Genomic DNA, 56,345 nt, shown 5'->3' with positions numbered 1-56,345 from the left:
CGGCCACAAGAAGGCCGAGCGCGCGCGGTGGGAGCAGCGCTACGCCGAAGAACAGGAGGAGCTGAAGGAGCTGCGGGAGACCGTCGCGGTCACCGCGCGGAACGTCGCCTACGGGCGCGGGCCGCGGGACAACGACAAGTTCATCCACGCCTTCAAGGGCGCCCGCGTGCAGAAGACGATCTCGCGGCGGGTGCGCGACGCCGAGCAGCGGCTGGAGAACCTGGAACGCGACCAGGTCCGCAAACCCCCGGCGCCGCTGCGGTTCCGGGCGGAGCTCACCGGCCGGGCGAGCGGCGAGGGACCGGCGATTTCGGTGCGCGGACTGGAAGTCCCGGGCCGGCTGAGCCTGCCGCGGCTGGACGTCGAGGGCTCGGCGCGGCTGCTCGTCACCGGCGGGAACGGCGCGGGCAAGTCGACGCTGCTCTCGGTGCTGGCCGGCCGGCTGGCACCCGCCGCCGGCACGGTCCACTTCGGACACGGCGTGCGGGTCGGGTTGCTGGAGCAGGACGTCGCGTTCGACGAACCGGAGCGGACCGCGGCCCGCGTCTACCGGGACGCCCTCGGCGAGGACGCTCCCCCGCTGAGCCGGCTCGGCCTGCTGGCGTCCCGTGACCTGCGGCAGCCCGTCGGCGCGCTTTCGGTCGGGCAGCGGCGGCGGCTGGCGCTGGCGATCCTGCTCGCCGAACCGCCGGACGTGCTCCTGCTCGACGAGCCGACGAACCACATTTCGCTGACCCTGGCGGAAGAACTGTTCGCGGCGCTCGAAACGGCGCCGGGCGCGGTGGTCATCGCGTCCCACGACCGCTGGCTGCGCCGCGACTGGTCCGGCGACCACCTGGAACTGGCTGACGGCCACCCCACCGCGGTATAGGCCGTTATACGCTTGGGGCGTAGCTTTCACGTGAAAGCTACGCCCCAAGCGGGTTTCAGAGGGCGATGCCGAGGAGGGCGTCGACCGCGATGCGGATCAGGCCCGGGGCCGTGGGGTCCGCGCCGTCGCGGCGGAGGGCCTCGGTCGCCCACGCGTCGATCGCGGCGAGGGCCTTCGGCGTGTCGAGGTCGTCGGACAGGTGGTCGCGCAGCCGGGCGATCGTCGCCTCGGCGGACGGGCCGGTGGCCAGCGAGACGGCTTCGCGCCAGCGGGCCAGCCGCGTCTCGGCTTCGGCGAGCAGCGAGTCCGTCCAGGGGCGGTCGGCGCGGTAGTGGCCGGCGAACAGGGCCAGCCGGATCGCGCCCGGGTCGACCTGGTCGGCCCGCAGCCGCGAGACGAACACCAGGTTGCCGCGGGACTTGGACATCTTCTCGCCGTCGAGGCCGATCATCCCGGCGTGGACGTAGTGGCGGGCGAACTGCCCGTCCTTGGCCACGGCTTCGGCGTGCGCCGCGCTGTACTCGTGGTGCGGGAAGATCAGGTCGGAGCCGCCGCCCTGCAGGTCGAACCCGAGGCCGAGCCGGTTGACCGCGATCGCGCTGCACTCGATGTGCCAGCCGGGGCGGCCTGGGCCCAGCTCGGACTCCCACGACGGCTCGCCGTCGCGGGCGACGCGCCACAGCAGCGCGTCGAGCGGGTGGCGCTTGCCGGGCCGGTCGGGGTCGCCACCGCGCTCGGCGAAGAACTTCGCCATGGTCGGCTCGTCGTAGTTCGACTCGTAGCCGAACTTGCCGGTCGCGGAGTGGTCGAAGTAGATGTCGGGGAACTCCGGGTCGTCCGCCCGGTAGGCGGCGCCGTTGGCGAGCAGCTTGGCGATGACCTCGACGATCTCCGGGATGCTCTCCACCGCGCCGACGAACTGCTGCGGCGGGACCACCCGCAGCGCGGTCATGTCCTCGCGGAACAGCGCCGTCTCGCGCATGCCCAGCACGACCCAGTCGTCCTTGTCCCGCTCGGCCCGCTCCAGCAGCGGCTCGTCGATGTCCGTGACGTTCTGCACGTAGTGGACGTCGTGGCCGTTGTCCCGCCAGATCCGGTTCACCAGGTCGAAGGCGAGGTACGTCGCGGCGTGCCCCAGATGCGTCGCGTCGTAGGGCGTGATGCCGCAGACGTACATCCGGGCCGTGGCGCCGGGCGCGGTCGGGCGGATCTGCCCGGTGGCCGTGTCGTGGAGCCGCAGCGGGCGGGGGGTGCCGGGGATGCGGGGCACGTCGACCGATGACCAAGTCTGCATACCCCGACTGTAAGCGCTGCCCCGCGCACCCTCCCGCCCGGTGGGACTCCTCCCCCACGTGGCGGAGTCATTCCTCCCGGTGGGCCGCGTTCGCTTCGATGGCGTCGCGGATGAACTCGCCGACGCCGGGACGCTGCTCACCGGCCCGGACCAGGAACTCCAGCTGCGCCGGCTCGGTGACGTACAGCGCCCCGATCCGCCGCTGCGTCTCGTAGGAGCACTCGCCCATCACGCGGGACAACATCTCCCGGTGTGCTTCGGCCAGCTCCCTCGCCTCGGGGCTGTCCGGCGCGCCGCCGGCGTCGAGGACGGCGCCGAGCCGCGCCACCCACTCCTTCCGCGCGGCCTCCCCGGCCGCCAGCTCTTCCTTGGACGGCGTGGCGGCACCCCGCCACTCGGGGGTGTGCGCCCACCGGCGGGCGGCCTCCTCCGCGTAGCCGTCCGGCTCGCGGAACTCGCCGAACACTTCGAACTTCTCCTCGGGCGTCAACGCGTTGCCCATGGCTCTCGCCTCCATCACGCGATCGACGGCCGCGACCATCCGCCCGAGCTCCCCGATCCGCGCCACCAGCAGCTCCCGCTGCTTTTTCAGGTGCGCGTCGGCGTCGATGCCCGGGTCGTCCACGAGGGTCGCGATCGTCTCGAGGGGAAAGCCGAGCTCCCGGTAGAACAGGATGCGCTGCAGCCGGTCGAGGTCCTCGTCGGCGTAGCTGCGGTACCCCGCCGCGGTCCGCCCGCTCGGGCTGAGCAGGCCGATCTCGTCGTAGTGGTGCAGCGTCCGGACGGTGATCCCGGCCAGCGCGGCGACCTTGCCCACCGGATGCCCCATCGGTCCCCTCCTCTTCGGTGGCCGTTCGGCCCTTGCGACGACCACGGTGCTGCCTGACGCGGCGTGAGGGTCAAGCATCACCCTTCCGCAACCGCCGTCGCGCGGCACGCGCGGTTAGCCTGGCCGGATGATCACCGGGCTCGCCGTCGGCGCCGCGGTCGTCGTGCTCGCGCTGGTCACGACGGTCGTGCTGGCGCGGCGCCGCGCCCGTCCCCGGTTCGTCTCCGGCGCCGTCCCGGGCGAGCCGGTCGCCGCTGTGCCGCGCGCCACACTGCTGGCGAAGATCGACGAGACGTTCCGGACCGGCCGGTTCTGCGTCCTGCTCGGCCGGGGCGGCGCGGGCAAGACGCACCTCGCCGCCGCCTACGTCCGGGCCGCGCGGTACCCGGTGGTGTGGGTGGCGGCCGAAGACCCGGCGGCACCCGCGCGTGCCTTCGCCGCGCTGGCCCGGGGTGCCGACACCGAAGCGGCCGCCCGCGCGGGCCTGGCGTGGCTCGACGGCCTCGACGACGCCCTCGTCGTCTTCGACGGCGCGACCGACCCGGACGCGCTCAACCGCTGGCTGCCCGCGCGCGCCCGGGTGCTCGTGACGACGACGGTGCCGGACTTCGAGGTCATCGGCGCCACGCTCCCGGTGCCGGGGTTCAGCGAGTCCGAAGCCGTCGCCTTCCTGCGTACGCGCTCGGGCCGCGACGCCGCCCTGACCGACGTGGCGCGGGAACTCGGCGGCTTGCCGCTTGCGCTCGCCCAGGCGGGCGGGGTGATCCGGACTTCGGGCGTCGAGGAGTACCTCGACCGGCTGCCGCGCACCCCGCCGCTGGAGCGCGACCCGGGCGAGGACCACTCGCCGTGCGTCGAGGACACCACGATCGCGGCCCTGCGGTCGGTGGCGGCCCGGGACGGCCGGGCGTCCGCCGTCGCGGAAGTCCTCGCCGTGCTCGGCCCGCCGGGCGTCCGGCTTGCGCTGGTCCACCGGGTGGGCCCGGACCCGGTGGCGGTGGACGCGGCACTGGCCGGTCTCGCCGCGGCGTCGCTCACGGAGTCCGACATCAGCGGCGACGTCGTGACGATGCACCGCCTGACCCGGCGCGCGATCCTCGGCCGGCTGCACGCCGAGGACCGGCTGGCCGCGGCCCTGGACCGGGCGTTCGCCGTGGTGGACGCGGAGCACACCGGGGATCTCGCCGGGCACGCCGCGGCGTTGTGGCGGCACTTCCGGGCACTGCCGTCGGCGGAGGCGGGGCCGCGGCTGGGGCAGGTCCTGCGGCTACGACGGCGTTCGGTGGACCTGCTGGTGGCCGAGGGGGCCCGTGGGCAGGCGCGTGCGCTCGGAGTGGAGGTGCTGGCCGACCACGAGGCGTACCTGCCCACCGGCCACCCCGACACGGCCCGCGCCGCCCGGTCGCTGCACCGGGCTCAGGAGGACCGCCCGCACCACGGCCGTCACCGCCGCACCTAGCCCGCCACCCAAGCGCCCCAATGTGGCCTTGGTTGCGTCTCACGCACCCGATGTGGCCTTCGGTGCGTCAGACGCACCGAAGGCCACATTGGGGCGCTTGAAGGTCAGCGGCGTCGGGTTCGCAGGTAGTCGCCGACCACCGCCGCGCCGAGGCCGTCCAGGTCCGGGGCCACCACACGGCCGCCCGAGCGGCGGGCGATCAGGTCCACGAACGCCGTCAGCCTCGGGTCGTCACCGAGCCGGAACACCGAAATCGACGCGCCCAGCTTCGCCAGCCGGTCCACTTCGGACAGTGTCTTGAAGAGCGTCCGGTCCTGCGGCGGGTAGTCGAAGACGGCCTCGCCGTCGGGTTCCAGGTGCGCGGTCGGCTCGCCGTCGGTGACCATCAGGACCACCGGCTGCGCGTCCGGGTGCCGCCGCAGGTGCTGGCCGGCCAGCAGCAGCCCGTGGTGGGCGTTCGTGCCCTGCTCCCACGCGCTTTCCAGCCCGATCAGCTCCGGCAGCTCGACAGGCATCGCGTAGCGGCCGAACGTGATCAGCTGCAGCGCGTCGTTGCGGAAGCGCGTGCTGATCAGCTGGTGCAGCGCCAGCGCGGTGCGCTTCATCGGCAGCCAGCGGCCCTCCTGCACCATCGACCACGACGTGTCGACCAGCAGCGCGACCGCCGCCCGGGAGCGGTGTTCGGTCTCGACCACCTCGACGTCCTCGACGTCCAGCCGGACCGAGCGCTCCCCCACCGACACCGAACGCAGCACGGCGTTGCGGATCGTGCGGGGTACGTCCCAGGGCTGCATGTCCCCGAACCGCCACGGCCGCGACGCGCCGGTCGGTTCGCCCGCCGCGCCCGCCGATTCGGTCTCGCGGTCGCCGGTCTTGCCGCGCAACGCGTTCACGACGTCGGACAGCGCCGTCTCGCCCAGGCGCCGCAACGCCTTGGGCGACAACCGGAGCGTGCCGTCGGCCGCCCGTTCGAACAGGCCCTGGCGGCGCAGCTCGCGCTCCAGTTCGGACAGCCGCCGGGCGTCGACGCCGGCGTCCTTCCCGAGCTGCCGTTCGAGGGCCTCCAGGTCGATGTCGTCCAGGCTCGCGCCCGGGTAGGACTGGCCCAGCTGCTCCGCGAGCGCGTCCAGCTCGGCCAGGTCGGCCATCGCCTGCGCGCCTTCGCCCATGCCGAGCGGGTTCTTGCCGCGGAAGCGCTCCGAGCCCGTCCAGTCCTCGCCCGGCCGCGCCGCGCGCAGCTGACTGTCCAGCTGGGACAGCTGCTGCGCGAGCCGCGGGTCGCCGAACGCCTGCTGGGTCAGCTCGGCCAGTTCGGCGCGCTGCTCGGCCGACATCGAGTTGAGCATCCGCTGGGCGGCCGCCGACCGCTCCGCGAGCGCGTCGATCAGCTCCTCGACGTTCCGCGGGTTCTCCGGGAAGAACTCGCCGTGCTTCGCCATGAAGTCCTCGAAGCGCTGCTGGACGTCGTCGGCGCCCTGGGCGTGTGCGGCGAGCAGGTCGTTGAGGTCGGAGAGCATCTCGTTGATCCGCTCGACGTCCTCGGGCCCGGCGTTCTGCAGTGCCTGCTTCATGCCCTGGAACCGCGACTCCATCAGTTCCTGGCCGAGCAGGTCGCGGATCTTCTGGTAGTTCTCCCGGCCCTGCTCCGAGCGCCAGTCGTAGTTCGCCAGCTCGTTCACCGCCGCCGCGGTGCCCGGCGGGAGCGCGTCCAGCTGGGCCTCGCGGAAGCGGGCGTCGTCGTCCGGGTCCGGGAACAGCTCCCGCCGTTCGGCGTCGAGGGCCTCCTGAAGCAGGCGCTGCACCTCCTGGAGGGTGCCGTTCAGGTTGTTGCGGCGCTGGATCTGCGACCGGCGCTGCCAGAGCCGCCGGGTCAGCTCGTCCAGGCCCGACGTGCGTTCGGTGCCGCGGCGCAGCAGCTCCTCCAGCGCGCCGCGCGGCGACGTCCCGGCCATCACGTCGCGGCCGATCTCGTCGAGCGCGTCGCGCAGGTCGGCCGGCGGCGCGAGCGGGTCCGGCCCGTCGTGCCACGGGCCGTAGGAGTAGCCGTCGGGGAGCGGGACCGCGGTCATCGGCCGTAGACGGTCGTCGCGTCGTCGGAGTCCTTGGCCAGCCGCCGCGCCAGGAACAGCGATTCGAGGGCGAGTTCGACGGCGGCGGCGATCCGCCCGGCGGGCTCGTCCGGGGCCACGCCCGCGCGCTCGGCGACCTCGTGCAGCACCGGCAGTTCCGGCAGCGCCGCGAGGACGTCCGTGGCCGGGACGCGCTCACCGGTCGCGACCAGGTGGCCCTCCTCGACGGCGTCGGCCAGCGGGCGCAGGTCGAGGCCGGCGAAGCGGGCACGCGCGGTCTCGGCGACCGCCCGGCGCATCAGGTGCACGAGGTGCTCGATCTCGCGGCCTTCCTCGCCGGGTTCGAACTCGATCTTGCCCCGCAGCACGGACGGGACGGCGTCGAGGTCGACCGGCCGCGCCACGGCGGGTTCCTCACCGGTCAGCGCGGCGCGCCGCAGGGCCGCGGCCGCCACGGTTTCCGCCGCGGCGACGGCGAACCGCGCCGAGACGCCGGAGCGCTGGTCGATGACCGTGGACTCGCGCAGGTTCCGGACGAACCGGGCGAGGACCTCCAGCAGCGGCTCGCCGACCTCGGCCACGAGGTTGGCTTCCTGTTTCACGACCGCCACTTCCGCTTCCACATCCAGGGGGTAGTGGGTGCGGATCTCGGCGCCGAAGCGGTCCTTGAGCGGGGTGATGATCCGGCCGCGGTTGGTGTAGTCCTCGGGGTTCGCGGTGGCGACGAGCAGGACGTCCAGGGGCAGCCGCAGCGTGTAGCCGCGGACCTGGATGTCGCGCTCCTCCATCACGTTGAGCAGCGCGACCTGGATGCGCTCGGCGAGGTCGGGCAGCTCGTTGATGGCGACGATGCCGCGGTGGGCGCGCGGGACCAGGCCGAAGTGGATGGTCTCGGGGTCGCCGAGGCTGCGGCCTTCGGCGACCTTCACCGGGTCGACGTCGCCGATCAGGTCACCGACCGAGGTGTCCGGCGTGGCGAGCTTTTCGGTGTAGCGCTCGGAGCGGTGGCGCCAGGCCACCGGCAGGTCGTCGCCGAGCTCGGCGGCGCGGCGGATCGACGCGGGCGTGATCGGCTGGAGCGGGTGTTCGCCCAGCTCCGAGCCTTCGATGACGGGCGTCCACTCGTCGAGCAGGCCGGCGAGGGTGCGCAGCAGGCGGGTCTTGCCCTGGCCGCGTTCGCCGAGCAGGACGACGTCGTGGCCGGCCAGCAGCGCGCGTTCGAGCTGCGGCAGCACGGTGCGCGAGAACCCGACGATGCCGGGCCACGCGTCTTCGCCGTTCTTGAGGGCGGTCAGCAGGTTGTCGTGGATCTCTCGTGCGATCGGCCGCGGCTCGTACCCGGCCGCGCGCAGGGCCCCGGCGGTGCGGGGAAGAGCGTCTGGAACAGCGTTCACCCGTTCGACGCTACTGCCGGATCGGCGGCCCGTCGACGTGGAGCGACTCCAGCGTGGGCGCGCACTGCCGGTGCGGGGCGAGCCGGTAAAATAGGGCGTCGTGTGCCGTCCCAGTGCGACTTTCGCGGTGTGGTCCAGCGCGTGGCTGAACGGAGCCGCCGCTTCCGACGATGTGCTCGACGCCCTGCTCGCGTGGGGTGAAGCCCACGACGTCGTGGCCGCCGACGCGGCCGCCGCGGAGGCGTTCGCGCTGCCGCTGGCCTTCAACCGGGCGGCCACCCCCGTCCAGCTGCTGATGGCGCTGCGTTCGCAGGGAGCGAAATCCCTCCAGCTGGTCCTGCCGGTCCCGGGCGACGTCCGCGGCCTCGGTGGCGGCGGCCCGTTCACCGATGCGGCCTTGCGCGCGGGCGACGCCGTGGTGCTCGCTGACCTCGGCTTCGGCCTCGTGCCGGAGCCGATCGCCGAAGGCCTGGTCCGGTGGACCGTCTACTCGCTGGCTTCGCCGGCCCGGCCGGAGTACGTCGGCCTGGCCGAGGCCGAGCACGGGCTGACCGACGCGATCCGCTCGAGCGCGGGCGCCCTCCAGGCGCTGGACGTGGCTTCGGACCGGCCGGGCGTGCGCGCGGAGCTGTCCGCCCACCTGCGCTCCCGCCCGGACGTCGACTGGCCGGCCGGCACCCCCGGGCGCGCCCTGCGGGTGCTGCAGCGGGCCGAGGAGATCGCGGCGATCCTGGCGGTCGCGTCCACGGACGACCCGGGCGGCGCGTTGTCGGCCTCGGCCTCGACGTTGCGCGCGCAGGCGTTGCGGCCGCTGTCGGACGCGGTCCGCACGGCTCGGTGCGCGGCGGTCAACGAGGCGGTGCGGGTCTTCGCGGAACAGACGGCGCGCGAAGGCTGAGCCTCAAGCGCCCCAATGTGGCCTTCGGTGCGTCAGACGCACCCAAGGCGGCCTTCGGTGCGTCTGACGCAACCAAGGCCGCCTTGGGGCGCTCGGTCAGCGAGCCGGGCGCTTCACCGGTTCGCAGCAGCCGATCGCGCACGGCGCGCCGTTGACCGTGCAGCCGGCCGCCGGGAACGGGGACAGCTTGCGCGGCTCCAGTCCGTGCGTGTGCTCGCGGATCAGCTCCACCACCAGCTCGGCGAAGCGCGGGTCGCTGCCCGCCGTCGCCGCGCGCGCGAACGCCATCCCGTGCTCCGCCGCGCGTTCCGCCGCCTCGTTGTCCAGGTCCCAGATCACCTCGAGGTGGTCCGACACGAACCCGATCGGCGAGACGACCACGCCAGGGACGCCCGAAGCGTGCAGCGCGTCGATGTGGTCGACGATGTCCGGCTCCAGCCACGGCACCTGCGGCGGGCCGGACCGCGACTGCCACACCACGTCGTACTCGGCGATCCCCGCTTCGGCCGCCACCAGCCGGGCCGCTTCGGCGATCTGCCGCGAGTAGCGGTGGCCGCCTTCCGCGGGCGGGCCGGACGCCTTGTCCGCGCTGTCGGGCACCGAGTGCGCCGTGAACACCGTGCGGACGCCGTCGACGTCGCCCAGCGACGCGTGCGCCGCGCGGACGCCGTCCGCGACCGCCGAAACGAACAGCGGGTGGTCGAAGAACTGGCGCAGCTTCACCATTTCGGGTGCTTCGGCACCGACCGCCGCGCGGGCGCGCTCGATGTCTTCGTCGTACTGCCGGCACGCCGAATAGCCGCCGTACGCGCTCGTGGGGAACACCAGGATCCGCTTCGCTCCCGACGCCGTCAGCTCGGCGAGGGTGTCCTCGACCATCGGGTGCCAGTTGCGGTTGCCGAAGTGCACCGGGAGGTCGATCCCGGCCGCCGCGAGCTGCTTCTCGACCGCGGCCATCGCGTCGCGGTTCAGCTTGTTGATCGGCGAAACGCCGCCGAAGTGCTGGTAGTGCTCGGCGACCTCGAGCAGCCGCTCCCGCGGGACGCCCCGGCCCCTGGTGACGTTTTCGAGGAACGGCATGACGTCGTCAGGCCCCTCCGGACCGCCGAACGAAAGCCACAGCAACGCGTCGTATCCCACCCCGTCATCTTGCCGATGTGGCGGCCCGCACGCTGACCCGGCCCGGTTGTGAATCGATCGGTACAAAACTCTGGTACGGTGTCCCCATGGCCAGGCCACGGGAGTTCGACGAGACCGCAGCCGTCGAGAAGGCGATGCACGCCTTCTGGGAGCACGGCTACGAAGCGACGTCGACGCAGGACCTCTGCGCGGCTACCGGGCTCGGGCGCAGCAGCGTCTACAACACCTTCACCAGCAAGCGGGCCCTCTTCCAGCGTTCGCTCGCGCACTACACCGACACCCAGCTCGGCAAGCGGCAGGCGATCCTCGACGGCCCGGGCACCGCGGCCGAGCGGCTCGCCGCGGTCCTCGACCAGGCCGTCGAGGACGACGTCGAATCCCGCCGCCGCGGCTGCCTCGTGGTCAACACCCTGGCCGAACTGGGCGTGCCCGACGACGAAGTGGGCGCCGCGCTGCGCAACGACACCGACCGGAACCTGGCCATGTTCGCCGAGTGCGTCCGGGAAGGCGTGCTCGACGGCAGCCTCCGCGACGGCCTCGACCCCGCCACGGTGGCGGAGTTCCTGCTCGGCACCACCTCGGGCCTGCGCGTGATGGCCCGCCGCGGCACCAGCCGCGACAGCATGCACGCCGTCGCCGACCTCGCGCTCAAGGCGATCGTCGCCGGCTGACGGCTCCTCGCACCGCGGCGATCGCTGCCGTCCAGATTTTGAACTGATCGATCCACAATGAAGGAGGACCCGTGCCACTGGCCGTCTTCGTCCTCGGGCTCAGCGTGTTCGCGCTGGGCACGTCCGAGTTCATGATCACCGGCCTGCTCCCCGGCATGGCCGCCGACCTGCAGGTGAGCATCCCCGACGCCGGGCTGCTGATCTCGGCCTTCGCCGTCGGCATGGTCGTCGGGGCGCCGCTGCTGGCGATCGGTACCCTCCGCCTCCCCCGCCGCCGGACGCTGCTGGCGCTGCTCGCGGTGTTCGCCGCGGCGCACGTCGTCGGCGCCCTCGCGGACGGGTACGCCCTGCTCTTCGCCACGCGGGTGGTCGCGGCGCTGGCCTGCGCCGGGTTCTGGGCCGTCGCGCTGGCGACGACCATCGCGCTCGTGCCGGTCGAGCGGCGCGGGCGGGCGATGGCGGTGCTGGTCGGCGGGCTGACCGTCGCGAACATCGCCGGGGTGCCCGCCGGCACGTTCCTCGGCCAGCACGCGGGCTGGCGCACGGCGTTCTGGGCGGTCGCGGCGGTGACCGTGCTCGCGCTCGCCGGCGTGGCGCTGCTGGTGCCCGAAACGACCGGCGGCGCGGTGGGTGTCCGCCACGAGCTGCGGCTGTACCGCCGCGGCCGGGTCTGGCTCGCGCTCGGCGTGATCGCGTTGTGCCAGGCCATGATCTTCGCCGCGTTCAGCTACCTGGCGCCGTTGCTGACCGAGACCGACGGCCTTCCCGCGGCGTGGGTGCCCGGTGTCCTGGCGCTGTTCGGCGTCGGCGCGCTGATCGGGATCAGCGCGGGCGGCCGGCTGGCCGACCGGTGGCCGATCGCGACGCTCTACGGTTGTCTCGCCCTCGCGCTGGCCGCGCTGCTCGTGCTCGCCCTGACCACCGACGCCTTGGTCGCGGTGGTGGCCGTGATCGCCTTCGGCGTGGCCGGGTTCGGCGCCAACCCGGCGTTGAACCTGCGTGCCTTCCAGGCCGCCGGTGACGCGCCGACGCTCGTCGGGGCCAGCACGACCTCGGCGTTCAACGTCGGCAACACGATCGGCCCGTGGCTGGGCGGCGTCGCGATCGACGCCGGGCTCGGCTTCCCGAGCGTCGCGTGGACCGGCATGCTGCTCGGCGCCGCGACCCTCGCCGCGCTCACGGTCGCGGCCGTCGTCCAGCGCGCCGACGACAACCACCGGGTACCGGTCCCGGCCTGAAAGCCGTGAAGGCCACCTTGAGGAACGTAGAGTTCCTCAAGGTGGCCTTCACGAAGTACGTCAGACGCCGAGGAAGTGCACCCCGCCGTCCACCATGATCATCGAGCCGGTCGTGGCGGGCAGCCAGTCCGACAGCACCGCGCAGACGCTCTTCGCCACCGGGTCGGGGTCCGTGCTGTCCCAGCCGAGCGGCGCGCGCTCGCCCCAGCCGTCCTCGAGGTCGACGAAGCCCGGGATGGACTTGGCCGCCATCGTCTTCATCGGCCCGGCGCTGACCAGGTTGACGCGGATGCCCTGCGGCCCCAGTTCCTTGGCCAGGTACCGGTTGACCGACTCGAGCCCGGCCTTCGCGACGCCCATCCAGTTGTAGACCGGCCACGCGACGCGCGCGTCGAAGTCCATGCCGACGTACGACGCGCCGCGCCCCATCAGCGGCAGGCACGCCTTCGCCAGCGACATGTAGGAGTACGTCGAGATCTCGATCGCGGTCTTGACGTCCTCGGCCGGCGCGTCCAGGAACGGCGCGCCGAGGCAGGTCTGCGGGGCGAAGCCGATCGAGTGCAGCACGCCGTCGAGGCCGTCGACGTGCTCGCGGACCTTGTCGGCGAGCCCGTCGAGGTGCTCCTGGTTGGTGACGTCCAGCTCGATCACGGGCGCCTCTTCGGGCAGCCGCTTCGCGATGCGCTCGACGAGCGACATGCGGCCGAAGCCGGTCAGCACCACCTTCGCGCCCTCCTGCTGCGCGATCTTGGCCGCGTGGAAGGCGAGCGAGGCGTCGGTGATGATGCCGGTGATCAGCAGGCGCTTGCCTTCGAGCAGTCCGGGCACGGGTCCTCCAAGTCTGGTTCGGGGTAAGGGGTTCAGTGGCCGAGGCCGAGGCCGCCGTCGACGGGCAGCACCGCGCCGTTGACGTAGCCGGCCTCGTCGGAAGCCAGGTACCGCACGGCGGCGGCGATCTCCGACGGCTCGGCGTACCGGCCGGAGGGCACCTGCGCGAGGATCTCCTTCTTGCGGTCCTCGGGCAGCTCGTCGGTCATGTCGGTGTGCACGAAGCCGGGCGCGATGACGTTCGAGGTGATGTTGCGCGAGCCGAGCTCCCGGGCCAGCGACCGGGCGAACCCGACCAGGCCGGCCTTCGACGCGGCGTAGTTCGCCTGCCCGGCCGAACCGGAGAGGCCGACGACCGAGGAGATGAAGACGAACCGGCCCCACTTGCCGCGCAGCATCCCGCGCGAGGCGCGCTTCGCGACGCGGTAGGCGCCGGTCAGGTTGGCGTTGATGACGCGCTCGAACTGCTCGTCGCTCATCCGCATCAGCAGCGTGTCGTCGGTCAGCCCGGCGTTGGACACCAGCACCTCGACCGGTCCCTGGTGCTCCTCGACGAGCTTGAAGGCGGCGTCGACCTGCTCGGTGTCGGTGACGTCCGCCTGCACCCCGAACAGCCCTTCGGGCGCCCCCGAACCACGGTGCGTGACGGCGACCCGGTGCCCCTGCTCCGCGAGGTCCCGGGCGATCGCCAAGCCGATGCCCCGGTTGCCCCCGGTGACCAAGACCGACCGTCCCACAGTGTTCTCCCTCTTCGTCGACCGTGCGCTGGTGTCGGCCACGAGGTTATCGGCAGCGCTCCCGGGTCACGCACCCGCGCCCGGGGTGGGCCCGACCGTCCTAAGCGCGTGTTAGGAACTGCCCCCCGACCTTGCTGGTTACCCGCTGGTTGGTCACCGTGAGTCGCAACACAGGAGGTCGACGATGACAACCCGGATCAGCCCCGCCGCCGGTGGGGCCGTGAGCGAAAAGCGCGTGATCGGCAACGTGCTGCGCGGCTCCATCGGCAACTTGGTCGAGTGGTACGACTGGTACGCCTACGCCGCGTTCACCACTTACTTCGCCAAATCCTTCTTCCCCACCACCGACACCACGGCCGCGTTCCTGGGGACCGCCGCCGTGTTCGCCGTCGGGTTCCTCATGCGGCCGCTCGGCGGCTGGATGCTCGGGCGGTTCGCCGACAAGTTCGGGCGGCGCAGCGCGCTCGTGCTCTCGGTGTCCCTGATGGCCGGCGGCTCGCTGCTCATCGCCGTCACGCCGAACTACCACACGATCGGGATCGCCGCGCCGATCCTGCTGCTCGTCGCGCGGCTGATCCAGGGCCTGTCGGTCGGCGGCGAGTACTCCACCTCCGCGACCTACCTGTCCGAAGTGGCCACTCCGGGCAAGCGCGGCTTCTACTCGAGCTTCCAGTACGTGACGCTCTACGGCGGCCAGCTCCTCGCCCTCGGCCTGCAGCTGATCCTGCAGGCGATCCTCACCGAGCAGCAGCTGGCGTCGTGGGGCTGGCGGATCGCGTTCGGCGTCGGCACGGTCGCCGCGCTCAGCGTGATGTGGCTGCGCCGCGGCATGGACGAATCGGCGAGCTACACGCGCGAGGCCGGTGAGGGCAAGGGAAGCGAACGCGGCACGCTGCGCACCCTCGCCAAGTACCCCAAGGAGATCGCGCTCGTCGTCGGCCTGACCCTCGGCGGCACGGTCGGCTTCTACACCTTCGCCACCTACAGCCAGAAGTTCCTCGAGAACACCGCGCACATCCCGCGGCGGCAGGTCACCATCGTGCTGTTCTGCGCGATCCTCGTCGCGGCGATCCTGCAGCCGCTGGCCGGCCGGCTGTCCGACCGGATCGGGCGACGGCCGCTCCTGCTTTTCTTCGGCATCGGCGGCACGCTGCTCACCGTCCCGATCATGACGCTGATGGGGTCGACCCGGAACCCGGTCGGCGCGTTCTTCCTCGTGCTGGCCGGGCTGGTGATCGTCGCCGGGTACACCTCGATCAACGCGATCGTGAAGGCCGAGCTGTTCCCGACGAAGATCCGCGCGCTCGGGGTCGGCCTGCCCTACGCGCTGACCGTGGCGATCTTCGGCGGCACCGCCGAGCTCATCGCGCAGGGGCTCAAGAGCGCCGGGCACGAAACGGTCTTCTTCTGGTACGTCGCGGGCTGCGTCCTGGTCTCCCTGATCGTCTACGGCACAATGCGGGAAACCTCCAAGACCTCGGAGCTGGAAGAACGCTGAGAAAGGATGACCGTGCGCGTGCTCCTCGTCGAAGACGACGCGGGTGTCGCCGGCGCGCTCGCCGAGTCGCTGCACGCGCGCGGTCATCCCGTCACCAGCGTCGGCCGCGGCGCCGACGCCCTGCACCGCCACCGCGACGCCGATCTGGTGCTGCTGGACCTCGGGCTGCCGGACCTCGACGGCCTGGACGTCCTCCGCAAGATCCGCGCGGTGTCGCCGGTCCCGGTCATCGTCCTGACCGCCCGCGGCGACGAGCGGTCCGTGGTCCGCGGGCTGCGGCTCGGCGCCGACGACTACCTGACCAAGCCCGTGCGGCTCGCCGAGCTGCTGGCGCGGATGGACGCCGTCGTGCGGCGCGCGGTCGCCCGGGACGCGCCGGCCGGGGACGTCGTGCGCGTCGAGGACGTCGAGATCGACCTCGGTGCCCGCCGCGTGCTGGTCGCCGGGCACGACGTCGGGCTCACCACCAAGGAGTTCGAGATCCTGGCCGTGCTCGCGGCCCGGCCCGGCACCGCGGTCAGCCGCCAGCAGCTCATGGACGAGGTCTGGGGCGACGCCTACCTCGCCGTGTCGCGCTCGCTCGACGTCCACCTGACCGGGCTGCGCGCGAAGCTCGACCGGCCCGGGCTGCTCACCACCATCCGCGGCTTCGGCTACCGGCTCGGCCGGGACTGACGCCGTGCGCGCCCGGCTGCTGGTGGTCCTGGTGGCCCTCGCCCTCGCGGTCGTGGCCGCGTTCGCCGTGCCGCTGCTGACCGCCACCGCGGAGCAGCGCACCCAGCAGCTGGTCATCTCGCGCACCGCCGACGTCGACCGGTTCGTCGTGCTGGCCCAGCAGGCCGTGGACACCCGCGACCCGGCGGCGCTGTCGGCCGACGCGGCCCGCTACGCCGAGCTCTACGGCGAAGGCGTGGTGATCGTCGACGCCCGGCGCGTCCCGCTGGTGCAGGCGGGCGGGCTGACCGCGGCCGACCCGGCGGTGCGCGCGCTGGTGGAAGCGACCATGCGCAACGAACCGGCGCCGCGCGTCGACGGGCTCTCCCCGTGGTCGGCCGAGCCCGCCTACTTCGCCCGCCCGGTCGGCACCGGCACCCGCGTCTCCGGCGTCGTCGTGCTGCGCGCGTCGGTGACGGCGGCGGCCGCGGACGTCGCCACCCGCTGGGGCACCATCGGCGCCGGGGCGGTGCTGGTCGCGGTGGTGTTCGTGCTGCTGGCGGTGGTGCTCGCCCGGTGGATGGTGCGGCCGCTGCACGAGCTGGAGACGGGTGTGCTGGCCGTCGCCGAGGGGCACCGCGCGCACGTCCCGGAGCGGGCCGGGCCGCGCGAGCTGCGGTCGCTGGCCGCCGAGGTCAACCGGATGTCCGAGGCCGTTCTCGAGGCCGCGGAGCAGCAGCACCGGCTGGTCGCCGACGCCTCGCACCAGCTGCGCAACCCGATGGCCGCGCTGCGGCTGCGCGTCGACTCGCTCGCCCACCAGGTCGAGGGCGACAGCGCGACCTACCGGGCCACGGTGGCCGAGGTCGAACGCCTGGAGAAGCTCCTCGACGGGCTGCTGGCGCTCGCCCTCGCCGAAAGCACCGCGACGCGCGTCGCGGCCGGCGGCGCCGACGAGGCGTGCGACCTCGCGTCCGTGCTGGCCGAACGCGTCGACGCCTGGCGCCCGGCCGCCGACGACGCCGGTTCGGCGCTCGTACCGCCGCCGGGCCACGACGAGCCGGTCACCGTGCGCTGCCCCGAAGGCGAACTCGCGCAGATCCTCGACGTGCTGCTCGACAACGCCGTCCACTACGCCGGCCGCGGCGCGAAGATCACGACGGACTGGGAAGCCGGCGCGGAGACCGCGACCCTCGTCGTCCGCGACGACGGTCCCGGACTGTCCACAGAGGACCGGGCACTGGCCACCGAACGGTTCTGGCGCGCGGGTGGCGAAGGCGCCCCGCGCGGCACCGGCCTCGGGCTGGCCATCGCGCACCAGCAGGTGCGCACCCGCGGTGGGGTCCTGGAACTGCGCCAGGCCCACCCGCACGGCCTCGAAGTCCGCGTCACGCTGCCGCTGCAGGAGGCGCCATGACCACCACGCGGCGCACCGCCCTGCTCGGCGGCCTCGGGCTCGCGCTGGCCGGGTGTTCGACGTCCGGCTACCACGGCCCTGAGCGGACGGTCACCATCGCGGCCGGCGAACGCGGCGGCTTCTACCTCGCCTTCGCCGAACTGCTCGCGGCCGAGCTCAGCCGCGCGGAACCGCTGCTGCACGCCACCGCCCTGCCGACCGAGGCCAGCGTCGCGAACGTCGGCCTCGTCCACCGCGGCCAGGCCGACCTCGGCCTGGTCCTCACCGACGTCGCCCAGACGGCGTTGAACGGCGCGCCGCCCTTCGACGCGAAGGTGCCGCTGCTCGCGCTCGGCCGGGTCTACGAGAACTACCTGCAGCTGGTGGTGCGCGCGGACGGGCCGGTGCGCCGCCTGGCCGACCTCGCCGGCCGCCCGGTGTCGCTCGGCGCGGGCGGGTCCGGCGCCGCCCAGCTCGGCGAGCGCCTGTTCGCGAAGGCCGGGGTCGCGGTCGACGCCCGGCACCTGCCGTTCGACGACGCCGTCCGCGCGCTGGCCGGCCGCCGGATCGACGCCATGCTGTGGTCCGGCGGCGTCCCGACGCCCAAGCTCGCCGAGCTCACCCGCACCACCCCGATCTCGCTGCTGCCCCTGGATTCGGTGGTGCCCGCGCTGCGCGCCGCGTACGGCCCGGTGTACGACCAGGTCCAAGTGCCCGACGGCGCGTACCGCGGGGTCGGCGCGCCGGCCACGATCGGGGTCGCGAACCTCCTGGTGTGCTCCCCCGCGCTGCCCGCCGACGTCGCCGCGGCGGTGGTCCGGCTGCTCGTCGAACGGGCCACCGCGCTGGTGCCCGCCGAAGCCGTCGGGACCCAGTTCCTCGACGTCCGCACGCTGATCGGCACCCAGCCGGTCCCCCTGCAGCCGGGCGCGGCGGCCGCTTACCGCGCGCTGCACGGCTGACCGTAGATTGGGCTGGTGACCGAACCCCGCCGACCGATCGTCGAGATGCCGCTGCGCGTGCGCTACCACGAGTGCGACGGCCAGGGCATCGTCTTCAACGCCCACTACCTGGCCTATGTGGACATGTGCGCGTTCGAGGCGGAGAAGGCGCTGTTCGGTTCGCACGACGAGTTCCTCGCCCACCGCACCGACGTCGTGGTCGCGGAGGCGAACCTGAAGTTCCGCGCACCGGCGGGCTACGACGAAGAGCTCGTCGTTTCCCAGTACCTGAACCACCTCGGCACGACGTCGCTGATCTTCGACTTCGAGATCCACCGCGGCGAGACGCTCATCCAGACCGCGACCGTCCGCTACGTCTTCATCGACCCGGCGACGCTGCGCCCGGCGGCCCCACCGGAGGCGGTCCGCAAGGTCTACGCGGCACTCCTGGAAGGCTGAGCCGTGTTCCGCGTTCTCTTCTACCACCCCGAAATCCCGCCGAACACCGGCAACGCGATCCGCCTGGCCGCCAACACCGGCTGCGAACTCCACCTGGTCGAGCCACTGGGCTTCACGTTGGAGGACAAGCAGTTGCGCCGCGCCGGGCTCGACTACCACGACCTCGCGCGGGTGCACGTCCACGCTTCCCTGTCCGCCGCTTGGGAAGCGCTGCTGCCGGCAAAGGTGTACGCGTTCAGCGCGTCGGCGACCCGGCTGTACACCGAGGTCGCGTATGGACCGGGTGACGTGCTGATGTTCGGGCCGGAGTCGGTCGGGTTGCCCGCCAACGTGCAGGAAGCCCCCGAGGTGACCGACCGCGTGCGGCTGCCGATGCTGCCGACCAGCCGGTCGCTGAACCTGGCCAATACCGCGGCGATCACCGTCTACGAAGCCTGGCGGCAGAACGGCTTCGCGGGTACTCACTAGTCGTCGTTGCCGAGGACGCGCTTGCGACGGGCGAGGATGTCTTCGCTCAGCTCGCGGACTCCGGGTGCTCGCCCAGGTTGCTGAGGTCGGCGGCGAGGTTGTTGACGGAGGTGAGGGTGTCGGGGTGATCGTTGCCGAGGACACGTCTACGGCGGGTGAGGGTGTCTTCGTCCAGCTCCCGGGCCCGCTGGTACTCGCCCAGCGAGCTGAGGTCGACGGCGAGGTTGTTGGCGGAGGTGAGGGTGTTGGGGTGATCGTCACCAAGGACACGTCTACGGCGGGTGAGGGTGTCTTCGTCCAGCTCCCGGGCCCGCTGGTACTCGCCCAGCGAGCTGAGGTCGACGGCGAGGTTGTTGGCGGAGCTGAGTGTGTCGGGGTGATCGTCACCAAGGACACGTCTACGGCGGGTGAGGGTGTCTTCGTCCAGCTCCCGGGCCCGCTGGTACTCGCCCAGCGAGCTGAAGCCGACGGCGAGGTTGTTGGCGGAGTCGAGGGTGTTGGGGTGGTCATTGCCGAGGACGCGTCGGCGGCGGGCAAGGGTGTCTTCGTTCAGCTCCCGGGCCCGCTGGTACTCGCCCAGCGAGCTGAGGTCGGCGGCGAGGTTGCTGGCGGAGGTCAGAGTGCTGGGGTCGTCCTGGCCGAGACGATCCCGGTGAAGGGCATAGGCTCGCTGAAACAGTGGCAGTGCGGCGCGGGGGTCACCACGGGTCTGGAGATAGGACGCGGCGCGGTCGAGCAGGTAGGCGACTTCTCTCGCGGCCGGCTGCCATGCGCGGTGGGGGTCGCAGACGAACAGCAGGTGTGGGAGTAGCTCGTGCCAGCGCGGCCAGCTCGGCGGGTTGACCCAGGGATCGTCGGCCTGCCCTGCGTAGAGCAGGCGGACCGCAGCAACTGGCCACGTCGAGTCCGGGTCGTCCTCGGTGACGACGTCGTCGCGAGTGCGGGCCCGCAGCAACGCGGCAGGGACCCGGTGGAGCTGGATGGTCGTGGTGGTCACCTCGGCCATCCCCCGGCTGCGCAGCGCGGCCGTGACGTCGGCGAAGGCCAGCGGGTCCCGCGCCGTGGCCCCGGCGTCGCCCTGATGGTGGGTGAGCAGGGTGAGCGGCACCGGTTCGGGGGCCAGCCACGCCACCAGGGTGAGGATGTTCAACGCGGCGGGATTCTCGCGGGCGAGCTGGTCGAACGACACCGTCCACGCTGCGGCCAGCGAGACGGGGTAGCTGCTGCCCTTCTCGTGGCGGCCCATCAGTTCGTGGATGCGCCCGACGAGCAGCTCGAGGTAGCCCTCGGCGGTCAGGCTGCTTGTGGCCAACAGGCGCGCCGCCTGATTGACGGCCAGGGGCAAGTCGCCCAGGGCGTCGGCGATGCGGTCGGCATCAGACTCGGTAAGGCGGTCACAGCGAGTTCGCAGCAGCTGCACCGACTCGGGGCGGGTGAATTCCCGCACCGGCAACGCGGCACCGAGGTCCTCCCAGTCAGGGTTCCGCGAAGTGATGATCACGTGCCCGTCCCCGGCGAACAGCAGCGGGCGCAGGGCGGCGGGGTCTTCGGCGTTGTCGAACACGACCAGCCACCGCCCGCGCGACTGCAACGCCCCGCGCAACCGAGCCAGCACGACCGCGGGAGAGTCCTTCTCGGTCGCCAGATCCAGGGCTTTGGCGAGATCGACCAGGTGGCTGGTGACGAGAGCGGGGTCTTCGGCGGGAATCCACCAGGCCACGTCGTAGTCCTCGGCGTGCCGATGAGCGTACTCGATCGCGGTGGTGGTCTTGCCGACCCCGCCCATTCCGTTGAGCGCCTGCACCACCGCCGGCTGCCCCGAACACAACGCCGCCCGCAGCCCGGCCAGCAGCTCGTCACGGCCGGTGAAGGTGGCCATGCGAGCGGGAATGTTCGAAATCCGGCCGGCGAGCTTCGGCTCCGCCAGGGACCGAGGGACCCGATTCAGCGCCCGCTCCAGCTTGGTCGCCAGTTCGCCGGGCGAGGACACCATCGTGATGGCGAGACCGCTGTCGGGGAGCCGTTTGCGGAACGCTTCCTGTTTGGCCCCGTGCTCCAGGTCCCGGATCAGCGCCGGTGGCCCTTCGGTGTCCTCGGCCAGCACGAACACCAGACGCGGCATGCCGCTGGCGGTGGCGATCTCGAATTCCTGCTCGCAGTACGAGACCTCCGGGCGGCCCCGCACCGGCGTGCCGTACCGGAAACCCGCGATCAGGACGTAGATGTCGGCCTCGGCCAGCATCTCCCGGTCGAGCTGCTCAGGTGACACGTCCCGCGCGGTGAACGCGGACATGTCCACCACCGCATCCCCCGCCGCGGCCACCGCGTCCTTCGCCGCCGCCACGAACGACCGCGGCCTCGGCCACTCCGCAAGCTCGCTGGTGTGGCTGAGGAACACCCGCCGCGCCGGCGCCTTCCGCCCCTGCTCCCCGACCGCCAACCCCCGGCTCCTCACGTTCGCCGTACCTGGGAACAGTCTCCTCCATCCACGCGGGCGTTACGGTGACCGCGAACCGTCATGATCGACGTCCGGTAGGTTCGCCGGATGCGACAGCAGTTCCTGGGGGCGCTCATCGGCGCCGCGTTCGGCGCCGTGTTCGTCCTGGTCAACTCCGGTCCCCCGCTGCCCGCCGCGCTCGGCTGGGTGCTGCGTGCCCTCGCCGTGCTCGCGCTCGCGGCCGTGGTGGTCCTCGGTCTGCGCGCGGGCGGGCGGCCGACGCTCGAGGGGCGGCCGGTGTTCGGGCCGAGCTACCGGGTCATCGTCATCGGCGAGGTCGTGCTGCTGGTCGCCGGGTTCTTCGTGCTGACCCTGCTGGAAGCGCCGGTGGAGGCCAACGTCGCCTGGATCGCCACGATCGTCGGGCTGCACTTCGTCGCGCTGGCCTGGGCGTGGAAGACCCGGTCGATCCTGGTGGTCGGCGCGGTGCTGACCGTGCTCGGCGTCGTCGGTCTCGCCCTGCTCGGGAGCGCCGCGGCGTGGGTTCCCTTCGTCAGCGGCGTCCTCTCCGGGGTGACCCTGCTCGGCGGAAGCCTCTACGGCGTCCGCCGAGCCTGAGTCACGGGAGTCTCTGCCCGACGAACAGGCTGGCCGCCGCGCCGATCATCAGGATCAGCGTGCCCACGACCACCCACGGCTTGCTCGCGTCGGCGTCCTTGATCTCGTAGCCGATCTGCTCGCCGAGGTCCGCGTAGACCTTCTTCAGCTCCTCGGCGCTGGCCGCCTTGTAGAAGTCGCCGCCCGAGAGGCGCGCGATCTCGCGCAGCGACTCGTCGTCCACGCTCACCGGCTGGGCCTTGCCGTCGATGTCGACCGAGCCGTGCGTGGTGCCGAAGGAGATCGACGAGATCGGGACGCCGGCCTGCTTCGCCGCCTGCGCCGCCGTGTAGCCGCCGCGCGCCGCGTACAGGTCCTCCGGCACCGTCTGCTTGCCGTCCGACATCAGCACGATCCGGGCGGGTGGCGGTCCGTCGGCGCCGCCCACGACGGTGGAGAAGCTCTCCACCGACTGCAGGGCCGCGAAGATGCCCTCACCGGTCGCCGTCGACTGCGCCAGCTTCAGGTTCTCGATCGCCTTGATCACGCCGTTGCGGTCCGTGGTCGGGTTGACCAGCACCGTCGCCGTGCCCGCGAACGAGATCAGGCCGAGGTTGATGCCCGGCGTCATGTTCTGCGCGAACTGGGTCGCCGCGTCCTGCGCCGCCTTCAGCCGCGTCGGGGCGACGTCGGTGGCCTCCATCGACAGCGACACGTCGATCACCAGCATCACGGTGGCCCGGTTGCGCGGCACCTTCTGCTCGGCGGTCGGCCCCGCCAGCGCCACGGTGAGCAGCAGCAGCGACAGCACGATCAGCACCGCCGGCACGTGCCGGACCCAGCCCTGGCTCTTCGGCGCGACCCGCTCCAGCAGGTCGAGGTTCGCGAACCGCATGGTCCGCTTCCGCCGCGCCCGCTGGGCGAGCACGTACCCGACGGCGACCGCCGCCACGGCGATCAGCAGCAGGAACCACCACGGCGCGGTGAATCCGGTCAAACTCACGCCACACCCCCGGACCAGCGCCGCTTGCGGGCGACGACGAACCGCACCATGTCGGCGATCCAGTCGGCGTCCGTGCGCAGCGTCAGGTGCGCCGCACCCGCGCGGCGCAGGCCGGCCGCCACCTTCTGCCGGTGGGCGTGGGCCGCGGCCCCGAACTCCTTGCGCAGCAAGGCCGAAGCGTGCACTTCGCGCTGTTTCCCTGTCTCCGGGTCGGCCAGCACGACGGTGCCCACCTCGGGCAGGTCGACGTCGCGCGGGTCGAGGACTTCGATCGCGATCAGTTCGTGGCGCCCGCCCAGCGCCCGCAGCGGCCGCTCCCAGGACGTGTCGCCCAGGAAGTCGGAGATCACCACGGCCAGGCCACGCCGCCGCGGCGGACGGCGCAGCTGCTCCAGAGCGGCAGCGAAGTCGCCGCGGGTGCCCTCGGCCGCGCGCGGTGTCTCGGCCAGCTTCCGCACCAGCCCGCGCGCGTGGGCGAGGCCGCCGCGCGCCGGGATGCGGGTGGTGTCCGCGCCGGTCGAGACCAGCGCGCCGATCCGGTTGCCGCCGCCCCCGGTCAGGTGGGCGACCGCCGCGACCGCGCAGACCACCAGGTCGCGCTTTTCGCACAGCGCCGTGCCGAAGTCGAGGCTCGCCGACAGGTCGGCCACGACCCACGTCTCCAGCTCGCGGTCGGCCACGGTCTCGCGGATGTGCGGGGTCGTGGTGCGGGCGGTGACCGCCCAGTCCATCCGGCGCACGTCGTCACCGGGCTGGTACGGGCGGGCCTCCCCGGGCTCGGAGCCCGGCCCCGGCACCAGGCCGAGGTGGTTGCCCTGCAGCAGCCCGTCGAGCCGGCGGCGGACGTCGAGCTCCAGGGTGCGGAGCCCGGCCTCCATCCGGTCGCCGCGCAGGATCGGCGGCGCCCACGAAGGGCGTTCGCCCTTCTCGTTCTTCGCCATCGCCGGGTTACCTGACCGGCGCGCCCGCCGGGACCGGGCCGCCCTGGCCGGCCCCGCCCTGCGGCCGGGCCGAGACCTGCGGCAACGGCACGGTCTGCAGCACGCGCGTGATGATGTGGTCGATCGGCACGCCGTCGGCCAGCGCGTCGTAGGACAGCACGAGCCGGTGGCGCAGCACGTCCGGCACGACGTCGACGACGTCCTGCGGCAGCACGTAGTCCCGGCCGCGGACCAGGGCCAGCGCCCGGGCGGCGGCGATGATGCCGAGGCTCGCACGCGGCGAAGCGCCGTAGGACACCCAGCCGGCGACGTCGGCGAGGCCGTGCTCGTTCGGCGTGCGGGTGGTCAGCACGAGCCGCACGACGTAGTCCACGAGCGCGTGGTGCACGAACACCTGCGACGCGACGCCCTGCAGCCGGACCAGCTCGGCCGGGCTCAGCACCTCGTGCGGGGTGGGCGGGGCGACGCCCATCCGGTAGATGATCTCGCGCTCTTCCTCGGCCGTCGGGTACTCGACGACGATCTTGAACAGGAAGCGGTCGCGCTGCGCTTCGGGCAGCGGGTACACGCCCTCGTTCTCGATCGGGTTCTGCGTGGCGAGCACGAGGAACGGGTCGGGCATCGGGAACGTCTGCCCGCCGATCGACACGTGCCGCTCGGCCATCACCTCGAGCATCGCCGACTGCACCTTGGCGGGCGCGCGGTTGATCTCGTCGGCGAGCACGAAGTTGGCCACGACCGGGCCGAGCTCGACGTCGAACCGCTCGGCGCCCTGGCGGTAGATCCGGGTGCCGAGGATGTCGGCGGGCACCAGGTCGGGGGTGAACTGGACGCGGGAGAACGACCCGCCGACGACCCGCGCGAACGTCTCGACGGCGAGGGTCTTCGCCACGCCGGGCACGCCTTCGAGCAGCAGGTGGCCCTTGGCCAGCAACCCGACCAGCATCCGCTCGACCAGGCGGTCCTGGCCGACGATGATCCGCTTGACCTCGAACACGGTCCGCTCCAGCAACTGGGCGTCCCGCGCCGGTGTCGCCTGCTGGCCGTTCCCGCCCTCGGCGTAGCCGGGCTCGGTCACTCTGCCTCCTCGAAAGTTCGTGCGCCGCCCCCGCGACGGTGATCACGCGGTGCGACCGTACTGCGTCCCCCGGCCGTTCGTCTCATCCGGCACGCGAACGCACGGCTTGCCCCGGGAGTAGCCAACACCTTCCCCGGTGTGACATCTGTGAAGCTGCCCTCAGCGGTGGCGCTCGAGATCTTCGGGCGTGTCGATATCGTCCGATTCGCCCCGTTCCGCCGGGACCTCCGTGACGCTCAGCCCGCCCAGCACCCGCCGCAGCGCCGCGTTCTCCACCTGCTCGGGCAACGCCGCCCGCAGGGCCGCCACCCGCCACGCGCCCAGCAGCCACTGCCGGGACCCGCCGGCGTCCACCAGGACCGCGCCGTCGCCGTCGCCGACCGCCGCGACCAGGCGGTCCACTGTGGACCGGCGGACGCCCGGGAGGTCGGCCGCCAGCACGACGACCGTCCCGACGTCGTCCGGGACGAACGCGAGGCCGGCCGCCAGTGCCGCGACCGGCCCGGTGCCGGGCACCGGTTCCCGGGTCCACACGACGTCGAAGCCGGGCCGCCGCGGGCCGACCGCGACCACGCGCCCGGCGCCGGAGAGGGCGTGGATCGCGCGGGTCAGCAACGGCTTCCCGCCCACCGAAAGCGCCGGCTTGTCCACACCGGACAGTCTGCGGGCCGATCCCCCGGCCAGCACGATCCCCGCGTACCGCATCCCGGGAATCTAGCCCATACTGTGACGCGTGTCCTACACCGTCGAGCCCCGCGTAGACGCCTACATCGACGCCCTGCCCGCGTGGCAGCAGGCGATCTGCCGGGAGGTCCGCGAGCTGGTCCACGCCGCGGACCCCGAGGTCGTCGAGACCATCAAGCGCACCCGGCAGCCCTACTTCGTGCTCGAGGGCAACATCTGCGCCCTGCTGGCGGCGAAGGACCACGTCAACGTCTTCGTCTACGACGGCGGCATCGTGCCCGACCCCGAAGGCATCATCACCGCCGGGCACGACAACAAGACGGCCCGCACGGTCGCCTTCCGCGAAGGCGAGCCGATCAACGCGCCCGCGCTCACCGCGATGTTCCGGCAGATCATCGCCAACAACCGGGCCGGGGGCTGGCGCAAGCTCAAGCGCGACGGGCAAGCCTGACCTCAGCGGCCGAGCACCAGGTACGCCAGGCCCAGCACGCCCCGGTAGTCGCGGACGTACTGCCGCTGCCGCTCGTCCAGCCAGTCCCGCACCTCCGCGGCCCGCGGATCGGCCGGGTTCGCCAGCACCCACTCCTGCCAGGCCAGCTTCGACGTCGACTCGAAGTCGTCCCATTCCAGCTGGTCGGCGGTGCTGACGTGCAGCACCCGCCAGCCGGCGCCGGCCGCGGCGTCGAGCAGCCCGGGCAGGGTCAGGGTGTCCGGCCCGAAGATCTCCAGCGCGGCCGGGTTCGGCGGCGTGGCCCAGAAGCCGTCGCCGTAGAGCACCCGGCCCGAGGGCACCACCCGAGCCAGCTTCGCGAGCGCCGCCTCGGCCGAGCCGAACGCGTGTGCCGCGCCGACGCAGAACGCCCGCTCGGCGGTCCCGTCCCAGGTCGCCGCGTCCGCCTCGGTGAACTCCACCGCCAGGCCGCGCTCGCGAGCCGCCGCCCGGCCGCGTTCGAGGCCGGTCGGGTCGGTGTCGACGCCGGTCGCGCGCAGGCCCGGCACCCGGGCGGCCGCGCGCAGCAGCAGCTCACCCCAGCCGCAGCCGAGGTCCACGAGGTGGCCTGCCCCGAGCGCCATCCGGTCGAGCAGCAGCGAAGCGTGGGCCTCGGACAGGGGCGTGTTCCAGCGCATCTGCGACCGCCGCAGCGCGTTCAGTTCGTCGTCCACGCGGCCGATCCTGTCGCCCGGCCCCGAGCGCGTCGAACGGATTTCAGCCGATCAAGCGGGTCGCGTACGGCATGATCCCGCCGTAGCGGACCGGCGCGACCCGGACGCGCAGCCCGGACTGCGGGGCCTCGACCATCTGCCCGCCGCCCAGGTAGAGCGCGACGTGGTGGATGCCGCCCGCGCCGCCCCAGAACAGCATGTCGCCGCGGCGCATCTGGGACAGCGGGACCCGCCGCCCCGCCGTGTACTGGTAGCCGCTGTAGTGCGGCAGGCCCTTGACCCCGGCGAAGGCGTAGATCATCAGGCCGGAGCAGTCGAAGCCGATCTTGTTGTAGTCGCCGTAGCGGTCGGCGACGCCGCCGTCGCGGATGCCGCGGGTCGGGCCGCTCGCGTTGCCGCCGCCCCACGCGTAGGGCAGGCCGACCTTCGACAGCGCCCGGGCGATGACCGCTTCGATCGACGACCCGGCCGGACCGGACGCCGGCTTGCTCGCCGGGCGCCCGCCACCGCCGTCGCCGGAGGAGGCGAGCGCGGCCTGGCGGGCGCGTTCCTCGTCCTCGCGCTGCTTCTGGGCGAGCCAGTCCTGGTAGCGCTGGCGCTGGCCCTGCAGGCCGCTGACCTTGGCCTGCGCGGCGTAGAGCTGCTGCTCGACGTCGGACTTGTTCTTCTCGAGCTGGGCGTTCTGCGTGGCCTGGCTGTCCTGCGCGCTGATCGCCCTGGCCTGCGCGGCGTCGGCGCTGGTCTTGGCCTGCCGGGCCGCGTCCTGCTTCTGCTGCGCGATCTCCGCGGCCTTGCGGGCCGCCGAGTCCTTGTTCGACTTCGCCGTCTGCGCCTGCTGGAGCCGGTCGAGGGCGTTGAGCCGGTCGCCGCCGACGGCGTCGAGCAGCTGCGCGCGGGCCAGCATGTCCTTCGGGCTGTCGGCACTCAGGTACGCCGAGAGCGAGCCGACCGTGCTCCCCTGCTGGAAGCTCGCGGCGGCGAACGTCTTCAGGTCGGCGCGGGCCTTCTCGATGGCCGCGGCGGCAGCGTCGGCCTCGGTCCGGGCGGCCTTCGCGTCGTTCTCCGCCTGCGCCGCGGCGTCCTGCGCGGCCTGCAGGTCGACCAGGGCCTTGTTGGCCTCTTCCTGCTTCAGCTCGACGTCGTCCTGCAGCTGCGACAGCTTCTGCTCGGCCTGGGCCAGCTGGTTGGTCAGCCGGCCGACCTCGCCGGCCTTCGCGTTGGCGTCGGCCTTGCTGTTGTTCAGCTCGGAGTCGCTCGGGTTCGGCGGCGGTGGCGGGACCGCCAGGCCGGTGCCGGCGAACCCGAACAAGATCACCAGGGTGAGCGCGCTCACGGTCAGTCCGCGACGGGCCCGCGGCACCCCCGGACCCCCACGCCGTCCCGCCACGACCGCCCACCTCCGCTCACCAGCGCACATCGCGCGTCACTGCAGTCACACCACTATCACAAGCATCACCGGAAACTTACACACCGTAGGCACCAATTCCCCTCATTGAGGGACCCTCGCCGCGGATGGCGCAGCCCACACCGCGTGTCGTCTTGTCCGTTAAACAGGACACGCGTACTGTTTGAGGCACCGCGAGGTGTGCCATCCCGAATCCGGTCCTACGGTGGGGGTGCGCAAGACTCGCCACCACCGAACCCGACCGAACTGACCCGGGACTCGACCGCCGCACCGGCGCGGAAGTCCATGCCACTGGAGTTAGACGTGACCGCACCTGCCAGCAAGGACAGCTTCGGCGCCAAAGACACGCTGAAGGTCGGCGACGCCTCGTACGAGGTGTTCCGCCTGAACAAGGTCGAGGGCGCCGAGCGGCTGCCCTACAGCCTGAAGATCCTGCTCGAGAACCTGCTGCGCACCGAAGACGGCGCGAACATCACCGCCGACCACATCCGCGCGCTCGGCTCGTGGGACCCCAACGCCGACCCGTCGATCGAGATCCAGTTCACGCCGGCCCGCGTGATCATGCAGGACTTCACCGGCGTGCCGTGCGTGGTCGACCTCGCCACCATGCGCGAAGCGGTCACCGACCTCGGCGGCGACCCCGACAAGGTCAACCCGCTCGCCCCCGCCGAGCTGGTCATCGACCACTCGGTCATCATCGACGTCTTCGGCCGCGCCGACGCCTTCGAGCGCAACGTCGAGATCGAGTACGAGCGCAACCGCGAGCGCTACCAGTTCCTGCGCTGGGGCCAGGGCGCCTTCGACGAGTTCAAGGTCGTCCCGCCGGGCACCGGCATCGTGCACCAGGTCAACATCGAGCACCTCGCGCGCACGGTCATGGCCCGGGGCGGCCAGGCCTACCCCGACTCCTGCGTCGGCACCGACTCGCACACCACCATGGTCAACGGCCTGGGCGTGCTGGGCTGGGGCGTCGGCGGCATCGAGGCCGAGGCGGCCATGCTGGGCCAGCCGGTGTCGATGCTGATCCCGCGCGTCGTCGGCTTCAAGCTGACCGGCGAGATCCCCGCCGGCGTCACCGCCACCGACGTCGTGCTCACCATCACCGAGATGCTGCGCAAGCACGGCGTGGTCGGCAAGTTCGTCGAGTTCTACGGCGAGAGCGTCGCCCAGGTGCCGCTGGCCAACCGCGCCACCATCGGCAACATGAGCCCGGAGTTCGGCTCCACCGCCGCGATCTTCCCGATCGACGACGAGACCGTCCGCTACCTCAAGCTGACCGGCCGCTCGGCCGAGCAGGTCGCGCTGGTCGAGGCCTACGCCAAGGAGCAGGGCCTCTGGCACGACCCGTCGCACGAGGCGTCCTACTCCGAGTACCTCGAGCTGGACCTCTCGACGGTCGTCCCGTCGATCGCCGGCCCGAAGCGCCCGCAGGACCGCATCGAGCTGTCGGACGCGAAGTCCTCGTTCCGCAAGTCGATCCACGACTACGTGGACGGCGAGCAGGTCACCCCGCACACCAAGGTCGACGAGGCCGTCGAGGAGTCCTTCCCGGCTTCCGACCCGGCCGCCCTGTCGTTCAAGGACGAGGACGCGGTCGACCTCCAGTCGGCGGCCAACGGCGGCAGCGGCCGTCCCTCGAAGCCGGTCAAGGTGTCCAGCGCGGACCGCGGCGAGTTCGTCCTCGACCACGGCGCCGTGGTGATCGCCTCGATCACCTCGTGCACCAACACCTCGAACCCGTCGGTCATGCTCGGCGCCGCGCTCCTCGCGCGCAACGCGGTCGAGAAGGGCCTCGCGGTCAAGCCGTGGGTCAAGACGTCGATGGCGCCGGGCTCGCAGGTCGTCACCGACTACTACACCAAGGCCAACCTGTGGCCGTACCTGGAGAAGCTGGGCTACCACCTGGTCGGCTACGGCTGCACCACCTGCATCGGCAACTCCGGCCCGCTCTCGGACGAGATCTCCGCGGCCATCCAGGAGAACGACCTCACCGCGGTCTCGGTGCTCTCGGGCAACCGGAACTTCGAAGGCCGGATCAACCCCGACGTGAAGATGAACTACCTCGCGTCGCCGCCGCTGGTCATCGCCTACGCGCTGGCCGGCACGATGGACTTCGACTTCGCGAACCAGCCCCTGGGCCAGGACGAGAAGGGCCAGGACGTCTTCCTGAAGGACATCTGGCCGACCGCGCAGGAGATCCAGGAGACCATCGACTACGCGATCACGCAGGAGATGTTCTCCAAGGACTACGCCGACGTCTTCGACGGTGGCGAGCGCTGGAAGTCGCTGCCCACCCCGGAGGGCAAGACTTTCGAGTGGGACACCGAGTCCACCTACGTCCGGAAGCCCCCGTACTTCGAGGGCATGACGCCGGAGCCGGCGCCGGTCACCGACATCACCGGCGCGCGCGTGCTGGCGAAGCTGGGCGACTCGGTCACCACCGACCACATCTCCCCCGCCGGCGCGATCAAGCCGGGCACCCCGGCCGCGCAGTACCTGACCGAGCACGGCGTGGAGAAGAAGGACTTCAACTCCTACGGCTCGCGGCGCGGCAACCACGAGGTGATGATCCGCGGCACGTTCGCGAACATCCGGCTGCGCAACCAGCTCCTCGACGACGTGCAGGGCGGCTACACCCGCGACTTCACGCAGGAGGGCGCCCCGCAGGCGTTCATCTACGACGCGGCGCAGAACTACGCGGCGGCGGGCACCCCGCTGGTCGTGCTGGGCGGCAAGGAGTACGGCTCCGGTTCGTCGCGCGACTGGGCGGCCAAGGGCACGTCCCTGCTGGGCGTCCGCGCGGTGATCACCGAGTCGTTCGAGCGCATCCACCGCTCGAACCTGATCGGCATGGGCGTCATCCCGCTGCAGTTCCCGCAGGGCGAGTCGGCCTCGTCGCTGGGCCTGGACGGCACCGAGACGTTCGACATCGCGGGCATCACGAAGCTGAACGACGGCGAGACCCCGCGCACCGTGCACGTCACCGCCACCAAGGAGGACGGCTCCAAGGTGGAGTTCGACGCGGACGTCCGCATCGACACCCCGGGTGAGGCGGACTACTACCGCAACGGCGGCATCCTGCAGTACGTGCTGCGGAAGATGACGCAGGCGTAAGGGTTTTCCCCCGAAAGGGCCTCCCCGCTCGGTCGAGCGGGGAGGCCCTTTTCGTCACGCTGGCACGGCTTCCCAGCGCACGCTGGACACCGACGGCTCCAGCGAAAGCCGCGACACGGCGGCTTCCATCTGGGCGTCGTCGCGCTGGTCGCCGACCAGCTCGGCGCGGACCTCGACCGTGCGGTCCTCGCGGTCCGTGCTCAGCACCGACAGCAGGCGGAAGTCCGTGCGGGTCAACGACTGCACGAGCAGCGCCCGCACGTGCGCCTCGGTCGCGTCGCGCGTGACGGCCTGGAACGCGTACCGCGTCGGCGTCTCGTCGCCCGAGTCCGGGCGGCGGTCGACGACGCGGCCGAGCGGCCGCAGCACCACGTTCACCCCGACCACGACGGCCGTCCCGGCCGCCGCGACCGCGTACAGGCCCGCTCCGGCCAACGCGCCGACCGCCGCCGAGCACCACAGCGTCGCCGCGGTGTTGAGGCCGCGGACGTTGAGGCCGTCCCGCATGATGACCCCGGCGCCGAGGAACCCGATGCCCGACACGATCTGGGCGGCCACCCGGGTCGGGTCGGCGTCGCCGCTCGTGGTCAGGCCGCCGAAACCGTGCGCCGACAGCAGGACGAACAAGGTCGCGCCCACCGCGACCAGTGCGTTGGTGCGCAGCCCGGCCATGCGGGCGCGGAACTGGCGCTCGACCCCGATGACGGCACCCAGGCCGACGCCGGCGCCGACGCGCAGCAGCATTTCGAAGATGGTCATGAACCGGCTCTTTTCCGGCGTGCGCGCACTGCCGGACAGGGGCGGCCGGACTCAGCCCAGCGGGAAACCCCCGGTGAGCGCGCGCCCGGCCGTCCGATGACTGTCCGCTGGCATGTGCCGCTCACCTCGCTTCCCGTACTCGTGTTGATCAAGCTTCGCCAGCGTACCCGACGAAGCCGGGGTGACGCCCGTGAGCGTCACCCCGGTCACGTCAGCCCTGGGCCGCCGTCTCGAACGGCTGGACGTTCGGCTGGAACACCTGCCCGTTGGCCGGGACCTTCAGGTCGGTCAGGTAGTCCGCCACCGCCTTGTCGACGCCGAGGGCGTCACCGAGGATGCAGTGGCCGAACGCGTCGACCGACAGGAGGCGGGCGTTGCCCAGCTCCTGCGCCATCCGCTGGGCGAACTTGTACTGCGTCGCCGGGTCGTAGTAGTTGCCGACCACGACGACCGGGACGTCGGTCTTGGCCCGCCACGGGCCGCGGTAGACGTCCGGCTTCTTCGCCGGCCACACCGGGCAGCCCGCCGTGTCCGCGAACGCCTGGTAGCGGCCGAAGGTGGGCGATTCACGCTCCCACTGCGCCGCGATGCCCGGCACCTGCTCCTGCTTGATCCGGAACGGCTTGTCCGAGCAGTTGACCGCGAAGTACGAGTCGTCGCTGGTGTACGGGCTGTCCGGGTTCTGGTCGGCCAGGCCCTGCTTGCCCGGGGTGAGCGCCTTGAGCGGCTTGGCCTGCAGCGCCTGGGCCTGCGCGCCCGCCGGGTGGAGGGCGGTGTAGAGCGCCTGCAGGTCCTCGGCCAGGCCGGGGAACGCCGACGGCGAGTACAGGACGCTCGAAACGCCGCCGGTGAACTGGTTGATGTCGACCGTGCCGCCACCGGGGATGGTGATCGGCTGCTTGCGCAGGTGCTCGCGGAGCTCGTCGAACTTCGCCCGCGGGTCGCCGTCGCTGAACGCGCACTTCGCGCCAGCCTGGTCGCACCGCTTGAGGAAGCCGTCGAGGGAGAGCTCGAAGCCCTGCGCGCGTTCGCGGTCGTACTGCACGCCGTCGCTGGTGCGCAGCGCCGGGTCGACGTTGCCGTCGATCACGATGGCCCGCGACTGCTTCGGGAACATCGAGGTGTAGGTCGAGCCGATCAGCGTGCCGTAGGAGAAGCCGACGAAGGTCAGCTTCTGGTCGCCGACCGCCGCGCGCAGCGTGTCGAGGTCGCGCACGACGTCCTTGGTGGACATGTGGTTGAGCAGCGAGCCCGCGTTGTTCTTGCAGAACTGCCCGTAGTCGCGGTAGCTGGCCAGCGTCCCGGAGATCTGGGCACGCGACAGCGGTACCGCGATCTGCGCGGAGAAGACCTCGTCCGCGTCCTCCTGGGTGGTGAAGCAGCGCAGCGGGTTGCTCTGCCCGACGCCGCGCGGGTCGAACCCGACGAGGTCGAAGCGGTCGAGGACCTGCGGCTGGAAGTAGTACTGGCCGCTGATCGGCATCCGCAGGCCGGACCCGCCCGGTCCGCCCGGGTTGAGGAACAGCGAGCCGACGCGCTTGTCCGGCGTACGGGCCGCGCGCTTGAGCAGCGCGATGTCGATGGTGCCGAGCGCGGCGTTGTCGTGGTCGATGGGCACCCGGTAGCGGGCGCAGCTGTAGTACTTCACCTGGTCCGCGGGCACCCCGGCGAGGGTGGCGGCCGAGCAGGTGCCCCAGTTCGGCGCGGCGGTCGCCCCGACGACCGCCGGCTTGACCGCGGCTTCGGTGGCCGCCGCGGCGGTCCCCACCGTCCCGGCCGTGCCGAGCCCGGCCACGAGTGCCCCGGCCAGCGCGAACGAGCGTATCCGGCCCCTGGTGGATCTCCGCAAGACGTCTCCTCCCTAGATCACGCATCCACCGCGCGTCCAGGACGTCACGGCGCGTTACCCGGGTGAGACTGGCACAAACCGGCGAAAGCCGTCACCGGCCAAAAGGATGGTGGGAACCTACCCGGCGACCGTGGTGAGCAGGAAAACCGGCAACGGGCGGCCGGCTTCCCGCTGCTCCATCGCGTACCCCGGCCAGAACGCCAGCAGCTCCCGCCACATCGCGTCGTACTCGGCGCCGGTCAGCTCGCGCGCCACGACCTCGACGGGCCGCCCGGCGAGCGCGACCCGCGCCTTCGGGTTCGCGCGCAGGTTCAGCGCCCACGCCGGGTCGTGGCGGCGGCCCCAGTTGGACGCCGTCAGCACGAAGGCGTCGCCGTGCGGGTAGTAGAGCAGGTTGGTGCTGCGCGCCAGCCCGCTCTTGCGGCCCGTCGTCGTGAGGCGCAGCGACGGCAGCCCGGCGAGCGCCACGAGGCTCACCCGGCCGCCGAACGCCTTGTGCAGTTTCTTGTCCGCCCACACGACGAACCGCGCCGTGCGCATCAGCCACGGCTTCGTGCCGACGGCCCGGGCCAGGGCCCGAAGAGGATTAGCCACGCACGGATCTTGCCAGGCTCACCCCGAACCGCTGCTGGGAGTCGGTCCACCAGTGCGCCAGCTCGAACCCGGCGGCGGCCAGTTCCGCTTCGACGCCGGACGGCCGGAACTTGGCGGAGATCTCCGTGCGGACGTGCTCCCCTTCGGCGAAGCGCACCGTCAGGCCGGCGCCCGGGATCTCGACGGTGAGCGCGCGGCGGGCCCGCAGGCGCATCTCGATCCACTCGTTTTCCGCGTCCCAGTGCGCAACGTGGTCGAACTCGTCGGTGTCGAAGTTCGCGCCGAGCCGGGCGTTGATCACCCGCAGCACGTTCTTGTCGAACTCCGCGGTCACGCCCGCGGCGTCGTCGTAGGCGCGTTCGAGGATGCCCGCGTCCTTGACCAGGTCGGTGCCCAGCAGCAGCCACTCCCCTTCGTCGAGGACGTCGCGAACCGACCGCAGGAAGGCCCCGCGCTCGGCGGGCAGGAAGTTGCCGATGGTGCCGCCGAGGAACGCCACCACCCGGGGCTGGCCGCCGGGCAGCAGGGCCAGGTGCTGGGTGAAGTCGCCGACGACGCCCCGGACCGTCAGCCCCGGGTAGTCGGCCGAGATCGCTTCGGCGGCTTCGGCGAGCGCCGACTCGGAGACGTCGAGCGGGACGAACGCCTCCAGCGTGCCGTGCGCGGTGAGCGCGTCGAGCAGCAGGCGGGTCTTCTCGCTCGAGCCGGAGCCCAGCTCGACGAGCGTGTGCGCGCCGGTCAGCTCGGCGACGTCGCCGGCGTGCGCGGCCAGCACCTCGCGCTCGCTGCGGGTCGGGTAGTACTCCGGCAGCTGGGTGATCTTCTCGAACAGCTCGCTGCCTTCGGCGTCGTAGAACCACTTGGGCGGCAGCCACTTGCGCTCCGCGGTGAGCCCGGCGACGACGTCCGCGCGCAGTTCCGCGGTGACGGCGTCGCCGGAGCGGTGGTGGTCGAGATCGACTTCGGTCATGGGTTCTCCTGGGTCAGGGGAAGCAGTTCGACGCCGGCCGCGGTGGCGCGCACGGCGTGGTGGTCGGGGACGGGCCGCCAGCGCGGGTCGCCGTCACAGGGTTCGGACGACAGCAGCACCCCGGCCGGGGTCTCCAGCAGGGACAGCGCGTGCGTCCAGGCCGTGCCGATGAGGGTCGAGCCGTCGGTGAGCAGGAAGTTGAGCCGGGAGCCGGGTGCGGCCGCTTCGACGGCGGCGGTCAGCGCCGCCACCGCCGTCAGCGGGTCCTCGCCCGTGGCGAGCCGGGCCCGCAGCAGGGCCCAGAGCACCGCCGAATCCGTCGGTGCCTCCAGGGTCAGCAGCTCGGTGATCGGCAGGGTCTTGGCCAGTTCGGCCAGCGAATCCGGGTAGCCGCGGACGACGCCGTTGTGGCTGAACAGCCACGGCCCGGCGGTGAACGGCGCCGCGGCCGCCTCGGTCACCGGCATGCCGGTGGTGCCGTTGCGGACCGCGGCGACGAACGCGCCCGAGGTGACCGCCGCCGCCAGCGGCGGCAGCGTCTCGTCCGTCCACAGTGGAGTCGAGCGGCGGTGGCGCAGCGGCGGCGAGCCCGGGCCGGGGTACCACCCCAGCCCGAACCCGTCGGCGTTGACGGAGCCGCCGCCGCGCATGTCCGCCGGCGCGTAGGACTGCACCAGCAGCGAATGCGGCGCGCGGAAGAGCACCTCGGCGGGCGAGACCGGCTCGCCGAGGTAGCCGATGTGGCGGCACATGCGCCTACCCCACCTCGCCGGGTGCCGCGTCGCGGGCGGTCCGGAAGCCGGCGAAGATCTGCCGCCGGATCGGGTAGTCCCAGTTGCGGAACGTACCGCGGATCGCCGCCGAGTCGGTGCCGAACGAGCCGCCGCGCAGCACCTTGTACTCCGGCCCGAAGAACACCTCCGAGTACTCCCGGTACGGGAAGGGCGCGAAGCCCGGGTAGCCGTGGAAGTCGCTGCTCGTCCACTCCCAGACGTCGCCGATCAGCTGGTGCGCGCCGGTCGGCGACGCGCCGGCCGGGTACGCGCCCACGGGTGCCGGGCGCAGGTGCCGCTGGCCGAGGTTGGCGTGCTCGGCACCCGGCTCTTCGTCGCCCCAGGGGAACCGGCGCGACCGGCCGCTCGCCGGGTCGAACCGCGCCGCCTTCTCCCACTCCGCTTCGGTCGGCAGCCGCCGCCCGGCCCAGGCCGCGTAGGCCTCGGCCTCGTAGTAGGAGACGTGCACGACCGGCTCGTCGGCGGTGATCCGCTCGTACACCCCGAAGCGCGTCCGCCACCAGCCGTCCTGCTCCCGCTGCCAGAACCGCGGTGCGGTGATGCCGTGCTCGGTCCGGTACGCCCAGCCCGCCGGGCTCCACCACCGCTCGTCGTCGTACCCGCCGCCGTCCAGGAACGCGACGTACGCCCCGCAGGTGACCGGGACGGTGTCCAGCCAGAACGCGTCGACCGCGACCTCGTGCGCCGGGCGCTCGTTGTCCAGCGCCCACGGCTCGGCCGACGTGCCCATGGTGAACGCGCCGCCCGGCACCAGCACCTCGGCCGGCAGGGCGCCGGCGCGGGACGGCGGCGGCTCCGGCGCGTGCAGCACCGGGTCGCCCTTGCGCAGCTGGTGGGTGGCCAGCATCGTCTCGTCGTGCTGCTGCTCGTGCTGGGTGATCATGCCGAAAGCGAACGCCCGCTCGGTCAGCCTGCTGCCCTGCAGCGGCACGCGCTCCAGCACGTCGAACGCCTTCTCGCGGACCTGCTTGACGTAGGCGCGAGCCTCGGCCGGGCCGAGCAGCGGCAGCTCCGGCCGGTCGGCCCTGGCGTGCTGGAAGGCGTCGTAGATGTCGTCGATGTCCGGGCGCAGCGGCTCCCGGCCGCCGACGTCGCGGACCAGCCACAGCTCTTCCTGGACGCCGATGTGCGCCAGGTCCCAGACCAGCGGCGACATCAGCTTGGAGTGCTGGCGGACCAGGTCCTCGTCGTCGACCGCGTCGGTCAGCGCCACGCTGCGCGACCGCGCCCTCGTCAGTGCTTCGGCGGCACGGGCGCGCAGGTCCTGCGCGCTCAGCTCGTCCAGTGCTTCTGCCTCTGTGCTCATGCTTCGCTCCTCGATCGGGACACGCGCCCCTGCACGCTCTCGCTGATCTCGGTGATCGATTCGGCCGCCAGCCCGGTCTCGCCCAGCTCGGCGCAGCCGAGGTCGGCCAGCGCGGCCGCCGCGGCGGCCAGCCCCGGATCCTGCAGGCCGCACCGCGCCGCGGTGGTCCACCGGCCCGCCACCGGCGCGCACAGGTCGAGCACCTTGTCCACGGTGGCCGGGCGGGCCAGCAGCGCGGAGACGAGCGCGACCGGCGGCAGCCACGCGCTTGGCGGCTGCGCGTCGAGGTACCGGATCTCCAGGTACCCCTGCGGGCGGACCGGGGTGAACATCGTCGTCAGGTGGTAGTCGAGGTCCGCCGAGGTCGGCTTCGGCAGCAGGGCGGCCGCGCCCCTGCCGTCGATCCAGTCGGCGAACGTCAGCCCCTCCGGGGCGTCCCACGGCCGGTCGCCGCGGGGCAGCACCAGCAACGGCGTGTCCATCAGGCGGGCGGCCCACTCCGCCGCGGGTTCGCCCGCGACGCGTTCGGTGCGCGACCGGACCGCTTCGGTGTCGTGCACCGCGAGCCAGCGGGCCGAAGCGAACCCCGTGTCGCGCCCGGCGTGGACGCGGGAATTGGCGAAGAGGGCCAGCAGCGGCGGGCCCATGGCGTGCGCGGCCGCCCAGCGGAAGGCGAGCTGGTCGGCCTCCCCCGCGTCGACGCACACCTGCAGGCCCGCGGTGCTGCACATCATCGTGAGGCCGCCGGGGCCGATCGCCGCGAACCGGCGTTCCATCGCCGCGTAGCGCGGCGTGCGCAGGACCCGGCGCGGCGCGCGGTGCGCGTCGATGCCGGTTTCGCCGAGTTCGAGCCCGTGCCGGGCGAGGAGGGTGCGCAGGTGGCGCAGATCGGCCGAGACGACCGCGTCGAGGTCGCGGAGCGTGGCCTGGGGAGGACTGGAGATTTCGACCTGGCAGCCGGGTTCGAGGCTGACCGGGCTGCCGGCCGGGAGTGGCGTGGCGGGGCTGTCGGGACGCAGTGTCCGCGGGGTGTGCGCGCCCAGCGCCGTGGCCAGTACGTCGGGATCGAGGGGTCTTGCCGGGTCGTCGGCGTGGTGCACGGTGAATTCCAGCTCCACGCCGATCAGGCGGGGCGGGCCGTGCTTGAAGCACACCGATGCCACGTACGCCTCCCCGGCCGCGCGGTCCGCGAGGACCCGTGCGGTCTGGTTGGACGCACTGCCCGACTTCTCGGGAAAATCGTGCATCGTAGACGCTTCTGTCATGTCCGTTTCCTGGTTCCGTGTGGTGGAACTTCTTGACTTCGGACGCTACACGCGGGGTACGACAAATTCAGGGCTCGTCTTGCCCCGCAGGACGGTTTCACCACTCCGTAAGAACCCGCGGATCAGGGCAAAGCGGACTCCGTGCCCAGGCCCAGTTCGGCCGCCGACGCGCGCACGGCCTCGATCACCAGGTGCAGCGCGGGCAGCCGGGACGCGGTGCGCCGGTAGGCGATCGACACCGTCCGGAGCAGCGGGGTGGTGAGCGTGACGACGTCGATCCCGGGCGGCCGCAGCAGGCGCAGGCCGAGGTCCGAAACCAGGGTGATGCCCAGGCCCGCGCCCACCATCGCCATCGCCGTCGACTGCTCTTCGACCTCGTGGTTGATCTTCGGGGCGAAGCCGTGCCGCTGGCAGGCGGTGCGCATCGCGCGGCCGAAGTGCGACTTCGCGCTCGCCAGGATCCACGGGTGCTCGGCGAGGTCGTCCAGCGACGCCGACCCCGAGGGCACCGCGCCCCGCGGCACCGCGGCGTGCAGGCGTTCCACGGCCACGACCGCGCGCTCCAGCCCGGGGTCCCACGCCGTCGGCGCGTCGGAGTAGTCGATGACGAACGACAGGTCGAGGCTGCCGTCCCGGACGGCTTCGGCGGTGTCCTCCGGCGCCAGTTCGCGGGTGCGCACCTCGATGCCGGGGTGCTCGCCGGCCAGCGCGGTCAGCGCCGTCGGGAGCAGGCCGGAGGCCACCGACGCCCACACCCCGGCGGTCAGCCGGACCGTGCGCGACTCCTGCGCCTCCTCGAGGGCGAGCGTGGCGCGGTCCACCGAGCCGAGGATCTCCTCCGCGTGCTCCGTCAGGAGCTTGCCCAGCTCGGTCAGCTGGACGCGGCGGCCGAGCCGTTCGAACAGCTTCGCGCCCACGTCGCGTTCCAGCTGCGCGAGCTGCTGCGAAACCGCCGAAGCGGTGTAGTGCAGCGCGGCGGCCGCCGCGGTCACGGTGCCCCGGCGGTGCAGCTCGCGAAGCATCCTCAAGCGGTGCAACGAAAGCTCCATACACAAAACCTAAACGAGATCGTGCAGGTTCGTTAAATGGACGCGGCCGCCACCCGGAGCGCACTCTCGTGGAGGCGGCCGGGACGGGCCGCCCCGGACTTCCCTGGAGGTGAGTGGCCTGATGACCCCGCGCAACGCCGAACCGCTGATGCGGCTCACGTGGACCGATTCCGTCACCGGCGCGCACGGCTACCTGGTCGTGCACAGCTTGGTCTCGGGCGTCGCCACCGGCGGCACCCGGATGCGGGCGGGCTGCACGATGACCGAGGTGGAGGACCTCGCCCGGGGCATGGCCAACAAAACCGCTACCTTCAACCTGCCGGTCGGCGGGGCCAAGGGCGGCATCGACTTCGACCCGAAGGACCCGCGCGCGTTCGGCGTCCTCAAGCGGTTCTGCTCGTTCCTGCGGCCGTGGCTGGACGCGCACTGGGTGACGGCGGAGGACCTCGGCGTCCCGCAGCACCTGATCGACGAGGTGTTCGCCGAGCTCGGGCTGGAGCAGTCGTACCACGCCGCGATCCGCCGTTCGGCCGACCCGGCCCGCACCCTGCGCCGGGTGCAGGCGGGCCTCAACGCCCCGGTACCCGGCGGGCTGCTGCTCGGCGACGTCGTCGGCGGCTACGGCGTGGCGCAGTCCTGCCTCGGCGTCGCGGCGGCGTGGGACTGGGACGTCGCCGAGACGACGGTGGCCATCCAGGGCATCGGCACCATGGGCGGCGGCGCGGCCTGGTACCTGCACGAAGCGGGCATGAAGGTGGTCGCGGTGGCCGACGCCGCCGGCACGCTCTACGACCCGGTCGGACTCGACGTCCCGGCCCTGCTGGAGCTGCGCGACCGCTTCGGCGAGGTGGACCGCTCGCGGCTGCCGGCCGGCGTGCGTGCACTCCCCCGCGAGACGATCGTCGGCATCGACGCGGACATTTTCGTGCCGGCCGCGATCTCCTACGCGCTGCGCCCGGACAACGAAAACCTCGTCAAGGCCTCGGTGGTCGTCGAAGCGGCCAACGCGGCGACGACCCCGGAAGCGGAAGCGGCCCTGTCCGCGCGCGGCGTCGCGGTCGTGCCGGACTTCGTGGCGAACGCGGGCGCGGCGGCGTGGGCGTGGTGGCTGCTGCTCGGCGAGGTCGGCGCCGACCCGGCCGACTCGTTCCTGCGGCTGCGCACCGAAATGCAGGCGAAGGTCGCGCTGCTGCTGGCCGACTGGCGGATGGACCGGCTGCCGCTGCGCGTCACCGGCCTCCGGCTGGCCGAGGCCAACCGGGCCCGGCGCACCGAAGCCGCGCTCGCCCCGGAGGGCGAGCCGCAGCTGCTCATCCCCTAGCGGTCCGCGAAGCGGTCGGTCGCGCCGATCAGGACGTCCTGCATCGACGCGGCCGACACCGTGTGCCCGACGTCGTCCAGCATGACCAGCTCGCTGCCGGGCCAGGCGTGGTGCAGCAGCCAGGGCGTGCCCACGATGTTGCTCGTGTCCAGCACGCCCTGGGCCAGCACGGCGGGGATGCCCGCGAGCTTGCCCGCCTCGCGCAGGATCTCGCCGTCGGGCAGGAACGCGCGGTTGCTGAAGTAGTGCGTGACGAGCCGGGCGAAGCACAGCCGGTACGCCGGGTCCTCGAAGACGTCGTGCGGCGGCACCCCGGGGAGCATGGCGTCTTCCCAGGCGCACCAGTCGTCGGCCGCCTTCTGGTGGATCGCCGGGTCCGGGTTCATGAGCAGCCGGTGGTAGGCGGCGGACAGGTCGCCGTCGCGCTCGCCTTCCGGGACGCCCTCGCGGAACTTCGCGAAGCCCTCCGGGAAGTACGCGCCGAGCCCGCGGATGAGCATCTCGATTTCGAGGTGGCGATCGGTCGCCAGGCCCATCAGGACGATCTCGCTGACCCGGTCGGTGTGGCGCAGGGCGTAGGCCAGGCTGAGCACCGAACCCCAGGAACCCCCGAACAGCAACCACTTTTCGATGCCGAGGTGCTCGCGCAGCCGTTCGAAGTCCGCCACCAGGTGGTCAGTGGTGTTGGCGGAGAGGTCGGCGACGGGCTCGCCGGCGTACGGGGTGCTGCGCCCGCAGCCGCGCTGGTCGGCCAGAACGATGCGGTAGCGCGCCGGGTCGAAGAACCGCCGGACGTTCGCCGAGCAGCCGGAGCCGGGCCCGCCGTGCACGACGAGCGCCGGCTTGCCGGCCGGGTTCCCGCAGGTTTCCCAGTAGATCTCGTGGCCGTCGCCGACGTCGAGCTTGCCGTGGTCGTACGGTTCGATCTCGGGGTACAGCATCGGCACGCCCTTTTCAGTTCAGGGTCTGGGCCAGCTCGTCCAGCGTCTCGGCCAGCTCCCGCGGGCCCGCCGGCCCGATGTGGATGACGGCGTCGTCGCCCGACCCGGTCGTGTAGCTGAGGTAGCGGCCCCAGTCCGTGTCGGCGTAGTGCAGTGGCTGCTGCAGGCAGCTGTGCCGGCCGACGTCGTCGCGCTTGCCGACGTAGAGCTCACCGCTGCCCGAAACCGGCCGCTGCACGAGGCTGACGACGTCGGCGACCGCCGGGGCCAGCGGGTACGCCTCCTGGCCGCGGCGGGCGGCCTCGGCCAGGTCCGCGACCCGGACGGTGCGCGGGTGCCCGCCGCCGGGCCCGACCGGCGGCAGCTGCTCGACGAGGGATTCGGCGAGCCGGTTCCGGTCGATCTCCTGCACGCCGACGTGGGTGCCGTCGGAGACCGCGAGGATCGCCTGCAGCCCTTTGGCGGCGGCGAGCACGCCGTAGGTCTGCCCTTCGACGCCGACCCAGCCGTAGCACTCCCGCGCGGGGCTGACCAGCAGCGGGAGCCAGTCGAGGAAGTCGACGGTGACCCGGCCGCGCACGTCGACGAGCCCGGCTTCGGCCAGCGCGGCGTCGACCCTCTTGCCGGCCTCGTCGCGTTCCTCGTCCGACAGCCAGATCGGCTCCGGCCGCAGGGTGATGTGCAGCTGGCCCGCCTGTTCGCGCTCGGCCAGCGCGGCCAGCGCCTCGACCGGAACGTCCACCCGGCCTGTTGCCACGTCCACCCGCCTACTCGCCGATGACCGGCGGACTGGTCCGCTGGTCGGTCCCGAAGATCGCGTCCGGGTCCGCCTCGATCAGGAAGTCCGGCCGCTGGTGCTCATCATCTTCCTCGCCCTCGCCGCGCCGGCCGCCGGGGCCCATCGCCCCCATCTGCCCGCCGCGCCCGGCCGCCGACCGCGCCGCGGCGGCTTCCGCGGCGGCCGCGTTGCCGAGCCCGCCCATGCCGGAACCACGCCCGCTGCCGAGCCCGCGCTCCCCCGCGGCACCGCTCCCGCCGCCGGTCCCGCTGCCACTGCCACCGCCGATGGCCCGCCCGTTCGAGTCGAGCAGCCGGCTGCCGGCGTTGGCCGGTCCGCGCCCGTTCGACGTCGGGTCGTTGCCGAAGGTGTTCGAGTAGTTCTGGCCGCCGCCCCCGCCGGTGTTGGTCGGGTAGAAGTCGATCCCCCCGGTCCCGGGCGGGTTCCCACCGGGCCGTTCGGTCGTCTGCCCGGGCCGCGTGGTGGTCGGGCGGCCGGTGCCGGTGGTGTGGGTTTCGTCCCCGGGCCGGTCGGTCCCGCCGGGCCGATCGGTCCCCCCGGGCCGGTCCGTGCCCCCGGGCCGGTCGGTACCACCCGGGCGGTCGGTCCCGCCGGGGCGGTCGGTGCCGCCGGGCTGATCGGGACCGCCGGTGTGGCCGGGATCGACGCTGGAGGTCGTGGTGTGGTCGCCGCTGCCGGGGTCGCCACCCCCGTTTTCGGGGTACCACCGGTTCTTGTCGGTCGGCTCGACGATCTTCCCGGGCCCGGTCGGGGTGTTCACGGCGATGGCGGCACCGTCGGACTCGAGGACGCCGTAGTCGGTGGGCAGGATCGACCGGGTGCTGCTGGTGACGTTGCTGTACTGGTCCATGACGCGGACGTTGGTCTCGTTGGCCGCGTTGTACTTGGCCATCCCGGCCTGGTAGCTGTCGATGTCGTCCTTGGCCATGAAGGGCCCGGCGATCGGGATGGCGGCTTTGAGGCCGGTGGTCCAGGGGTTGGGCTTGTCGGGCTTGGGCGGGATCTCGACAACGGAGTTGCTGGAGGTGTCGAAGACGGCGGCCTGGGTGTCTACGGACGCGCGGGTGACGTCGAGCGGCTCGGCGGTCTCGGCGAAGGCCTGCTCGAGGGGACCGGCCCCGGCGTTGGCGGCGTTGGCGGCATCGCCGGTCCACGCCTGCTTCATCCGGTCCTGCAGGGCCTTGATCCCCTCAGCCCGGTCCATGTAGGCGCCGGAAAGCTTCGCGACCTCGTCGGCCGCGTTGCGGAGGCCGGTGGTGTCCCCTTGTCTGAAGTTGTCGTAGATCTGCTTGCCGTCCACTCGTCATGCCCCCTTGAGTGTGGTGATGATCGCGCCGGCCACCTGCTGGGCCGCGGCGCAGGAATCGTCCGCGCCCTCGTAGCCACCGGCGTACACGTTGATCGCGAGGTCGTCGGCGACGCCGACGTCGAGCACGCAGTTGCCGATCGGGCGCCGGTCCCGCTTGTCGACGTAGATGGCCGGGTAGCCCTGGACCTCGGGCGCGGGTTCCAGGAACGGGAACTGCCCGCTGTCGTGCGCGCCGTACAGCCCCGCCAGCCCGCCGAGGCCGTTGTCGCGGTTCCCGGTACCGATGATGACCTGCATGCTCACGCCCTCACCGGAGATCCGCCAGCTGCAGCCCGGACCGGAAGCGCCGAGGCCGTTGTCCTGGGCCTGGACATCCCCCGGGTCGGTGAACCGGAGCGACGAGAGCACCGACGACGGCACGATGTCGCACGGCTTGGAAACGTATTTCGAAACGTCGAGAGGGCTGGCCACCTTCGGCACGTCCGGGTTGGCGGACGCGCTCGAAGACGCCGTTTCGCTCGGCGCGGGGGTGGCTGTCCCGGTCTTCTCCGGGGAGCACCCGGCGAGCAAAAGGGAAGCGGCCACGGCGCCGGCCGCGGCACGGGCGATCACGCGCACGCTCACACCGTCCGGAAGGGGTCGGCCATGCCCTGGTCGGTGGCGACCGTCTTGGTCTGCGCTTCCTTGAGCTTCTTGATGTAGCCCTGGACGTACTTGCGCATCGAGTCGTTCTGCGTCTGCAGGGCGGTGATGGAGTCGATCGTCGTCGACGCGTAGCCGCCGCTGACCGCGTCCTTGCCGGGTGCCTGGACCAGGTTGCTGATCAGCTGGATCTTGTCGCCGTCCTTGACGATCTTGTCCAGCTCGTCTTCCCAGAGGCCGATCACCGAGGCGAGCTCCTCGGGGTCCATCTTGAACTGGCCACCCCCGCCGCCACCGCCGCCGTAGACGCGGCCTCGCTCGCCCAGGATGTCGCCACCCCAAACCGCCTGGACCGCCTGTCCGGCTTCGCCGATGATCACGACCAGCACCTTCCCCTCAGTTCACCCACCGTGATGTGGCAAAGACTAGCCAACCGTCTCACTCCGTGTCAGCGAATCGCCGCAACGTTCAGACGATGAGGGTGACGATCCGGTTCCCGCGCACTCCGGGTCACAGTACGTACGTACGGATTGCGAAACTCCGGTCCCCGGTGTCAGGATTTCAGGATGCCACGCGTAAGCCAGGATCACCTCGACGCACGCCGGCGCCAGATCCTCGACGGCTCGCGCGTCTGCTTCGCGCGCTACGGCTACGAAGGTGCCACAGTCCGGCGGCTGGAGGAAGCCACCGGGCTGTCGCGCGGGGCCATTTTCCACCACTTCCGCGACAAGGAGTCGCTCTTCCTCGCCCTCGCCGAGGACGACGCCGTCCGGATGGCGGACGTCGTGGCCGAGCAGGGGCTCGTGCAGGTGATGCGCGACCTGCTCGCCGGGGGCGACCACCCGGCCGACTGGCTCGGGACGCGGCTCGAGGTGAGCCGCCGGCTGCGCACCGATCCCGAGTTCCGGGGCCGCTGGGCCGAGCGCTCCGAGCAGCTCACCACCGCGACCCGGCTGCGGCTGCTGCGCCAGCGCGACGCCGGGAACCTGCGCGACGACGTCGACGTCGACGTCCTGACCGCCTTCCTCGAGCTCGTCCTCGAAGGCCTCGTGTCCCACCTGGCGATGGGCCTGCCCGCCGCCGGGCTGGGGCCGGTGCTCGACCTCGTCGAGGAGACCGTGCGGCGGCACCGCCAGACGACGGCCTGAGCTGTCCGACACACCGATATCGCCAGCGGTGACCGCGAAGGACACGTTAAGATTGTCCGCATAATCGCAGTACACACCGATTTCTTGCTAGGAGTGACCGTTTCGTGCGCGCAGCGCAGTCACCCGGTGACAGTACCGGGCCGGGTGACCGACCCGGCTGTCCGATAGGTTCTCCCCCCGCCGCCACGCTGGCGGGTGCGGGATGATCCAGATCCTCTTCGCCGTGCTCGGCGTCCTCCTCTTCGTGCTGCTGACCGTCGGCACCGGGCTCGCCGTCGCGGCCGAGTTCTCGCTGACCGCGCTGGAACGCAGCACCGTCGACGCCAACGTGCGCCAGGTCGGCGACCGCCGGGCCCTGACCGTCCAAAAGGCACACCGGACGCTCTCGTTCCAGCTCTCCGGCGCCCAGGTCGCGATCACGCTCACCACGCTGGTCACCGGTTACCTGGCGGAGCCGCTGATCGGCGAGCTCGTCCGGCCGCTGCTCACCGGCGTCGGGCTCCCGGCCGGGTTCGCCTCGGGTGCGTCGATCGTGCTCGCCCTGGTCCTGGCGACCTCGCTGTCGATGATCCTCGGCGAGATGGTGCCGAAGAACCTCGCCATCGCCCGGCCGCTGCCGACCGCGCGCGCGGTCGCCGGGTACCACTCGCGGTTCTCGGCGCTGTTCCGCTGGCTCATCACGCTGATGAACAACAGCGCGAACTTCCTGGTCCGCAAGTTCGGCGTCGAACCGCAGGAAGAGCTGCGGTCCGCGCGCTCGCCGCAGGAGCTGGGCTCGATCGTGCGGTCCAGCGCCGAGAGCGGCACGCTCGACACGAACACCGCGGAGCTGCTGGACCGTTCGCTGCGGTTCGGCGAGCGCACCGCGGAGGAGCTGATGACGCCCCGCGTGCAGCTCGAATCGCTCAGCGTCGACGACACCGTCGAGGACCTCATCGAGCTCTCGCGCCGCACCGGCTTCTCGCGGTTCCCGGTGCACGCCGAGGACCTCGACGACGTGCGCGGCGCCGTGCACGTCAAGCAGGCCTTCGCCGTCTCGGCCGCGGAACGCGCGGCCGTGCCGATCGGCTCGGTGATGCGGCCGGTGCCGACCGTGCCCGAGTCCCTGCCCGGCGACGACCTCCTCAACCGGCTGCGCGACTCCCGCTTCCAGCTGGCGATCGTCGTCGACGAGTACGGCGGCACGGCCGGGCTGGTCACCCTGGAGGACGTCGTCGAGGAGATCATCGGCGACGTCCGCGACGAGCACGACGACCGCGAGGCACCGGCGTCGCAGCAGGTCGGCAGCGACAGCTGGCTGGTGTCCGGCCAGCTGCGCCCGGACGAGGTCACCGACGTCACCGGGTTCCGGATGCCGGACGGCGACTACGAAACCATCGCCGGGCTGATCCTCGAGCGGCTGGGCAAGATCCCCGCCGAGGGTGACGCCGCGGACGTCGACGGCTGGCGGCTCACCGTCACCACCATGGACAAGCGTCGGATCGCCGAGGTCGAAGTGGCCCCGGTCCGCGTCCCCACCGAAGCCCCGGTAGCCGAGGTGGTCTCGTGAGCGACTGGCTGAACATCGCCCTCGTCGTGGTCCTGCTGCTGGCCAACGCCTTCTTCGTCGGCGCGGAGTTCACCTTGATCTCCTCCCGGCGGGACAGGCTCGAGGCACTCCTGGAACAGGGCAAGACGCGCGCGAAGATCGTCATCAACGCGAGCAAGCACGTCTCGCTGATGCTGGCCGGCGCGCAGCTGGGCATCACCATCTGCTCGCTGCTGCTCGGCCGCCTCGGCGAGCCCGCGATCGCGCACCGGCTCTCGGCGTTCTTCGACCTGCTGGGCCTGCCCGAGGCGCTGCTGCACGCGGTCTCGTTCGCCATCGCGCTGGCGTTCATCACGGTGCTGCACGTGCTGATCGGCGAGATGGTGCCGAAGAACCTCGCGATCGCCGAGCCCGAGCGGCTCGCGCTGTGGCTGGTCCCGGTGCACGTCGCCTGGGTGAAGCTGGCCAACCCGTTCATCTGGCTGCTGAACTTCGTCGCGAACTCGCTGCTGCGCGCGGTGAAGGTCGAGCCGAAGGACGAGCTGGAGACCGCCTACACCTCCGACGAGCTGGCCGAGCTGCTCAGCGAGTCGCGCCGGGAGGGCCTGCTCGACCAGTCCGAGCACCGGCGGCTCGCGCAGACGCTGTCTTCGGTGCAGAAGACCGTCGCGGACGTGCTGGTGCCCACCGCCGAGCTGACCACGCTGCCGTGCGGGCCGACCCTCGGCGACGTCGAGCTGGCGGTGTCCTCGACCGGCTTCTCGCGCTTCCCGGTCTGCACCGACGATGGGAGCCTGACCGGCTACATCCACGTCAAGGACGTCCTCGACCTGGCCGGGCAGGACCCGGCGACGATCGTGCCGCCCGGCAAGACCCGCCCGCTCACGGAGCTGCGCGCGGACGCCCGCCTCGACGTCGCCCTGTCGGCGATGCGCAAGGAAGGCAGCCACCTGGCACGCGCCCTTGACACCAGCGGCAACGCCGTCGGCGTCGTCGCGCTCGAGGACCTCGTGGAGGAGTACGTGGGCACGGTCCGCGACGGCACGCACGTGGGCGCATGACGGCGGTCGAAGTGCTCGCCGAACCGGACTGGCTGGCCCGGGAGGCGGCGCACGCCGAGCGGATGCGGCGGTGGACCGTTCCGCACCAGGAGCGCCGCTCGCGCGGCGAGAAGCACCCGGTGCTGGACTTCCTGTTCACGTACTACTCGTACCGGCCGTCCCACCTGCAGCGGTGGCAGCCCGGGCCCGGCGTCGCGCTCGCCGGGCCCGCGGCGCGGCGTTTCCTGGACCGCAAGGGCTACGTCGAGACGGCCGACGGCGTCATGCTCGATCCCGAGGGGTTCACCCCGGGGAAGGCCCGGACGGCGGAGTTCGTCCTGGCCCTGCTGACCGCGACGGCGTCCCGCGCGCCGCGGCTGAGCTGCTTCGGGCTGCACGAGTGGGCGATGGTGTACCGCGAGCCGGCGGACTCGGTGCGACACGACCAGGTGCCGCTGCGGCTGGGCTCGGCGGGCACCGACGCCGTCGTGGAGTCGCTCGACATCCGCTGCGGGCACTTCGACGCGTTCCGCTTCTTCACCGGCCCGGCGCGGCCGCGGAACGAGCTGACGCCGTCGAGGGAGACGCAGATCTCCTTCGAGCAGCCCGGGTGCCTGCACGCGAACATGGATCTGTTCAAGTGGGCGTACAAGCTGGACCCGTTCGTGCCGGCCGAACTGGTGGCGGACTGCTTCGAGCTGGCGGTGGAGATCCGCGAGCTCGACATGCGGGCGAGCCCGTACGACCTGGCCGCGCTCGGCTACCCGCCGGTGCGGATCGAGACGGCGGAAGGAAGGGCCGAATACGCCCGGTCCCAGGCGTCGTTCGCCCGCCGGGCGGCACCGGTCCGTCATCGCCTGATTGCGCATTGCCATCGCCTGGTCAGGGGAGCCCCCTGAAGTACGCGCAACTGTGAGTCAGATTATTCTCTCGCCGATACTCACCTGTTAGGGTGATAACGGTTTGGTTGCATCGCAGTGCGTGCTTGGCATGCGCTCACCCCCGAAAGGATGACGATGGGGCGACACTACCGGGACGAGGAGCCGGTGCCGCACCCTCACGACCGCACTTCGTCCGGTGCACAGCCGGCCGAGGGCCGCAGCGAGGCTTCCGGCGCTTTCCGGACGCCGAAGCGCAGCTCCATCTCGGAGGCGTTCGGGATCGCGGGGCGCCCCACCGGTACGTCGCGGGCTCCCGGCCGCGGTGAGGCTTCCGGTTCGTATCCCGTGGTGGGCCGTGGCGAGGCGAGCGGTGGGCATCCGGCCGCGGGGCGTGGTGAGCGGTCTGGTTCGTACCCGGTCGTCGGGCGCGGCGAGGCTTCTGGCTCCTATCCGGTCACGCGTCGCGGTGAGGCTTCGGGCTCCTACCCCGTTGCCGGTCGCGGCGAGACCTCCGGCTCCTACCCGGCCGCCGGGCGCGGTGAGGCTTCGGGCTCCTACCCCGCCACCGGCCGAGGTGAGACTTCCGGCTCCTACCCCGTAACCGGGCGCAGCGAGACCTCCGGCTCCTACCCCGCCACCGGCCGAGGTGAGACTTCCGGCTCCTACCCCGTAACCGGGCGCAGCGAGACCTCCGGCTCCTACCCCGCCACCGGCCGAGGTGAAGCTTCCGGCTCCTACCCCGTAACCGGGCGCAGCGAGACCTCCGGCTCCTACCCGGCCGCCGGGCGCGGCCAGGCCGGCGGCGCCGCCCCGGCCGCGGGCCCAGGCGAGCGGTCCGGTTCGCAGCCCCCCACCGGCCGTGGCGAGGCCTACCCCGCCGCCGGCCGCACTGCGTCCTCCGGTGCGTACCCGGTCGCCGGTCGTGACGAGCCGTCCGGTTCCCGGCGTGGTGAAGCGTCCGGCAACTACCCGATCACCGCCCGGCGCGAACCAGCCTCCCGCCGCGCGGCCCGGCAGGCCGAGAGCGCCGCCGAACGGACCGAGGTCATCACCCGGCCCGACGAAGGCGACTACTCCGCCGCCGCGCGGAGCGAGGCGACCGGGTCGGCCCGCACCCTCACCCGCGGCGCCGCCACCCGCACCAAGCGGCGCGCCGAAAACACCGAGACCAGCGAAAACACCGCCCCGCCGAAGCGCAGCGAAGGGACCGGCTCGCACCGGACCATCGGCAAGGGCGAAGCGACCGGCTCCCACCGGATCGTCGGGAAAAAGGCCCCGCGACGGCGGATCGCCACCTGGCCGATCGCCTGCCTGGTGCTCGCCGCCCTGATCGGGCTGGGCATCGTCGGGTGGAACTGGGCCGACAGCGAGCTGAACAACCGGGCCGAGGCGCAGGCCGCCAGCTGCTCGCAGGGGACGTCGCACATGCGGGTCGTCGTCACGCCGAGTGTGCAGAAGCCGCTCACCGCCGCGGCCGACCGGTGGAACAAGGCCGCCACCGTCGTGCACGGGCAGTGCGTGCACGTGATGATCGAGGCCAAGCCGTCGTCGCAGGTGCTCGACGCGCTGGTCGGCCGGGCCAACCTGGACTCCATCGGCGGGCTCCCGGCCGCGTGGCTGCCCGAGTCGTCGTACTGGGTGAGCGAGCTGACCACCAAGAAGCCCGAGATGATCGGGTCGCCCGCGCAGTCGGTGGCCAACGCGCGTTCCGCGGACTACCCGTTCATCGGCCTCTCCGGCCAGGGCGTCGACGACACCCTCCTGCGCGCCGCCCAGACCTTCCGCGAGTACCTCGAACAGCCCGCCCAGCAGGCCGACTTCGCCGCCGCCGGGATCAAGTCCGCCTAGACGCGCGTGCCGTTGTCGAGCTCGGCCACCACGGCGAGGTCGTCGTCGGCCAGCTCGAAGTCGAAGATCCCGAACTGCTCGCGCGTCCGCGTCGTGGTGGCCGACGCCGCCACCGCGACCGTGCCGGCCTGCAGGTGCCAGCGGAGCACGATCTGGGCCGGCGTCTTGCCGTACTTCGCGGCGAGCGCGGTGACCGTCTCGTCGGCCAGCAACCCGGTGTTGGCGGCCGGGCTCGACGCGGCCGTCACGATGCCCCGCTCGGCGTGGAACTCGCGCAGCGGCAGCTGCTGCAGCCACGGGTGCAGCTCGACCTGGTTGACGGCGGGGACCGAGCCGGACGCGTCGATCAGCCGGCGCAGCTCGGCGACGCCGAACCCGGCCACGCCGATCGCCCGGACGCGGCCGTCGGCACGCAGGCGGTTCAGCGCGCGCCAGGTGTCAGGGAAGGCGCCCTTCGTGCCGTCCAGCAGGCACAAGTCGGCTTGCTCCAGCTGCAGCGCGGCGAGGGCCTGGTCGGCGACGCGGCGGGCGGCGTCGTAGCCCTGCGCCGGGACCTTGAAGCTGACGAACAGTTCCTGGCGGGGTACGTCCGCCGCGGCGAGGGCCGTGGCCACCGCGGCTTCGGTGCCGGGTGTGGTGTCGATGCCGCGGTAGCCGGTGTCGAGGGCGATGCGGACGGCGCGGCCGGTTTCGGCCGCGGACAGTCCCGCGACACCGAACAGCAGCTGGGGGATGCGGACTCCGTCGGACAGGGCGAGCGAAGGCGGGACGGCCATCAACCGGTGATCCTCACTTCGGATGCTGCGCGGGTGCTGCCCATCATCCCACCGACGCGGCCTGCTCGCGCAGATGCGCCGCCGTCACCGGGTCGGCCGGGTAGAACGACTCGATCACCAGTTCCGCGACCGTGACGTCCAACGGGGTGCCGAACGTGGCCACCGTGCTGAAGAACGTCAGGTCGGTGCCCTCGTGGCGGAACCTCAGCGGCACGAAGATGTCACCCGGTCCAGGGACCTCCACCTCGGGCACCGGCTGGTCGCAGGGGTACCCGCGCAGCTCGTCGAGGAGGTCGGCGAGCCCGGCGTCGGCGGTCTGGCCGACCTGGCGGCGCAGCCGGCCCAGCAGGTGGGCGCGCCACTCCCCCAGGTTCAGGATGTGCGGGGCCATGCCGTCCGGGTGCAGGGTCGCGCGCAGCACGTTGGTGGTCAGCTCGGGCGCGATCCCGGCGACGAAGAGCCCGATGCTGGCGTTGGCGTCCACGAGGTCCCAGTTCCGGTCGACGACGGCGGCGGGGTACGGCTCGTGCCCGGCGAGCAGCTGCCGGACGGCTTGGCGCACGGCGTCCATCCCGGGATCCCCCAAGGCGTTCTCGGTGTAGGCGGGCGCGTACCCGGCGGCGAGCAGCAGCCGGTTCCGCTCACGCAGCGGCACCTCGAGGTGCTCGCCCAGCCGCAGCACCATGTCCCGGCTCGGCTTGGACCGGCCGGTCTCGACGAAGCTGAGGTGGCGGGTCGAGATGTCCGCCGAGATCGCGAGGTCGAGCTGGCTGATCCGGCGGCGGTCCCGCCACTCCCGCAGCAGCTCACCCACCGGCCGCTGCCGCGCGGCCGCCTGCACCGTAGTCGTCACGCGAGCGACGCTACGGCGATCAAGGCATGGCTGCCATTACTTCCGGGGTAATGGCAGCCGCGAGCCAGGGTGGCGGGCGCCGCGGCGTCGATGGCGTCACGAGCGCCGTAGCAGGCCCGCATCAGGTCGGCGGGCGTCACGCCCCGCTCGAACCCGGCGGTGGCGAGTGCTTCCAGCGCGAACCCCGGCGAAGTCTCGCGGACGAAGGCCGGGCGACGCCACCGCATTACCTCCCGCGTAATCGACGCGCCGCCGCCGGCCCGCCAGAGTGGGTCCCAACGCGGGACGACGAAAACCCGTTGTCCCCCAACGAAAGGATCCACCATGAGCGACGTTCGCGGCCTCGTCGAGCAGTACCTCGCCGTCTGGAACGAGACCGACGCGGACAAGCGCCGTGCCCTCATCGCCGACGTCTTCACCGAAGGGGCCGGCTACACCGACCCGCTCGGCGCGGTCACCGGGCACGACGGGATCGACCAGTTCGTCGGCGGGGCGCAGCAGCAGTTCGCCGGGCTCACCTTCAGCCTGCCCGCCGACCCCGACGCCCACCACGACCTCGCGCGGTTCCAGTGGTACCTCGGCACGCCCGGTGCCGAGCCGGTCGCCATCGGGTTCGACGTCGTCGAACTGGCGGACGGGAAGATCGCCAAGGTGCACGGCTTCCTCGACAAGCTGCCGGGCTGAAAGCGCGAGCGTGCGGGCTCCCGGGCAGGGAAGCCCGCACGCCGCTCTACCCCTTCAGCGCGCCCCGCCAGCGCACGGTCGGGCGCAGCTTCTCCGGGTTCACCCGGTGCTTGTTGGCGCCGACGATGTCGAACATCGACTCGATCAGCGTGTCCGACAGCAGGTGCGGCTCCAGCCCCAGCCCGACCAGCCCGGTGTGCTTCACGTTGTAGTAGTGCTCCGGTGCCTCGGTGCGGGGGTTCTCCAGCTGCTCGATCTGCACCGGGCCGGGGAACCGGTCGGCGACCAGCTCGGCGATGGCGGCCACCGACAGACTCTCCGTCATCTGGTTGAACACCCGGAACTCCCCCGCCTCGGCCGGGTGCTCCACGGCGAGCCGGATGCACTCCACGGTGTCGCGGATGTCGATCAGGCCCCGGGTCTGCGCGCCCTTGCCGTACACGGTGAGCGGCTGGCCCAGCACGGCCTGGATGACGAACCGGTTCAGCACCGTGCCGAACACCGCGTCGTAGTCGAACCGGGTGGCCAGCCGCGGGTCCAGGGCGGTCTGCGGCGTCTGCTGGCCGTACACGACGCCCTGGTTGAGGTCCGTGGCGCGCAGTCCCCAAGCGCGGCAGGTGAACTCGATGTTGTGCGAATCGTGGACCTTGGTCAGGTGGTAGAACGATCCCGGCCGTTTCGGGAACAGCACGCGGTCCGTGCGCCCGTTGTGCTCGAGCTCCAGCCAGCCTTCTTCGATGTCGATGTTCGGCGTGCCGTATTCACCCATCGTGCCGAGCTTGACCAGGTGGATCGCGGGGTCGATCTCGGCGATCGCGTAGAGCAGGTTCAGCGTCCCGACGACATTGTTGTGCTGGGTGTACACGGCGTGTTCGCGGTCGATCATCGAATACGGCGCCGACCGCTGCTCCGCGTAGTGCACGATGGCGTCGGGTGCGAACTCGCGCACCGCGCCGAACAGGAACTCCGCGTCCAGCAGGTCGCCCTCGTAGCTGGCGATCGCGCGGCCGGAGACTTCGTGCCAGGCGGCGATCCGGTCCTTCAGCGATTCGATCGGCACCAGGCTTTCGACGCCTAGCTCTTCGTCGTAGCCACGCCGGGCGAAATTGTCGAGAACGGCTACCTCGTGGCCTTTGTCCGATAAGTGCAGCGCGGTCGGCCAGCCCAGATATCCGTCACCGCCGAGAACCAGCACCCGCATTGTGCCGCCTTTCCTGCTCGTTCAAGAACCCGACGCTATCGATCAGGTGCTGATGAGCACCTGGCAAAGAGCTGTGAATCTCCTATGCGTGAGGGGGTCGGACGGCGGCGCGGCCGGCCCGCGGGGAGGATGGGGACATGACGACCGTAACCAACGGCGTGCGGCCCCGCACAACGGAGAAGATCCGCCGCCGCGGCTGGGCCCGGCTGGCCCGCGCCGCCGCGACGTCGGTCGCCGCCACGGTGCTCAGCCAGGTCGTCCTGCTCGCCGTGCTGGCCACCGGCGGTGCCGCGGCACTGGCGAGCGCGCTGGCCTGGGCCGCCGGGGCGGTGCTGAACTTCCTGGTCACGCGCCGCTGGGTGTGGGGCCGCACCGGACGCCCGCGCGTCCGGCGGGAGCTGCTGCCCTACCTGGCCGTCATCGGCCTCGGCGGCCTCGCCTCGATCGGCCTGACGACGCTGGCCGGCTCGCTGCTGACCCCGCTCGAGCTGCCGCACTTCTGGTGGATCGTGCTGGTCGACGGCGCGTACGTCGCCAGTTACGCGCTGGTGTTCGTCGTGAAGTTCACCCTGCTCGACCGGCTCGTGTTCGGCCGCGGCGCAGCACGTACCCCCGCCACCACGTCCCGGTCATGACGCGCGCGTAGTTGGCGCCGTAGACCAGGCTGCCGCCCTTCTTGCTCTTGCCCGCCTTGCGCAGCCGCATGCTCATCGGCAGCTCGAGCACCCGGGCACCGCGCGCGGTGACGCCGAGCATCAGCTCCGACGACTGGTACTGCGGTTCGTTGAGCGGCACCGCGCAGGCCAGCTCGGCCCGCATCGCGCGGAACCCGAACGACGTGTCGGTGATCCGCCGCGCGGTCAGCACCGACGCCAGCACGGCGAACACCCGGACACCGAGCCACCGCACGCGGCTGTCGGCCTCCTCGTGCCCGAGCCGCCGGGACCCGGTGACGAAGTCCGCGGTCCCCTTGACCACCGGGCTGACCAGCGCTTCCAGCTCGGTGTTGTCGTACTGCCCGTCGGCGTCGGTCGTCACGACGTACTCGGCGCCGCACTCGGCCGCCAGGTGGTAGCCCAGCCGCAGCGCCGCGCCCTGGCCGCGGTTGCGCGGCGCCACGCACACGTACGCGCCGTGCGCCTCGGCGATCGCGGCCGTGTCGTCGGTCCCGCCGTCGACGACGACGAGGACGTCCACCGGCAGCCCGAGGCACCGGTCCGGCATCTTCTCCAGGACCTCGCCGATGCCGCCGGCCTCGTTGTAGGCCGCGATCACCACGGTCAGCGGAGCGAGCTTCAGCTCGGGGTGCCGATCCCGGAAGCCGGCCCGCGCCGCGGCGTCGACGTCGTCGGGGAAGGCGGCGAGGCGTTTCCGGCTGGCCGAGGTCAGCGTCGTGAAGCCGAGCGCCCCGGCGACGGGGAACAGCACGAGCGCCGGGATCTGGTAGCGCCACGAGAACAGGAAGACCGCCGAAGCGAAGAGCAGGACCAGGCCGCTCGACGCCGCCAGGAGCGCCCCCGC

General features: G+C 72.3%; 54 protein-coding genes (2 of these 54 running past the window's edge). 22 read left to right on the top strand and 32 right to left on the bottom strand.

Going from position 1 to position 56,345, the window contains the following annotated elements:
* Window positions 1-871, top strand: the 3' portion of a protein-coding gene (locus EIY87_RS45820) for an ABC-F family ATP-binding cassette domain-containing protein (protein WP_125316351.1). It extends 761 nt beyond the left edge of the window; 871 of the gene's 1,632 nt are visible here — the last part of the coding sequence; its start codon lies beyond the left edge, outside the window; it ends in the stop codon at window positions 869-871.
* A gap of 55 nt (window positions 872-926) precedes the next feature.
* On the opposite strand, the gene mshC is transcribed toward EIY87_RS45820, so the two are convergent.
* Both mshC and EIY87_RS45810 read right to left on the bottom strand, forming a co-directional pair.
* Entirely contained in the window at window positions 927-2,165 is a 1,239-nt protein-coding gene (gene mshC, locus EIY87_RS45815) for a cysteine--1-D-myo-inosityl 2-amino-2-deoxy-alpha-D-glucopyranoside ligase (RefSeq protein WP_125316350.1), read from the bottom strand.
* A 67-nt stretch (window positions 2,166-2,232) separates the two neighbouring features.
* Window positions 2,233-2,994 carry a MerR family transcriptional regulator gene (locus tag EIY87_RS45810; protein WP_125316349.1) on the bottom strand — a complete coding sequence of 254 codons (762 nt, stop codon included), beginning with the start codon at window positions 2,992-2,994 and terminating at the stop codon, window positions 2,233-2,235.
* Window positions 2,995-3,121: 127 nt separating this feature from the next.
* On the opposite strand from EIY87_RS45810, the gene EIY87_RS45805 reads away from it, so the two are divergent.
* Complete coding sequence (locus EIY87_RS45805; protein WP_125316348.1) at window positions 3,122-4,453, top strand: hypothetical protein; 1,332 nt, start codon at window positions 3,122-3,124, stop codon at window positions 4,451-4,453.
* A gap of 104 nt (window positions 4,454-4,557) precedes the next feature.
* Here EIY87_RS45805 and EIY87_RS45800 read toward each other — a convergent pair whose 3' ends face one another.
* Both EIY87_RS45800 and EIY87_RS45795 read right to left on the bottom strand, forming a co-directional pair.
* The gene (locus EIY87_RS45800) at window positions 4,558-6,522 is read right to left on the bottom strand and encodes a vWA domain-containing protein (protein ID WP_125316347.1); all 1,965 of its coding nucleotides are present in this window, start codon (window positions 6,520-6,522) and stop codon (window positions 4,558-4,560) included.
* Window positions 6,519-7,916: an ATP-binding protein gene (locus tag EIY87_RS45795; protein ID WP_125316346.1), complete on the bottom strand. Its 1,398-nt coding sequence runs from the start codon at window positions 7,914-7,916 to the stop codon at window positions 6,519-6,521. The genes EIY87_RS45800 and EIY87_RS45795 overlap by 4 nt, the downstream gene beginning before the upstream one ends.
* 100 nt (window positions 7,917-8,016) lie before the next feature.
* Between EIY87_RS45795 and EIY87_RS45790 the strand changes: the two genes are divergently transcribed.
* Window positions 8,017-8,814: a hypothetical protein gene (locus EIY87_RS45790; protein ID WP_125316345.1), complete on the top strand. Its 798-nt coding sequence runs from the start codon at window positions 8,017-8,019 to the stop codon at window positions 8,812-8,814.
* 96 nt (window positions 8,815-8,910) lie between these two features.
* On the opposite strand, the gene EIY87_RS45785 is transcribed toward EIY87_RS45790, so the two are convergent.
* The gene (locus tag EIY87_RS45785; protein ID WP_125316344.1) at window positions 8,911-9,954 is read right to left on the bottom strand and encodes a ferrochelatase; all 1,044 of its coding nucleotides are present in this window, start codon (window positions 9,952-9,954) and stop codon (window positions 8,911-8,913) included.
* Window positions 9,955-10,040: 86 nt separating this feature from the next.
* Here EIY87_RS45785 and EIY87_RS45780 point away from each other — a divergent pair, with 86 nt between their 5' ends.
* Window positions 10,041-10,625, top strand: a complete 585-nt coding sequence (locus EIY87_RS45780; RefSeq protein ID WP_125316343.1) for a TetR/AcrR family transcriptional regulator — start codon at window positions 10,041-10,043, stop codon at window positions 10,623-10,625.
* A 71-nt stretch (window positions 10,626-10,696) separates the two neighbouring features.
* Complete coding sequence (locus tag EIY87_RS45775) at window positions 10,697-11,863, top strand: Cmx/CmrA family chloramphenicol efflux MFS transporter (RefSeq protein ID WP_125316342.1); 1,167 nt, start codon at window positions 10,697-10,699, stop codon at window positions 11,861-11,863.
* A 60-nt stretch (window positions 11,864-11,923) separates the two neighbouring features.
* Here the strand turns inward: EIY87_RS45775 and fabI are convergent, their stop codons facing one another.
* Together fabI and fabG are read right to left on the bottom strand one after the other, a co-directional pair.
* Window positions 11,924-12,691 (bottom strand): enoyl-ACP reductase FabI, encoded by a 768-nt coding sequence (gene fabI / locus EIY87_RS45770; protein WP_086853898.1) that lies wholly within the window; start codon window positions 12,689-12,691, stop codon window positions 11,924-11,926.
* A gap of 32 nt (window positions 12,692-12,723) precedes the next feature.
* Entirely contained in the window at window positions 12,724-13,428 is a 705-nt protein-coding gene (gene fabG / locus EIY87_RS45765; RefSeq protein WP_125316341.1) for a beta-ketoacyl-ACP reductase, read from the bottom strand.
* Window positions 13,429-13,612: 184 nt separating this feature from the next.
* Between fabG and EIY87_RS45760 the strand changes: the two genes are divergently transcribed.
* From EIY87_RS45760 to EIY87_RS45735, 6 genes are read left to right on the top strand one after another with little or no spacing between them, the layout of a single operon-like run.
* Window positions 13,613-14,926 (top strand): MFS transporter, encoded by a 1,314-nt coding sequence (locus EIY87_RS45760; RefSeq protein ID WP_125316340.1) that lies wholly within the window; start codon window positions 13,613-13,615, stop codon window positions 14,924-14,926.
* A 6-nt stretch (window positions 14,927-14,932) separates the two neighbouring features.
* Window positions 14,933-15,601 carry a response regulator transcription factor gene (locus EIY87_RS45755; RefSeq protein ID WP_125316339.1) on the top strand — a complete coding sequence of 223 codons (669 nt, stop codon included), beginning with the start codon at window positions 14,933-14,935 and terminating at the stop codon, window positions 15,599-15,601.
* Between the two features lie 4 nt (window positions 15,602-15,605).
* The gene (locus tag EIY87_RS45750) at window positions 15,606-16,997 is read left to right on the top strand and encodes a sensor histidine kinase (RefSeq protein WP_125316338.1); all 1,392 of its coding nucleotides are present in this window, start codon (window positions 15,606-15,608) and stop codon (window positions 16,995-16,997) included.
* Complete coding sequence (locus EIY87_RS45745; protein WP_125316337.1) at window positions 16,994-17,938, top strand: TAXI family TRAP transporter solute-binding subunit; 945 nt, start codon at window positions 16,994-16,996, stop codon at window positions 17,936-17,938. The genes EIY87_RS45750 and EIY87_RS45745 overlap by 4 nt, the downstream gene beginning before the upstream one ends.
* A 15-nt stretch (window positions 17,939-17,953) precedes the next feature.
* A complete protein-coding gene (locus EIY87_RS45740) occupies window positions 17,954-18,376 on the top strand; it encodes an acyl-CoA thioesterase (protein WP_125316336.1) in 423 nt (140 codons plus the stop codon).
* A gap of 3 nt (window positions 18,377-18,379) precedes the next feature.
* Entirely contained in the window at window positions 18,380-18,844 is a 465-nt protein-coding gene (locus tag EIY87_RS45735) for a tRNA (cytidine(34)-2'-O)-methyltransferase (RefSeq protein ID WP_125316335.1), read from the top strand.
* 46 nt (window positions 18,845-18,890) lie between these two features.
* On the opposite strand, the gene fxsT is transcribed toward EIY87_RS45735, so the two are convergent.
* A complete protein-coding gene (gene fxsT, locus EIY87_RS45730; protein ID WP_191984518.1) occupies window positions 18,891-21,284 on the bottom strand; it encodes an FxSxx-COOH system tetratricopeptide repeat protein in 2,394 nt (797 codons plus the stop codon).
* 105 nt (window positions 21,285-21,389) lie between these two features.
* Here fxsT and EIY87_RS45725 point away from each other — a divergent pair, with 105 nt between their 5' ends.
* Window positions 21,390-21,899, top strand: coding sequence for a hypothetical protein (locus EIY87_RS45725; protein WP_125316334.1), 510 nt, complete (start codon window positions 21,390-21,392; stop codon window positions 21,897-21,899).
* Between the two features lies 1 nt (window position 21,900).
* Here the strand turns inward: EIY87_RS45725 and EIY87_RS45720 are convergent, their stop codons facing one another.
* The 4 genes from EIY87_RS45720 to mobA all read right to left on the bottom strand — a co-directional run bounded on the left by EIY87_RS45720 (window position 21,901) and on the right by mobA (window position 25,605).
* A complete protein-coding gene (locus EIY87_RS45720) occupies window positions 21,901-22,881 on the bottom strand; it encodes a VWA domain-containing protein (protein WP_125316333.1) in 981 nt (326 codons plus the stop codon).
* Window positions 22,878-23,822, bottom strand: a complete 945-nt coding sequence (locus EIY87_RS45715; protein WP_125316332.1) for a DUF58 domain-containing protein — start codon at window positions 23,820-23,822, stop codon at window positions 22,878-22,880. The genes EIY87_RS45720 and EIY87_RS45715 overlap by 4 nt, the downstream gene beginning before the upstream one ends.
* A gap of 7 nt (window positions 23,823-23,829) precedes the next feature.
* Window positions 23,830-24,900, bottom strand: coding sequence for an AAA family ATPase (locus tag EIY87_RS45710; protein WP_125316331.1), 1,071 nt, complete (start codon window positions 24,898-24,900; stop codon window positions 23,830-23,832).
* Between the two features lie 159 nt (window positions 24,901-25,059).
* Complete coding sequence (mobA, locus tag EIY87_RS45705) at window positions 25,060-25,605, bottom strand: molybdenum cofactor guanylyltransferase (protein WP_125316330.1); 546 nt, start codon at window positions 25,603-25,605, stop codon at window positions 25,060-25,062.
* Window positions 25,606-25,633: 28 nt separating this feature from the next.
* Between mobA and EIY87_RS45700 the strand changes: the two genes are divergently transcribed.
* Entirely contained in the window at window positions 25,634-26,035 is a 402-nt protein-coding gene (locus EIY87_RS45700; protein ID WP_125316329.1) for a DUF1801 domain-containing protein, read from the top strand.
* Between the two features lie 2 nt (window positions 26,036-26,037).
* Here EIY87_RS45700 and EIY87_RS45695 read toward each other — a convergent pair whose 3' ends face one another.
* Both EIY87_RS45695 and EIY87_RS45690 read right to left on the bottom strand, forming a co-directional pair.
* The gene (locus tag EIY87_RS45695; RefSeq protein ID WP_125316328.1) at window positions 26,038-26,748 is read right to left on the bottom strand and encodes an SAM-dependent methyltransferase; all 711 of its coding nucleotides are present in this window, start codon (window positions 26,746-26,748) and stop codon (window positions 26,038-26,040) included.
* Window positions 26,749-26,791: 43 nt separating this feature from the next.
* Window positions 26,792-28,165 (bottom strand): NlpC/P60 family protein, encoded by a 1,374-nt coding sequence (locus EIY87_RS45690; RefSeq protein WP_191984517.1) that lies wholly within the window; start codon window positions 28,163-28,165, stop codon window positions 26,792-26,794.
* 291 nt (window positions 28,166-28,456) lie between these two features.
* Here EIY87_RS45690 and acnA point away from each other — a divergent pair, with 291 nt between their 5' ends.
* Window positions 28,457-31,267 (top strand): aconitate hydratase AcnA, encoded by a 2,811-nt coding sequence (gene acnA, locus EIY87_RS45685; RefSeq protein WP_125316326.1) that lies wholly within the window; start codon window positions 28,457-28,459, stop codon window positions 31,265-31,267.
* A 54-nt stretch (window positions 31,268-31,321) separates the two neighbouring features.
* Here the strand turns inward: acnA and EIY87_RS45680 are convergent, their stop codons facing one another.
* The 8 genes from EIY87_RS45680 to EIY87_RS45645 form a co-directional block, all read right to left on the bottom strand.
* A complete protein-coding gene (locus tag EIY87_RS45680; RefSeq protein WP_125316325.1) occupies window positions 31,322-32,026 on the bottom strand; it encodes an MgtC/SapB family protein in 705 nt (234 codons plus the stop codon).
* A 211-nt stretch (window positions 32,027-32,237) separates the two neighbouring features.
* A complete protein-coding gene (locus EIY87_RS45675) occupies window positions 32,238-33,851 on the bottom strand; it encodes an alpha/beta hydrolase (RefSeq protein ID WP_125316416.1) in 1,614 nt (537 codons plus the stop codon).
* Window positions 33,852-33,992: 141 nt separating this feature from the next.
* Window positions 33,993-34,415, bottom strand: a complete 423-nt coding sequence (locus tag EIY87_RS45670) for a nitroreductase family deazaflavin-dependent oxidoreductase (RefSeq protein ID WP_125316415.1) — start codon at window positions 34,413-34,415, stop codon at window positions 33,993-33,995.
* 46 nt (window positions 34,416-34,461) lie between these two features.
* Window positions 34,462-35,439 (bottom strand): L-histidine N(alpha)-methyltransferase, encoded by a 978-nt coding sequence (gene egtD, locus EIY87_RS45665; RefSeq protein ID WP_125316324.1) that lies wholly within the window; start codon window positions 35,437-35,439, stop codon window positions 34,462-34,464.
* Entirely contained in the window at window positions 35,436-36,191 is a 756-nt protein-coding gene (gene egtC / locus EIY87_RS45660; RefSeq protein ID WP_125316323.1) for an ergothioneine biosynthesis protein EgtC, read from the bottom strand. The genes egtD and egtC overlap by 4 nt, the downstream gene beginning before the upstream one ends.
* A 4-nt stretch (window positions 36,192-36,195) precedes the next feature.
* Entirely contained in the window at window positions 36,196-37,539 is a 1,344-nt protein-coding gene (gene egtB / locus EIY87_RS45655; protein WP_125316322.1) for an ergothioneine biosynthesis protein EgtB, read from the bottom strand.
* Window positions 37,536-38,804 carry a glutamate-cysteine ligase family protein gene (locus tag EIY87_RS45650; protein WP_125316321.1) on the bottom strand — a complete coding sequence of 423 codons (1,269 nt, stop codon included), beginning with the start codon at window positions 38,802-38,804 and terminating at the stop codon, window positions 37,536-37,538. Before EIY87_RS45650 ends, egtB begins: the two co-directional genes overlap by 4 nt.
* Before the next feature lie 122 nt (window positions 38,805-38,926).
* Window positions 38,927-39,853, bottom strand: coding sequence for a LysR family transcriptional regulator (locus EIY87_RS45645; protein WP_125316320.1), 927 nt, complete (start codon window positions 39,851-39,853; stop codon window positions 38,927-38,929).
* Window positions 39,854-39,974: 121 nt separating this feature from the next.
* Here EIY87_RS45645 and EIY87_RS45640 point away from each other — a divergent pair, with 121 nt between their 5' ends.
* Complete coding sequence (locus EIY87_RS45640; RefSeq protein WP_125316319.1) at window positions 39,975-41,174, top strand: Glu/Leu/Phe/Val dehydrogenase dimerization domain-containing protein; 1,200 nt, start codon at window positions 39,975-39,977, stop codon at window positions 41,172-41,174.
* Here EIY87_RS45640 and pip read toward each other — a convergent pair.
* Genes pip through EIY87_RS45615 form a run of 5 tightly spaced genes read right to left on the bottom strand, consistent with a single transcriptional unit; the run spans window position 41,171 to window position 45,245 of the window.
* The gene (gene pip / locus EIY87_RS45635) at window positions 41,171-42,115 is read right to left on the bottom strand and encodes a prolyl aminopeptidase (RefSeq protein ID WP_125316318.1); all 945 of its coding nucleotides are present in this window, start codon (window positions 42,113-42,115) and stop codon (window positions 41,171-41,173) included. The two genes, EIY87_RS45640 and pip, sit on opposite strands and share 4 nt — an antisense overlap.
* Window positions 42,116-42,128: 13 nt before the next feature.
* Entirely contained in the window at window positions 42,129-42,857 is a 729-nt protein-coding gene (locus EIY87_RS45630) for an ESX secretion-associated protein EspG (RefSeq protein WP_125316414.1), read from the bottom strand.
* A gap of 25 nt (window positions 42,858-42,882) precedes the next feature.
* Entirely contained in the window at window positions 42,883-44,214 is a 1,332-nt protein-coding gene (locus EIY87_RS45625; protein WP_125316317.1) for a hypothetical protein, read from the bottom strand.
* Window positions 44,215-44,217: 3 nt separating this feature from the next.
* Window positions 44,218-44,847 carry a DUF3558 domain-containing protein gene (locus EIY87_RS45620; protein WP_125316316.1) on the bottom strand — a complete coding sequence of 210 codons (630 nt, stop codon included), beginning with the start codon at window positions 44,845-44,847 and terminating at the stop codon, window positions 44,218-44,220.
* Window positions 44,844-45,245, bottom strand: coding sequence for a hypothetical protein (locus tag EIY87_RS45615; protein ID WP_125316315.1), 402 nt, complete (start codon window positions 45,243-45,245; stop codon window positions 44,844-44,846). The genes EIY87_RS45620 and EIY87_RS45615 overlap by 4 nt, the downstream gene beginning before the upstream one ends.
* A 186-nt stretch (window positions 45,246-45,431) precedes the next feature.
* Here EIY87_RS45615 and EIY87_RS45610 point away from each other — a divergent pair, with 186 nt between their 5' ends.
* The 5 genes from EIY87_RS45610 (at window position 45,432) to EIY87_RS48205 (ending at window position 51,310) form a co-directional block, all read left to right on the top strand.
* Window positions 45,432-46,013 carry a TetR/AcrR family transcriptional regulator gene (locus EIY87_RS45610; protein ID WP_125316314.1) on the top strand — a complete coding sequence of 194 codons (582 nt, stop codon included), beginning with the start codon at window positions 45,432-45,434 and terminating at the stop codon, window positions 46,011-46,013.
* Between the two features lie 202 nt (window positions 46,014-46,215).
* Complete coding sequence (locus EIY87_RS45605) at window positions 46,216-47,562, top strand: hemolysin family protein (protein ID WP_125316313.1); 1,347 nt, start codon at window positions 46,216-46,218, stop codon at window positions 47,560-47,562.
* A complete protein-coding gene (locus EIY87_RS45600) occupies window positions 47,559-48,602 on the top strand; it encodes a hemolysin family protein (protein WP_125316312.1) in 1,044 nt (347 codons plus the stop codon). The genes EIY87_RS45605 and EIY87_RS45600 overlap by 4 nt, the downstream gene beginning before the upstream one ends.
* Window positions 48,599-49,480 carry a 3-methyladenine DNA glycosylase gene (locus EIY87_RS45595; RefSeq protein ID WP_125316311.1) on the top strand — a complete coding sequence of 294 codons (882 nt, stop codon included), beginning with the start codon at window positions 48,599-48,601 and terminating at the stop codon, window positions 49,478-49,480. Before EIY87_RS45600 ends, EIY87_RS45595 begins: the two co-directional genes overlap by 4 nt.
* Before the next feature lie 330 nt (window positions 49,481-49,810).
* The gene (locus EIY87_RS48205; protein WP_225440433.1) at window positions 49,811-51,310 is read left to right on the top strand and encodes a hypothetical protein; all 1,500 of its coding nucleotides are present in this window, start codon (window positions 49,811-49,813) and stop codon (window positions 51,308-51,310) included.
* Here the strand turns inward: EIY87_RS48205 and EIY87_RS45585 are convergent.
* From EIY87_RS45585 to EIY87_RS45575, 3 genes are read right to left on the bottom strand one after another with little or no spacing between them, the layout of a single operon-like run.
* Entirely contained in the window at window positions 51,307-52,086 is a 780-nt protein-coding gene (locus tag EIY87_RS45585) for an aldo/keto reductase (RefSeq protein WP_125316310.1), read from the bottom strand. The two genes, EIY87_RS48205 and EIY87_RS45585, sit on opposite strands and share 4 nt — an antisense overlap.
* Window positions 52,087-52,129: 43 nt before the next feature.
* Complete coding sequence (locus EIY87_RS45580; RefSeq protein WP_191984514.1) at window positions 52,130-52,939, bottom strand: helix-turn-helix domain-containing protein; 810 nt, start codon at window positions 52,937-52,939, stop codon at window positions 52,130-52,132.
* Entirely contained in the window at window positions 52,936-53,166 is a 231-nt protein-coding gene (locus EIY87_RS45575) for a hypothetical protein (RefSeq protein WP_125316309.1), read from the bottom strand. The genes EIY87_RS45580 and EIY87_RS45575 overlap by 4 nt, the downstream gene beginning before the upstream one ends.
* Window positions 53,167-53,263: 97 nt before the next feature.
* On the opposite strand from EIY87_RS45575, the gene EIY87_RS45570 reads away from it, so the two are divergent.
* Window positions 53,264-53,623 (top strand): nuclear transport factor 2 family protein, encoded by a 360-nt coding sequence (locus EIY87_RS45570; RefSeq protein ID WP_125316308.1) that lies wholly within the window; start codon window positions 53,264-53,266, stop codon window positions 53,621-53,623.
* Between the two features lie 46 nt (window positions 53,624-53,669).
* Here the strand turns inward: EIY87_RS45570 and EIY87_RS45565 are convergent, their stop codons facing one another.
* Window positions 53,670-54,824 carry an NAD-dependent epimerase/dehydratase family protein gene (locus tag EIY87_RS45565; RefSeq protein WP_125316307.1) on the bottom strand — a complete coding sequence of 385 codons (1,155 nt, stop codon included), beginning with the start codon at window positions 54,822-54,824 and terminating at the stop codon, window positions 53,670-53,672.
* 137 nt (window positions 54,825-54,961) lie between these two features.
* Between EIY87_RS45565 and EIY87_RS45560 the strand changes: the two genes are divergently transcribed.
* A complete protein-coding gene (locus EIY87_RS45560; RefSeq protein ID WP_125316306.1) occupies window positions 54,962-55,459 on the top strand; it encodes a GtrA family protein in 498 nt (165 codons plus the stop codon).
* Here EIY87_RS45560 and EIY87_RS45555 read toward each other — a convergent pair.
* Window positions 55,389-56,345, bottom strand: the 3' portion of a protein-coding gene (locus EIY87_RS45555) for a glycosyltransferase family 2 protein (protein ID WP_125316305.1). The gene runs 1,218 nt beyond the window's last position; 957 of the gene's 2,175 nt are visible here — the last part of the coding sequence; its start codon lies beyond the right edge, outside the window — the gene reads right to left on this strand; the stop codon is at window positions 55,389-55,391. The genes EIY87_RS45560 and EIY87_RS45555 overlap by 71 nt on opposite strands.

Origin of the sequence: Amycolatopsis eburnea, from assembly GCF_003937945.1 — a bacterium.
Lineage (GTDB): Bacteria > Actinomycetota > Actinomycetes > Mycobacteriales > Pseudonocardiaceae > Amycolatopsis > Amycolatopsis eburnea.
The sequence above is the reverse complement of the archived record's forward strand: the minus strand, read 5'-3'. Positions and strand labels throughout refer to the sequence as shown.

Coding starts and splice junctions, on each gene's coding strand:
- EIY87_RS45565 (WP_125316307.1), bottom strand. CDS start 54,824: ATGCGGGTGCTGGTTCTCGGCGGTGACGGATATCTGGGCTGGCCGACC.
- EIY87_RS45800 (WP_125316347.1), bottom strand. CDS start 6,522: ATGACCGCGGTCCCGCTCCCCGACGGCTACTCCTACGGCCCGTGGCAC.
- EIY87_RS45570 (WP_125316308.1), top strand. CDS start 53,264: ATGAGCGACGTTCGCGGCCTCGTCGAGCAGTACCTCGCCGTCTGGAAC.
- EIY87_RS45560 (WP_125316306.1), top strand. CDS start 54,962: ATGACGACCGTAACCAACGGCGTGCGGCCCCGCACAACGGAGAAGATC.
- EIY87_RS45725 (WP_125316334.1), top strand. CDS start 21,390: ATGCGACAGCAGTTCCTGGGGGCGCTCATCGGCGCCGCGTTCGGCGCC.
- EIY87_RS45595 (WP_125316311.1), top strand. CDS start 48,599: ATGACGGCGGTCGAAGTGCTCGCCGAACCGGACTGGCTGGCCCGGGAG.
- EIY87_RS45645 (WP_125316320.1), bottom strand. CDS start 39,853: ATGGAGCTTTCGTTGCACCGCTTGAGGATGCTTCGCGAGCTGCACCGC.
- mshC (WP_125316350.1), bottom strand. CDS start 2,165: ATGCAGACTTGGTCATCGGTCGACGTGCCCCGCATCCCCGGCACCCCC.
- egtC (WP_125316323.1), bottom strand. CDS start 36,191: ATGTGCCGCCACATCGGCTACCTCGGCGAGCCGGTCTCGCCCGCCGAG.
- EIY87_RS45805 (WP_125316348.1), top strand. CDS start 3,122: ATGATCACCGGGCTCGCCGTCGGCGCCGCGGTCGTCGTGCTCGCGCTG.
- EIY87_RS45690 (WP_191984517.1), bottom strand. CDS start 28,165: ATGTGCGCTGGTGAGCGGAGGTGGGCGGTCGTGGCGGGACGGCGTGGG.
- EIY87_RS45640 (WP_125316319.1), top strand. CDS start 39,975: ATGACCCCGCGCAACGCCGAACCGCTGATGCGGCTCACGTGGACCGAT.
- EIY87_RS45605 (WP_125316313.1), top strand. CDS start 46,216: ATGATCCAGATCCTCTTCGCCGTGCTCGGCGTCCTCCTCTTCGTGCTG.
- EIY87_RS45650 (WP_125316321.1), bottom strand. CDS start 38,804: ATGACAGAAGCGTCTACGATGCACGATTTTCCCGAGAAGTCGGGCAGT.
- EIY87_RS45680 (WP_125316325.1), bottom strand. CDS start 32,026: ATGACCATCTTCGAAATGCTGCTGCGCGTCGGCGCCGGCGTCGGCCTG.
- EIY87_RS45745 (WP_125316337.1), top strand. CDS start 16,994: ATGACCACCACGCGGCGCACCGCCCTGCTCGGCGGCCTCGGGCTCGCG.
- EIY87_RS45670 (WP_125316415.1), bottom strand. CDS start 34,415: ATGCGCACGGCGCGGTTCGTCGTGTGGGCGGACAAGAAACTGCACAAG.
- EIY87_RS45760 (WP_125316340.1), top strand. CDS start 13,613: ATGACAACCCGGATCAGCCCCGCCGCCGGTGGGGCCGTGAGCGAAAAG.
- EIY87_RS45575 (WP_125316309.1), bottom strand. CDS start 53,166: ATGCGGTGGCGTCGCCCGGCCTTCGTCCGCGAGACTTCGCCGGGGTTC.
- egtB (WP_125316322.1), bottom strand. CDS start 37,539: ATGAGCACAGAGGCAGAAGCACTGGACGAGCTGAGCGCGCAGGACCTG.
- EIY87_RS45610 (WP_125316314.1), top strand. CDS start 45,432: ATGCCACGCGTAAGCCAGGATCACCTCGACGCACGCCGGCGCCAGATC.
- EIY87_RS45715 (WP_125316332.1), bottom strand. CDS start 23,822: ATGGCGAAGAACGAGAAGGGCGAACGCCCTTCGTGGGCGCCGCCGATC.
- egtD (WP_125316324.1), bottom strand. CDS start 35,439: ATGACCGAAGTCGATCTCGACCACCACCGCTCCGGCGACGCCGTCACC.
- EIY87_RS45780 (WP_125316343.1), top strand. CDS start 10,041: ATGGCCAGGCCACGGGAGTTCGACGAGACCGCAGCCGTCGAGAAGGCG.
- EIY87_RS45755 (WP_125316339.1), top strand. CDS start 14,933: ATGACCGTGCGCGTGCTCCTCGTCGAAGACGACGCGGGTGTCGCCGGC.
- EIY87_RS45585 (WP_125316310.1), bottom strand. CDS start 52,086: ATGGCCGTCCCGCCTTCGCTCGCCCTGTCCGACGGAGTCCGCATCCCC.
- mobA (WP_125316330.1), bottom strand. CDS start 25,605: ATGCGGTACGCGGGGATCGTGCTGGCCGGGGGATCGGCCCGCAGACTG.
- EIY87_RS45810 (WP_125316349.1), bottom strand. CDS start 2,994: ATGGGGCATCCGGTGGGCAAGGTCGCCGCGCTGGCCGGGATCACCGTC.
- pip (WP_125316318.1), bottom strand. CDS start 42,115: ATGCTGTACCCCGAGATCGAACCGTACGACCACGGCAAGCTCGACGTC.